At 69.4% G+C, this 56,427-nt stretch carries 51 protein-coding genes, 1 tRNA gene and 1 pseudogene (1 of these 53 only partly in view); 37 read left to right on the top strand and 16 right to left on the bottom strand.

Going from position 1 to position 56,427, the window contains the following annotated elements; all coding sequences use genetic code 11:
* From QHF84_RS33210 to dnaJ, 17 genes are all read left to right on the top strand, one after another.
* On the top strand, positions 1 to 1,343 hold the 3' portion of the coding sequence (locus QHF84_RS33210; RefSeq protein WP_281317512.1) for an AgmX/PglI C-terminal domain-containing protein. Its footprint begins 106 nt before the window's first position; 1,343 of the gene's 1,449 nt are visible here — the last part of the coding sequence; its start codon lies off the left edge, out of view; it ends in the stop codon at positions 1,341 to 1,343.
* 55 nt (positions 1,344 to 1,398) lie between these two features.
* On the top strand, positions 1,399 to 1,797 hold the full coding sequence (locus QHF84_RS33205; RefSeq protein WP_281317511.1) for a cobalamin B12-binding domain-containing protein: 399 nt from the start codon (positions 1,399 to 1,401) through the stop codon (positions 1,795 to 1,797).
* Between the two features lie 643 nt (positions 1,798 to 2,440).
* The gene (gene mraZ / locus QHF84_RS33200; protein ID WP_281317510.1) at positions 2,441 to 2,893 is read left to right on the top strand and encodes a division/cell wall cluster transcriptional repressor MraZ; all 453 of its coding nucleotides are present in this window, start codon (positions 2,441 to 2,443) and stop codon (positions 2,891 to 2,893) included.
* A 20-nt stretch (positions 2,894 to 2,913) separates the two neighbouring features.
* On the top strand, positions 2,914 to 3,849 hold the full coding sequence (gene rsmH, locus QHF84_RS33195; protein ID WP_281317509.1) for a 16S rRNA (cytosine(1402)-N(4))-methyltransferase RsmH: 936 nt from the start codon (positions 2,914 to 2,916) through the stop codon (positions 3,847 to 3,849).
* The gene (locus QHF84_RS33190; protein WP_281317508.1) at positions 3,846 to 4,238 is read left to right on the top strand and encodes a cell division protein FtsL; all 393 of its coding nucleotides are present in this window, start codon (positions 3,846 to 3,848) and stop codon (positions 4,236 to 4,238) included. The genes rsmH and QHF84_RS33190 overlap by 4 nt, the downstream gene beginning before the upstream one ends.
* Positions 4,235 to 6,325, top strand: coding sequence for a penicillin-binding protein (locus tag QHF84_RS33185; protein ID WP_281317507.1), 2,091 nt, complete (start codon positions 4,235 to 4,237; stop codon positions 6,323 to 6,325). The genes QHF84_RS33190 and QHF84_RS33185 overlap by 4 nt, the downstream gene beginning before the upstream one ends.
* Positions 6,322 to 7,938, top strand: a complete 1,617-nt coding sequence (locus QHF84_RS33180) for a UDP-N-acetylmuramoyl-L-alanyl-D-glutamate--2,6-diaminopimelate ligase (RefSeq protein ID WP_281317506.1) — start codon at positions 6,322 to 6,324, stop codon at positions 7,936 to 7,938. The genes QHF84_RS33185 and QHF84_RS33180 overlap by 4 nt, the downstream gene beginning before the upstream one ends.
* 1 nt (position 7,939) lies before the next feature.
* Positions 7,940 to 9,400 (top strand): UDP-N-acetylmuramoyl-tripeptide--D-alanyl-D-alanine ligase, encoded by a 1,461-nt coding sequence (gene murF, locus QHF84_RS33175; RefSeq protein WP_281317505.1) that lies wholly within the window; start codon positions 7,940 to 7,942, stop codon positions 9,398 to 9,400.
* Entirely contained in the window at positions 9,397 to 10,527 is a 1,131-nt protein-coding gene (gene mraY, locus QHF84_RS33170) for a phospho-N-acetylmuramoyl-pentapeptide-transferase (protein ID WP_281317504.1), read from the top strand. Before murF ends, mraY begins: the two co-directional genes overlap by 4 nt.
* 5 nt (positions 10,528 to 10,532) lie before the next feature.
* Positions 10,533 to 11,894 carry a UDP-N-acetylmuramoyl-L-alanine--D-glutamate ligase gene (gene murD / locus QHF84_RS33165; RefSeq protein WP_281317503.1) on the top strand — a complete coding sequence of 454 codons (1,362 nt, stop codon included), beginning with the start codon at positions 10,533 to 10,535 and terminating at the stop codon, positions 11,892 to 11,894.
* Positions 11,891 to 13,330: a putative lipid II flippase FtsW gene (gene ftsW / locus QHF84_RS33160; RefSeq protein ID WP_281317502.1), complete on the top strand. Its 1,440-nt coding sequence runs from the start codon at positions 11,891 to 11,893 to the stop codon at positions 13,328 to 13,330. The genes murD and ftsW overlap by 4 nt, the downstream gene beginning before the upstream one ends.
* The gene (gene murG / locus QHF84_RS33155) at positions 13,327 to 14,451 is read left to right on the top strand and encodes an undecaprenyldiphospho-muramoylpentapeptide beta-N-acetylglucosaminyltransferase (RefSeq protein ID WP_281317501.1); all 1,125 of its coding nucleotides are present in this window, start codon (positions 13,327 to 13,329) and stop codon (positions 14,449 to 14,451) included. The genes ftsW and murG overlap by 4 nt, the downstream gene beginning before the upstream one ends.
* On the top strand, positions 14,451 to 15,872 hold the full coding sequence (gene murC / locus QHF84_RS33150; protein ID WP_348652906.1) for a UDP-N-acetylmuramate--L-alanine ligase: 1,422 nt from the start codon (positions 14,451 to 14,453) through the stop codon (positions 15,870 to 15,872). Before murG ends, murC begins: the two co-directional genes overlap by 1 nt.
* On the top strand, positions 15,869 to 16,795 hold the full coding sequence (locus tag QHF84_RS33145; protein WP_281317499.1) for an FtsQ-type POTRA domain-containing protein: 927 nt from the start codon (positions 15,869 to 15,871) through the stop codon (positions 16,793 to 16,795). The genes murC and QHF84_RS33145 overlap by 4 nt, the downstream gene beginning before the upstream one ends.
* A gap of 109 nt (positions 16,796 to 16,904) precedes the next feature.
* Positions 16,905 to 18,224 carry a cell division protein FtsA gene (gene ftsA, locus QHF84_RS33140; protein ID WP_281317498.1) on the top strand — a complete coding sequence of 440 codons (1,320 nt, stop codon included), beginning with the start codon at positions 16,905 to 16,907 and terminating at the stop codon, positions 18,222 to 18,224.
* A 164-nt stretch (positions 18,225 to 18,388) separates the two neighbouring features.
* Positions 18,389 to 19,720, top strand: coding sequence for a cell division protein FtsZ (gene ftsZ, locus QHF84_RS33135; RefSeq protein ID WP_281317497.1), 1,332 nt, complete (start codon positions 18,389 to 18,391; stop codon positions 19,718 to 19,720).
* A gap of 325 nt (positions 19,721 to 20,045) precedes the next feature.
* Positions 20,046 to 21,161, top strand: coding sequence for a molecular chaperone DnaJ (dnaJ, locus tag QHF84_RS33130; RefSeq protein WP_281317496.1), 1,116 nt, complete (start codon positions 20,046 to 20,048; stop codon positions 21,159 to 21,161).
* Position 21,162: 1 nt separating this feature from the next.
* Here the strand turns inward: dnaJ and QHF84_RS33125 are convergent, their stop codons facing one another.
* The 3 genes from QHF84_RS33125 to yacG are packed head-to-tail and all read right to left on the bottom strand — an operon-like array spanning position 21,163 to position 23,403.
* The gene (locus QHF84_RS33125; protein WP_281317495.1) at positions 21,163 to 22,347 is read right to left on the bottom strand and encodes a protease PrsW; all 1,185 of its coding nucleotides are present in this window, start codon (positions 22,345 to 22,347) and stop codon (positions 21,163 to 21,165) included.
* Between the two features lie 4 nt (positions 22,348 to 22,351).
* Positions 22,352 to 23,173 (bottom strand): hypothetical protein, encoded by an 822-nt coding sequence (locus tag QHF84_RS33120; RefSeq protein ID WP_281317494.1) that lies wholly within the window; start codon positions 23,171 to 23,173, stop codon positions 22,352 to 22,354.
* The gene (gene yacG, locus QHF84_RS33115) at positions 23,170 to 23,403 is read right to left on the bottom strand and encodes a DNA gyrase inhibitor YacG (RefSeq protein WP_281317493.1); all 234 of its coding nucleotides are present in this window, start codon (positions 23,401 to 23,403) and stop codon (positions 23,170 to 23,172) included. The genes QHF84_RS33120 and yacG overlap by 4 nt, the downstream gene beginning before the upstream one ends.
* A gap of 52 nt (positions 23,404 to 23,455) precedes the next feature.
* On the opposite strand from yacG, the gene QHF84_RS33110 reads away from it, so the two are divergent.
* Positions 23,456 to 25,246 (top strand): hypothetical protein, encoded by a 1,791-nt coding sequence (locus QHF84_RS33110; protein ID WP_281317492.1) that lies wholly within the window; start codon positions 23,456 to 23,458, stop codon positions 25,244 to 25,246.
* A gap of 3 nt (positions 25,247 to 25,249) precedes the next feature.
* Here the strand turns inward: QHF84_RS33110 and QHF84_RS33105 are convergent, their stop codons facing one another.
* The gene (locus QHF84_RS33105; protein WP_281317491.1) at positions 25,250 to 26,632 is read right to left on the bottom strand and encodes a trypsin-like peptidase domain-containing protein; all 1,383 of its coding nucleotides are present in this window, start codon (positions 26,630 to 26,632) and stop codon (positions 25,250 to 25,252) included.
* Positions 26,633 to 26,685: 53 nt separating this feature from the next.
* Entirely contained in the window at positions 26,686 to 27,795 is a 1,110-nt protein-coding gene (locus tag QHF84_RS33100) for a hypothetical protein (protein WP_281317490.1), read from the bottom strand.
* Positions 27,796 to 27,892: 97 nt separating this feature from the next.
* Between QHF84_RS33100 and tsaB the strand changes: the two genes are divergently transcribed.
* The 5 genes from tsaB (at position 27,893) to recO (ending at position 31,775) form a co-directional block, all read left to right on the top strand.
* Positions 27,893 to 28,603, top strand: a complete 711-nt coding sequence (tsaB, locus tag QHF84_RS33095; RefSeq protein WP_281317489.1) for a tRNA (adenosine(37)-N6)-threonylcarbamoyltransferase complex dimerization subunit type 1 TsaB — start codon at positions 27,893 to 27,895, stop codon at positions 28,601 to 28,603.
* Between the two features lie 16 nt (positions 28,604 to 28,619).
* On the top strand, positions 28,620 to 29,303 hold the full coding sequence (locus QHF84_RS33090; protein ID WP_281317488.1) for a Crp/Fnr family transcriptional regulator: 684 nt from the start codon (positions 28,620 to 28,622) through the stop codon (positions 29,301 to 29,303).
* Between the two features lie 280 nt (positions 29,304 to 29,583).
* Positions 29,584 to 30,441, top strand: a complete 858-nt coding sequence (locus QHF84_RS33085) for a tetratricopeptide repeat protein (RefSeq protein ID WP_281317487.1) — start codon at positions 29,584 to 29,586, stop codon at positions 30,439 to 30,441.
* Positions 30,442 to 30,515: 74 nt separating this feature from the next.
* Positions 30,516 to 30,953, top strand: coding sequence for a helix-turn-helix domain-containing protein (locus QHF84_RS33080; RefSeq protein WP_281317486.1), 438 nt, complete (start codon positions 30,516 to 30,518; stop codon positions 30,951 to 30,953).
* A gap of 72 nt (positions 30,954 to 31,025) precedes the next feature.
* Positions 31,026 to 31,775, top strand: coding sequence for a DNA repair protein RecO (recO, locus tag QHF84_RS33075; RefSeq protein ID WP_281317485.1), 750 nt, complete (start codon positions 31,026 to 31,028; stop codon positions 31,773 to 31,775).
* Between the two features lie 7 nt (positions 31,776 to 31,782).
* Here recO and QHF84_RS33070 read toward each other — a convergent pair whose 3' ends face one another.
* Complete coding sequence (locus QHF84_RS33070) at positions 31,783 to 32,979, bottom strand: metallophosphoesterase (protein WP_281317484.1); 1,197 nt, start codon at positions 32,977 to 32,979, stop codon at positions 31,783 to 31,785.
* Between the two features lie 218 nt (positions 32,980 to 33,197).
* Here QHF84_RS33070 and QHF84_RS33065 point away from each other — a divergent pair, with 218 nt between their 5' ends.
* On the top strand, positions 33,198 to 33,563 hold the full coding sequence (locus tag QHF84_RS33065; RefSeq protein ID WP_281317483.1) for a nuclear transport factor 2 family protein: 366 nt from the start codon (positions 33,198 to 33,200) through the stop codon (positions 33,561 to 33,563).
* On the opposite strand, the pseudogene QHF84_RS33060 reads toward QHF84_RS33065, so the two are convergent.
* Both QHF84_RS33060 and QHF84_RS33055 read right to left on the bottom strand, forming a co-directional pair.
* Positions 33,560 to 33,892 (bottom strand): annotated as a pseudogene (locus tag QHF84_RS33060) (hypothetical protein); the annotation flags it as partial. The gene QHF84_RS33065 and the pseudogene QHF84_RS33060 sit on opposite strands and share 4 nt — an antisense overlap.
* Before the next feature lie 15 nt (positions 33,893 to 33,907).
* Entirely contained in the window at positions 33,908 to 34,147 is a 240-nt protein-coding gene (locus QHF84_RS33055) for a hypothetical protein (RefSeq protein WP_281317481.1), read from the bottom strand.
* A gap of 76 nt (positions 34,148 to 34,223) precedes the next feature.
* Between QHF84_RS33055 and QHF84_RS33050 the strand changes: the two genes are divergently transcribed.
* Positions 34,224 to 36,335, top strand: coding sequence for a hypothetical protein (locus tag QHF84_RS33050; protein ID WP_281317480.1), 2,112 nt, complete (start codon positions 34,224 to 34,226; stop codon positions 36,333 to 36,335).
* Between the two features lie 52 nt (positions 36,336 to 36,387).
* Here QHF84_RS33050 and QHF84_RS33045 read toward each other — a convergent pair whose 3' ends face one another.
* The 3 genes from QHF84_RS33045 to QHF84_RS33035 all read right to left on the bottom strand — a co-directional run bounded on the left by QHF84_RS33045 (position 36,388) and on the right by QHF84_RS33035 (position 39,328).
* Positions 36,388 to 36,576: a hypothetical protein gene (locus tag QHF84_RS33045; RefSeq protein WP_281317479.1), complete on the bottom strand. Its 189-nt coding sequence runs from the start codon at positions 36,574 to 36,576 to the stop codon at positions 36,388 to 36,390.
* A gap of 77 nt (positions 36,577 to 36,653) precedes the next feature.
* The gene (locus tag QHF84_RS33040; protein ID WP_281317478.1) at positions 36,654 to 37,844 is read right to left on the bottom strand and encodes a hypothetical protein; all 1,191 of its coding nucleotides are present in this window, start codon (positions 37,842 to 37,844) and stop codon (positions 36,654 to 36,656) included.
* Between the two features lie 59 nt (positions 37,845 to 37,903).
* Complete coding sequence (locus tag QHF84_RS33035; protein WP_281317477.1) at positions 37,904 to 39,328, bottom strand: NFACT RNA binding domain-containing protein; 1,425 nt, start codon at positions 39,326 to 39,328, stop codon at positions 37,904 to 37,906.
* 104 nt (positions 39,329 to 39,432) lie between these two features.
* Here QHF84_RS33035 and QHF84_RS33030 point away from each other — a divergent pair.
* The 3 genes from QHF84_RS33030 (at position 39,433) to QHF84_RS33020 (ending at position 40,570) form a co-directional block, all read left to right on the top strand.
* A tRNA-Leu gene (locus QHF84_RS33030) sits at positions 39,433 to 39,515 on the top strand.
* Between the two features lie 200 nt (positions 39,516 to 39,715).
* A complete protein-coding gene (locus QHF84_RS33025; RefSeq protein WP_281317476.1) occupies positions 39,716 to 39,973 on the top strand; it encodes a hypothetical protein in 258 nt (85 codons plus the stop codon).
* A 156-nt stretch (positions 39,974 to 40,129) separates the two neighbouring features.
* Entirely contained in the window at positions 40,130 to 40,570 is a 441-nt protein-coding gene (locus QHF84_RS33020) for a hypothetical protein (protein WP_281317475.1), read from the top strand.
* Positions 40,571 to 41,217: 647 nt separating this feature from the next.
* On the opposite strand, the gene QHF84_RS33015 is transcribed toward QHF84_RS33020, so the two are convergent.
* A complete protein-coding gene (locus QHF84_RS33015) occupies positions 41,218 to 42,126 on the bottom strand; it encodes a LysR family transcriptional regulator (RefSeq protein ID WP_281317474.1) in 909 nt (302 codons plus the stop codon).
* A 101-nt stretch (positions 42,127 to 42,227) separates the two neighbouring features.
* Between QHF84_RS33015 and QHF84_RS33010 the strand changes: the two genes are divergently transcribed.
* On the top strand, positions 42,228 to 42,557 hold the full coding sequence (locus QHF84_RS33010) for a nuclear transport factor 2 family protein (protein WP_281317473.1): 330 nt from the start codon (positions 42,228 to 42,230) through the stop codon (positions 42,555 to 42,557).
* Entirely contained in the window at positions 42,554 to 43,342 is a 789-nt protein-coding gene (locus tag QHF84_RS33005) for an SDR family oxidoreductase (RefSeq protein WP_281317472.1), read from the top strand. The genes QHF84_RS33010 and QHF84_RS33005 overlap by 4 nt, the downstream gene beginning before the upstream one ends.
* Before the next feature lie 61 nt (positions 43,343 to 43,403).
* Here QHF84_RS33005 and QHF84_RS33000 read toward each other — a convergent pair whose 3' ends face one another.
* Positions 43,404 to 44,189 carry a reverse transcriptase domain-containing protein gene (locus tag QHF84_RS33000; protein ID WP_281317603.1) on the bottom strand — a complete coding sequence of 262 codons (786 nt, stop codon included), beginning with the start codon at positions 44,187 to 44,189 and terminating at the stop codon, positions 43,404 to 43,406.
* A 223-nt stretch (positions 44,190 to 44,412) separates the two neighbouring features.
* Positions 44,413 to 44,709 (bottom strand): helix-turn-helix transcriptional regulator, encoded by a 297-nt coding sequence (locus QHF84_RS32995; protein WP_281317471.1) that lies wholly within the window; start codon positions 44,707 to 44,709, stop codon positions 44,413 to 44,415.
* A gap of 546 nt (positions 44,710 to 45,255) precedes the next feature.
* Here QHF84_RS32995 and QHF84_RS32990 point away from each other — a divergent pair.
* On the top strand, positions 45,256 to 47,988 hold the full coding sequence (locus QHF84_RS32990; protein ID WP_281317470.1) for a tetratricopeptide repeat protein: 2,733 nt from the start codon (positions 45,256 to 45,258) through the stop codon (positions 47,986 to 47,988).
* Positions 47,989 to 48,074: 86 nt separating this feature from the next.
* Positions 48,075 to 49,214: a hypothetical protein gene (locus tag QHF84_RS32985; protein ID WP_281317469.1), complete on the top strand. Its 1,140-nt coding sequence runs from the start codon at positions 48,075 to 48,077 to the stop codon at positions 49,212 to 49,214.
* Between the two features lie 27 nt (positions 49,215 to 49,241).
* Here the strand turns inward: QHF84_RS32985 and QHF84_RS32980 are convergent, their stop codons facing one another.
* Complete coding sequence (locus tag QHF84_RS32980) at positions 49,242 to 50,654, bottom strand: hypothetical protein (protein ID WP_281317468.1); 1,413 nt, start codon at positions 50,652 to 50,654, stop codon at positions 49,242 to 49,244.
* 202 nt (positions 50,655 to 50,856) lie between these two features.
* Positions 50,857 to 51,858 (bottom strand): hypothetical protein, encoded by a 1,002-nt coding sequence (locus QHF84_RS32975; RefSeq protein WP_281317467.1) that lies wholly within the window; start codon positions 51,856 to 51,858, stop codon positions 50,857 to 50,859.
* Between the two features lie 405 nt (positions 51,859 to 52,263).
* Here QHF84_RS32975 and QHF84_RS32970 point away from each other — a divergent pair, with 405 nt between their 5' ends.
* The 5 genes from QHF84_RS32970 to QHF84_RS32950 all read left to right on the top strand — a co-directional run.
* Positions 52,264 to 53,244 carry a hypothetical protein gene (locus QHF84_RS32970; RefSeq protein WP_281317466.1) on the top strand — a complete coding sequence of 327 codons (981 nt, stop codon included), beginning with the start codon at positions 52,264 to 52,266 and terminating at the stop codon, positions 53,242 to 53,244.
* Between the two features lie 148 nt (positions 53,245 to 53,392).
* Entirely contained in the window at positions 53,393 to 54,679 is a 1,287-nt protein-coding gene (locus QHF84_RS32965; protein WP_281317465.1) for a hypothetical protein, read from the top strand.
* A 108-nt stretch (positions 54,680 to 54,787) separates the two neighbouring features.
* Entirely contained in the window at positions 54,788 to 55,150 is a 363-nt protein-coding gene (locus QHF84_RS32960; protein WP_281317464.1) for a phage holin family protein, read from the top strand.
* A gap of 158 nt (positions 55,151 to 55,308) precedes the next feature.
* Complete coding sequence (locus tag QHF84_RS32955) at positions 55,309 to 55,719, top strand: PQQ-binding-like beta-propeller repeat protein (protein WP_281317463.1); 411 nt, start codon at positions 55,309 to 55,311, stop codon at positions 55,717 to 55,719.
* Between the two features lie 204 nt (positions 55,720 to 55,923).
* Positions 55,924 to 56,427, top strand: a 504-nt coding sequence (locus QHF84_RS32950) for a hypothetical protein (RefSeq protein ID WP_281317462.1), incomplete at its 3' end; no start/stop codon positions are given.

Below are 56,427 nucleotides of genomic sequence, written 5' to 3'. Positions count from 1 at the left end.
CGGCGGGCCTCCCGCCGCGACCGACCGGCATCGGCGCCTCGGCCGTCGGCCCCACCGCGCCCAAGCCCCCGGCCCCGCGCCCCGTGCCCGCGCCCCCCGCGCCGCGCCCGATCGCGCCGCCGCGCGTGGGAAACGCGTTCGCGGAGCCCGCGAAGGCGTCCTTGCCGGTGGGAAACGCCTTCGCGGCGCCCGCGAACCCGATTTTTCAGGGGGAAACGGCTCCCGGCGCGCCCGAGCCCGTTTTTCCGACGGAAAACGCGTTCGCGCCGGCCGCGAAGGCGCCCGATCAGGTAGAAAACGCGTTCGCGGCGCCCGCGGAGGCGTTTCCCACGGCGGAATCGGTCGCCGCCGCGCCCGAAGACGTTCCCCACCAAAAAATCGGGTCCGCGGCGGCCGCGGAGACGTTTCCCACGGGAAACAACGCTCCGGCGCCCGCCCCCGACGCGCTCGACGTCCTCGAAGACCCCTTCGCCCTGCGCGACCCCTTCGCAGAGCCGCCCCAGGCCTCCCCGGGTCCGATGACCACGAGCGACGCCGCCGCGACCCTCGTCCGCCCGGCCCCCGCGCCCGCCCCCGAGCCCGCCGAGGCCCCACGCGCCCCGGCCACGTCGCTCGGCACCCTCGCCCCCGAGGTCCCAGACGACATCGACGAGGACGCGCTCCTCGGTCGCCGCAAAAAAGGCTCCCTCCACCCGGCCGCGCTCGCCCTGATAGCCGCCGGCGCCGTCTTCGGCGGGGTCGCGGCCTTCCTCCTGCTGCGCCCGGCCCCGGCAGCGCCGCAGATCGTCTACGTCACGGCCTCCGCCAGCGCCGCCCCGGCAGCTCCGCCGTCCGCCGGTCCAACCACGGAGGCCTCCGTCGCCGCCGGCGATCCCGCCGAAGCCCCCAAGCCCGGCACCTCGACCCGGCCCCTCGGCGGACCCTGGCCCACGACAGCAAAGACCGGCACGCCAGCCGCCTCCATCGACATGTCCGGCTTCCAGGGCCCAAACGTCGGCGGCCCGACCGCCGGCCCCACGGGAGGCCCCCAGACCGCCGGCACAGGACAGCTCTCCGCAGGCGAGATCAGCGGCGTCGTCGAGGCAAACCGGCCCCTCGTGAAGCGTCGCTGCTGGCAGCCAGCCCTCGACGCCACGAAGGGCATGGGCGGCAGCTCAGCGCGCGTCTCAGCCTCGATCGTCATCGCGCCGTCAGGCACCGTGCAATCAGTGAGCGCAAGCGGGGCAGAAAAGGATTATCCGGGCTTGTCGAGCTGCATCGCGAGCCGCATCAAGGCCTGGAAATTCCCGGCCTCCGGAGGATCCACCCCGGTAAACATCCCATTCGTGTTCGCCGCGCAATGAACGCGACCGACAAAACCGCTTTGATTTCCTGAGGAGAGGACGGTATCGAATCGCCATGACCGAACGAAAGATCCGCATCCTCGTCGCCAAGCCCGGCCTCGACGGCCACGACCGCGGCGCCAAGGTCGTCGCACGCGCACTGCGAGACGCGGGGTTCGAGGTCATCTACACAGGCCTGCACCAGACGCCCGACATGATCGCCAGCGCCGCCATCCAGGAAGACGTGGACGCCGTAGGCCTGTCCATCATGTCCGGCGCCCACAACACCCTGTTCCCCGCCGTGATCCAAGCCCTCCGGGCCCGCGGCGCCGACGACATCGTGGTGTTCGGTGGCGGGATCATCCCCGACGACGACATCACCCGGCTAAAAGAAGCAGGCGTGAAGGGCGTCTTCACCCCCGGAACCCCGCTGAAGAGCATCATCGACTGGGTCCACGACAACGTGGCCGCCTAGAACGTAGCGCCGGGGTTTCACCCCGGGCCCCACCAGGGGTTCTCCACCCCTGGACCCGGACCAGGCACGGCCTGGACCGAGGGTGCATCGACTGCGCGAAGCGCCGTCGATGCGGGGAAAATTGCATAGTTGTCCACCCCCTCGGCAGGCCAGCCCTGGACCGATGGTGCATCGACCGCGATGCGGTCGATGCAAGTCAGCAAACTTCCCCTCCGCTTCAGACCGATTGCCAAGGAAAGCGGCCTCGCCAAACAGCGCCGCTTTGTTGGCCATTTCCATCGTTATCGGTCTACCTGCGCACTCGTGCAGAGGTGCATCGGTTCCGGATCGTCCAGTGACCACCCGTTGGTCGATCCAGATCCCACCACCTCTTCCCACCAGAGCCTGGATCTCGCCTCCAGAGGGCCCGTTCGTCACGTCCGGGGTTGGTCTGGAAAGGTAGGAGAGGGGAGGACTCCCACCTTCCTTGGGATCCGCCAAACTCCACAAAAAATGCAAACTGTTGACACCCAAGGGCCCTCTCCGTAGCGTGGCGGAGCCCCGTGGGAGAAAGTGGCAAAGATGCCCATGACCCGGAGGGTACCTCCGGCGCGGGCGTCTCGTCCGGCCAGCGGGCACGAGCGGAGCCGACTCGGTGGGAACCATGTTTCGCGGTCATTTCGAGCACGCGATCGACGCGAAAGGGCGGACCAGCCTGCCCGCGCGCTTTCGCGACGCGCTCGATGCCCCGGAGGGGCAGATCGCGCTGATCCTCACGCCGGCTCTCTTCGACCCCTGCCTGCACTGCTACCCGCTGCGCGCCTGGGAGGAGCTCGAAGCCAAGATCGCGGCGCTCCCCCAGTTCGAGCCGAACGTCGTCGCCTTCCGCCGGAAATACCTGTCGGCCGCAGTCGAGTGCGAGCTCGACAAACAAGGCCGGATCCTCGTGCCGCCGTCGCTGCGCGAACACGCGGATCTGCACAAGGAAGTCCTGTGGGCCGGGATGGGCGCGACAGCCGAGCTCTGGTCGAAGGAGCGGTGGAAGGCCGCCCAGACGATGAGCGAGGCCGAGCTCGCGAGCTTCAAGGCCGCGATCGCGGAGCAGTTCCGCCTATGAACGTGGTGAACGTCGTGCCAATGCGAGACAAGGCCCCCCCGCCCCCCGAGCCGCAAAAGGCGCCGCACGTGACCGTGCTCCTCCGCGAGGTGGTCGAGGCGCTCGCGCCCGAGCCCAGCGGCATCTACGTGGACGCGACCCTCGGCGCAGGCGGTCACGCCGAAGCCATCCTCGAAGCCGCGCCCGGCTGCCGGCTGATCGGGCTCGATCGCGACGAGACAGCCCTCGCGCTGGCCAAGGAACGGCTCGCGCCGTTCGGCGATCGAGTGACACTCGTGCACGGGCGGTTCTCGGACGTGGAGGACCACCTCGCGAAGCTCGGCGTGGGGCCCGTGGACGGGCTCGTCGCCGACGTGGGCGTGTCGTCGATGCAGATCGATGACGCGACGCGCGGGATGAGCTTCCGCGCCGAAGGTCCACTCGACATGCGGATGGACCCGTCGACGGGCGAGACGGCGCTCGAGCTGATCGAGCGTCTCGACGACGACGAGCTGGCGAACGTGATCTACCACTACGGCGAGGAACGAAGGTCCCGCCGGGTGGCGCGTTGCATCAAGCAAGCGCTGGCGAACGGGGAGCTGAAGACGACGCTGGATCTGCGCCGCGCCGTGGTGCGGGCCGTGGGGCCGTCACGCGTGGGCGGGGTCGATCCGGCGACGCGGACGTTCCAGGCCTTGCGCGTCGCGGTGAACGGCGAGCTCGACGAGCTCGAAGCGCTGATCCGCGCGGCGACGCGCGTCCTCCGGATCGGCGGCATCGTGGCGGTGATCTCGTTCCACTCGCTGGAGGACCGGATCGTCAAGCACGCGCTGCGCGAGGCGAGCGTGTGGGAGCAGCTCTGGAAGAAGCCGCTCGTCGCGTCGGACGAGGAGGTCGCGGGCAATCCCCGCGCGAGGAGCGCGAAGCTCCGGGCGGCGCGGCGCGTCGCGCTGGCGGGGGACGAGGTGTTCGCATGAACGAGCGCATGAAGCAGCGGCCGTTCCTCGCGCTCTGGTGCCTCGCGGTGGTCGCCAGCGTGGCGGCGTTCGTCGTGCACCTGGGCCTGCGCGGGAGGATCGTGGATCTCGGCTACAAGCTCGGCCGCGCGCGCGCCGAGCAAGGACGCCTGCGCGAGGTGAAGCGCGTGCTCTCGCTGGAGGCCGCGAGCTACGAGACCCCGCAGCGCGTCGAGATGGTCGCGCGGACGTTGCTCGGCATGACGCCGCCGCCGCCCGAGCGGGTGATCCCGGTTCGCTGGGTCGTGAAGATCCAGGACGAGCAGGCGCAAGAAGGCGCGCCCGATCCGGCGGCGACGGCCGCGGATCCCGCGGCGCCGGCTGCTCCCGCGCCCGGAGGTTCTCCGTGAAGAACCTCGATCCCAAGCGCGCGCGCTGGATCCGCATCCGCATGGGGATCCTCTGCGGGATGATGGGCCTCGGGCTCGGCGTGATCGTGTCGGGCGCGCACCGCATCCAGGTCGAGGACGGGCAGGACTGGTACGACCTCGCCGAGCGGCAGCGCCAGCGGCGCCTGCACGTGACGCCGAAGCGCGGCACGATCTACGACCGCAACGGCGCGTCGCTCGCGGAGAGCGTCGAGGTGCCGAGCATCTCGCTCGACGCGGTCGAGCTTTTGCGTGGCATCGAGGACCGCTACCTCCCGATGCGGATCCAGCAGTACGGCGAGCGCATCGCGCAGGCCTTGAACCTCCCGCAGGAGGAGGTCGTCGACAAGATCAGCCGTCGCCGGCGCTTCGTGTGGCTGAAGCGCCGCGTCTCGGAGGCCGAGGTCGCGGCCGTGCGCGCGCTCGGCGAGAAGAACCAGCGTTACCCGCTGCGCGGGCTCCAGATCGAGGGCGAGGGCCACCGGTTCTACCCGAACCGCGAGCTCGGCGGCCCGCTCATCGGGTTCGTCTCGCCGGACGGCGAGGGGCGCGAGGGCCTGGAGCTCGCGCTCGATCACGAGCTGCGCGGCAAGAGCTCCGAGGTGCGCGGCCTGCGTGATCGCTCGGGCCGCCTGATCTTCTCCGAGGGGATCGAGGACGAGGCCGCGCTCGCGGGCCACAACGTCTACCTCACGATCGACAAGGGCATCCAGTTCACGGCCGAGCGTGAGCTCGAGGCCGCGATGAAGACGTACGAGGCCACGGGCGGCGCGGTCGTCGTGGTGGATCCGTCGAGCGGCGAGATCCTCGCGATGGCGAGCGCGCCCGGCTACAACCCGAACGACTACTCGGTCGCCGACCCCGACGCGCGTCGCAACCGCTGCGTCGTCGATCGCTTCGAGCCCGGCTCGACGATGAAGGTCTTCTCGATCGGCACCGCGCTCGCCGCGCGCAGCGTGAACCCCACCGCCTCGATCTACTGCGAGGAGGGGAACATGGCGATCGACAACGTCGTCATCCACGACACGCACCCGGCGAAGTATCTGAGCGTCACGCAGATCCTCAGTTTGAGCTCCAACATTGGGACCGCCAAGATCGCGCTCGGTCTCGGGGAGCAGCGGCTCTACGAGGGCATGCGTCGGTTCGGCTTCGGCGACACCACGGGCATCCCGTTCCCCGGCGAGAGCATGGGTGTCCTCCGGCCGCGGGGTCGTCCGTGGGTCTCGGTCGAGACGGCGGCGGCGTCGTTCGGTCAGGGCATCAGCGTGACGACGCTGCAGCTCACGATGGCGATGGCCGCGATCGCGAACGGCGGCAAGCTGCTCGAGCCCGTGCTGATCAAGCGCGTGACCGACGGCGGGGGCACGATGCTGTCGGAGACGCAGCCGCGCGTGCGGCGCGAGGCGGTCTCCCCCACGGTGGCGAAGCTGATGTCGGAGATGCTCGTCGCCGTCACCGAGGGGGAAGGCACCGGCGTCGAGGCCGCGATTCCAGGCTTCCGCGTGGCCGGGAAAACGGGGACCGCGCAGAAGATCGACCCGGCGACGGGGCGGTATACGGACACGCACTACGTCGCCTCGTTCGCCGGGTTCGTCCCCGCGGACAAGCCGCGCCTCGTGATCGCGGTGGTGCTCGACGAGCCGCTCGGCGGCACCTACGGCGGTGGATCCGTCGCGGCTCCGGTGTTCCGTCGCATCGGCGAGATGGCGCTGCGTTACCTCGGTGTCACACCTCGCGGCAGTGTGCCCATGAAGCTCAGCGAGGTTTCGGATCGAGCGAAGGTCGGGGATCCGGCGACGAGTACGTACCAGGTCCTCACGGAGGCGCGCGCGGCCGTGGCTCCGATCACGGCGGGCGTCGTGACGCCGTCGGCGCCGATGAAGAGCGGCGAGACGCGTGTCCCGGATCTGACCGGACAACCCGTGCGCGAGGCGATCCGCGCGGCGACCGCGGCGGGCCTGACCCCCACGGCGTTCGGCACGGGCCGCCTGTCGCGGGTCGAGCCGCCGGCGGGGACGGTGCTGCCCAAAGGTTCGGCGGTGAAGCTTTTCTTCGAGCCCTCGTCATGACGAACGAACGGACGAACGAAGAGCTCCTCCACCCGCGGGAGACGAGCGAAGGCGCGCCGCCGTCCTGCAAGCAGGCGAAGCTCGGCCGCAAGCTCGGCGATCTCGTGAACGAGATCCCGGGCGCGAAGCTCGTGTCCGGGGATCCGAGCGTCTTCATCACCGGCGTGCATCACGACTCGCGGCGTGTCTCCTCGGGGGATCTCTTCGTCGCGCGGCCGGGCGCGCGCACGAGCGGCGAGCGCTTCGTGGCCGATGCGATCGGGCGCGGCGCGAGCGCGGTGCTCGCGGCGGAGGGGGCGAGCGTCGAGACGAACGGCCTCCCGCGCATCGAGGTCGCGGACGTGCCGAGCGCGCTCGCGTATGCGTCGGCGGCCGTCTACGGGCATCCGACGTTCGCGCTCGAGGTCGTGGGCGTCACCGGGACGAACGGCAAGACGACGACCACGCACCTCGTGCAGGCGTGCCTCGCGGCCGCGGGGCAGCGGCCGGGGATCGTGGGCACGCTCGGGTATCGGTTCGGCGATCTCGACCTGCCTTCGACGCACACGAGCCCCGAGGCCGACGAGCTCGCCCGGATCGCCGCGGCGATGCACCTGCGCGGCGCGACGCACCTCGTGATGGAAGTGTCGAGCATCGCGGTCGCGGCGCGTCGCGTCGAGGCCGTGCGCTTCCGCGTCGCGGCGTTCCTGAACCTCACGCAGGATCACCTCGACTACCACGGCACGATGGAGGCCTACGCCGAGGCGAAGGCGCGCCTCTTCGTCGACCTCGGCCCGGGCTCGGCGGCGATCAACGTCGACGATCCGTTCGGCGCCGAGCTCGTCCGGAGGCTCGCGCCGCGGGGTCTGGCGGGGCCGTCGTCGGCGACGATCGCGCGGTTTTCCACGCGGATCGGCGTCTCGACGGACGAGGCCGACATCGCGCCCGTGTCGGTGGAGCACACGTCGTCGGGCATCTCGCTCGTGGCGCGGACGCCCGCGGGGCAGCTCTCGATCCGGTCGCCGCTCGTCGGTGCGCACAACGTGCAGAACCTGCTCGCGACCGTGGCGATCTGCTGGCTCCTGGAGATCGACCTCCACGCCGCGGCGCGTGTCCTCTCGGGGACGATCCGCGTGCCTGGAAGGCTCGAGCGTTGCGACGATCCGACGCAGGACGACGTCATCGTGCTCGTCGACTACGCGCACACGCCGGACGCGCTCGATCGAGTTTTGCAGAGCGTGCGCGCGTTCGGACAAGGCCGCGTGCACTGCGTCTTCGGCTGCGGCGGTGATCGCGACCCGAAGAAGCGCCCGCTCATGGGCGAGGCCGTGGCGCGCGGCGCGGACGTCGCGATCGTCACGAACGACAACCCGCGCAGCGAGGATCCACGCGCCATCGCGGAGGCGATCCTGCCGGGGCTCGCGGGCGGAAAGGCCACGGTGCACGTCGAGCTCGATCGCGCGAAGGCCATCGAGCGCGCGGTGCTCGATGCCGCGCCGGGCGACGTCGTGCTCGTCGCGGGCAAGGGCCACGAGCCGTACCAGATCATCGGCGCGGTCACGCTGCCGTTCGACGATCGTGTCGAGTCCGAGCGCGCGCTCGGGCTGCGCCGCGCTGCGCGGGGAGGGGCCTGACATGGGCACGCCGATCCCCACGAACAAGGCCCGTTTCCAGGCCCTCGATCTGATCCAGATCGTCCAAGGCGAGGTCCTCTACGGCCGCAGCCTCTTCATGCTCGGCTCGGTGGAAGGCGTCTCGACCGACACGCGCACGATCGAGCCAGGCGGGCTCTTCGTGGCCCTCGCCGGCGACAGCTTCGACGGGCACGACTACCTCGCGCAGGCCGAGGCGAAGGGCGCGCGCGCGGCGCTCGTGGAGCGGCCCGTCGATGACGTCCCGGGCCTGACCATGTTTCGGGTTCGCTCGACGCTCGACGCGCTCGGCGCGCTCGCGCGGGCCCACGTCGAGGCGTGGCGCGCGCGCGGGAACAGCGACCGTAAGATCGTCGCGATCACGGGTTCGGCCGGCAAAACCACGACGCGCTCGGCGACGGCGGCGCTGCTCGAACGGCTCTTCCCGGAGGCCGTGCACGCGACGCGGGGCAACTTGAACAACCAGGTCGGCGTGCCGATGGTGCTGCTCGGGCTCGATCGGCGGCACAAGTACGCGGTCGTCGAGATGGGCATGAACAAGCCCGGCGAGATCGCGTCCCTCGCAGCGATGGCGCAGCCGGACGTCGCGATCGTGACGCTCGTCGCGGCCGCGCACGTCGAGGGGTGCGGCTCGATCGAGGGCGTCGCGCGGGAGAAGGGCGCGCTGTTTCGCGCGCTCTCGGAGGGCGGCGTCGCGATCGGCAACGGCGACGACGCGCGTGTCGTGGCGGAGATGGACAGCACGCCCGCGGCGCGTCGCGTCCGTTACGGCACGCGTGATGGGCTCGATCTACGCATCGTCGAGCGTCGCCCGGATGGTTTTTCCTCGTCGCGCGTCACCCTCGCGCGCCCGGATGGCTCGTCGTTCTGGTTCCGGACCCCGCTCATCGGCGAGGCCGGCGCCTATGCCTGCGCCGCGGCCGTGGCGGCTGCGGAGGCCCTCACGGGAGAGCGCGTGACCTCGCAGATCGCCGAGGAAGCCTTCTCCCTTGCGGACGTGGGCGGCGGCGGCGGTCGCCTCGTCCCGCGTCTGCTTGCCCGCGACGTCATCGTGATCGACGACAGCTACAACGCGAATCCCGCTTCGTCTTCCGCATCGATCCGCACGGCGGCCGAGCTCGCGCGGGACGCGGGCCGCAGGCTCGTGCTCGTGCTCGGCGCGATGTACGAGCTCGGCCACGAGTCGCCGCGCGGACACGACGACGTCGGACGTGTCGCGGCGGCGAGCGGCGCGGCGCTCGTCTTCGCGGTGAACGGCGACGCGCGTCGGATCGCCGATCGTGCTTCGGAAGCAGGCATTTTTGCGCAGTTCTTCGAGACGAGCGCCGACGCGGCCCCGGCCGTCGCGCTCGCGGTTCAGCCTGGGGATCTGGTCCTCGTGAAGGGTTCGCGCGGCGTCGGGACCGAGCGAATCGTGCGTGCCCTCGCGGAGGTGCCGTCGTGATCTACGAGCTCTTCTACCCGCTCAAGTTCCACTACAGCTCGCTCTCCTGGCTGAACGTCCTCCGGTACATCCCGTTCCGGACCATCATGGCGACGATCACCGCCATGCTCCTGAGCTTCGTGCTGGCGCCGTGGTTCATCCGCGAGCTCCGGCGCAAGCAAATCGGGCAAGTCGTCCGCAAGGAGGGCCCGGAGACGCACAAGGTCAAGGCCGGCACCCCGACCATGGGCGGCGCGCTGATCCTGCTCTCGCTCCTCCTGCCGACCGCGCTCTGGGCCGATCTGCGCAACCCCTTCGTCCTCGCGACGACGGCGGTCACGGCGGGCTACGGCGTCATCGGCTACCTCGACGACTACCTCAAGATCAAGCGCAAGAACACGGGCGGCCTGCCGGGCCGCTACAAGCTGATCGGCCAGGTCCTCATCGGCGGCTCGGCCCTCACCTACACATTTCTTTTCACGTCCAAGCTTCCGGCCGACTGGATCGAGATCAAGACGAAGCTCGCGCTCCCCTTCGCGGCGTTCTCGAAGCACTCGATCGATCTGCCGATCTGGTTCTACATCCCGTTCGCGCTCTTCGTGGTCGTCGCCTGGTCGAACGCCGTCAACCTCACCGACGGCCTCGACGGCCTCGCGATCGGCCCCGTGATGATCAACGCGGGCACGTACCTCATCTGGGCGTACGTCGCGGGCGCGACCATCGCGAATTTCTCGCTCGCGAACTACCTCGACATCCCGAAGATCGCCTCCGCCGGCGAGCTCGCCGTCTACTGCGGCTCGGTCATCGGCGCGGGCATCGGGTTCCTCTGGTACAACACCTACCCAGCCCAGGTCTTCATGGGCGACGTGGGATCGCTGGCCCTCGGCGGGGGCCTCGGCATGCTGGCGATCTTCACGAAGAACGAGCTCTTGAGCGTCCTGCTCGGCGGCGTCTTTTTCGTCGAGACGATCAGCGTCATCGCGCAGGTGACGTCGTTCAAGCTCACGGGCAAGCGCGTGTTCTTGATGGCGCCGATCCACCACCACTACGAGAAGAAGGGGTGGGCGGAGCCCAAGATCATCGTCCGCTTCTGGATCATCTCCATCCTCCTGGCGCTGGTCTCGCTGGCGTCCATGAAGCTCCGGTGAGGCCGATGGATCTTGGAGGTCAAAAGGTCCTCACGATCGGGCTCGGCCGCAGCGGCGTGGCCGCGGCGCGGCTTTGTCTCGACAAGGGCGCGCGCGTCATTGCGACCGACGCGGCCCCGCGCGAGCGTTTGTCCAAGGAGGCGCTCGCCCTCGAAGCCGCGGGCGCGACGCTCGCCGCCGGCGGGCATCCGGACGCGCTGTTCGACGGGATCGACCTCGTCGTCATCTCGCCCGGCGTGCCCTCGTTCCCCGCGCTCGAAGCGTTCGAGAGGGCGGGCGGCGAGGTCATCGGTGAGCTCGAGCTCGCGGCGCGGTTTTTCGTGGGGACGCCGATCGCGCTGATCGGCGGGACGAACGGCAAGAGCACGACGACGGCGCTCGTGCACGCGATGCTCGAATCGGCCGGAAAGAAGGCGTTCATCGGCGGCAACTTCGGCACGCCGCTCGCCGAGGTCGTGGGGCAGCCGTTCGACGTGATCGTCCTCGAGATCTCGAGCTTCCAGGCCGAGCGCGTGCCCACGCTGCACGCGCGCGCCCACGCGCTGCTCAACATCACCGACGATCACCTCGATCGTTACCCGGGCTTCCAGGCGTACGCGGACGCGAAGGGCAACCCCTTCGTGCGCATGACGGCCGAGGACACGGCCGTGATCCCGTACGGCGATCCGATCTGCGCGAAGCAAGCCGCGCGTGGCGGCGCGCGTGTGGTCACGTTCAGCGCGACCGAGGAGGCCGCCACGGTCCGCCCTGTCGGCGGCAACATCGCGCATCGCGACGCGTGGCACAGCTTCCCGCTCGACGCGCTCCAGATCGCCGGCAGGCACAACATCGAGAACGCGTGCGCCGCGCTCGGCGTCGTGGCCGCGTTCGACGTGCCGTTCGACGACAGCGCGGACTCGTGGCTCACGCGCGCCGTCCGCAACTTCCGCGGCCTCGGCCATCGCACCGTGCTCGTCGGCGAGATCGACGGCGTGCGTTACTACGACGACTCGAAGGGCACGAACGTCGGCGCCTCGGTCGCCGCGCTGCGCGGCCTCACCGAGGACAAGGCCGTGCTCATCGCGGGCGGCAAGGACAAGCTCGGCGCCTACGAGCCGCTCGTCGACGCGCTCCGCCACAAGGGCCGCGCCCTCGTGCTCATCGGCGAGGCGGCCGATCGCATCGCCGCGGCCGCGAAGGGCGTGCTCCCCATCGAGCGCGCCGGATCCATGGCGGAGGCCGTGCAGATCGCGCGCCGTCTGGCCGAGCCCGGCGACGCCGTCCTCTTGAGCCCCGCCTGTTCGAGCTTCGACATGTTCCGCGACTACAAGGACCGTGGCGACCAATTTGCCCAGGCGGTCCAGTCCATGCTGGAGGTACGGTCGTGAGCAGCAGCGCCGTCCTCTCGGGCAACCATGCGATCGGCGAGCGCCGCCATTCGAGCGCGCCCCCGCCGAGAAACCGGCTCCTTCCGCCGAGCGATCCGCCGCCCGCGCCGCCGAAGAACGAGGCGCGCGCGCCGCGCAAGGACAGCGCCCAGGGCGGCGTCGCCGCGCTTTTGCGTTCGAGCAAGGCCGGCCCCGTCGACTCGGTGCTCGCGGCCGTGGTCATCGCGCTCGTCGGCTTCGGCGTCGTCATGGTCTACAGCGCGAGCGCGATCGAAGCGACCGTGAAGTACCACGACGCGCAGTTCTTCCTGAAGCGCCAGGGTGTCTACGCGCTCGTCGCGCTCTTCACGATGTGGCTCGTGAGCCGCTTCGACTACCGCAAGCTCAAGCCCTTCACGTACCCGATCCTCGTCGCGGTCACGCTCATGCTGGGCCTGACGATCCTCGGCCTCGGCCACAAGGCGGGCAACGCCTACCGCTGGATCGCGATCGGCCCCGTGCACATCCAGCCCGCGGAGACGGCGAAGCTCGGCATCGTCCTCTGGCTCGCGTACTCGCTCTCCAAGAAGGCCGACAAGATCAAGAGCTTCTCGATCGGCTTCTTGCCGCACCTCATCGTCGTCGGCGCGCTCATCATGCTGCTCTTGAAGCAGCCCGACTTCGGCAGCGCCGTCGTGCTCCTGTTCCTCACGTTCACGCTGCTCTTCGTCGCGGGCGCGCGCCTGCCGTACATCGCGGCGTTCACGGCCCTGCTCGGCATGGGCGCCGCCGCGCTCGTCGCGTTCAGCGACTACCGCTACCGGCGCTACCTGGCGTTCATCGACATGGACAACCACCGCCAGGACCTCGCCTACCAGCCGTTCCAGTCCGTCATGAGCTTCGGCTCGGGCGGGTGGACCGGGCTCGGCCTCGGCAAGGGCCTGCAGGTGCTCTACCTGCCCGAGGCGCACACGGACTTCATCAGCGCGATCATCGGCGAAGAGCTCGGCTTCCTCGGCATCCTCGGGCTCGTCACCGCGTACCTGATCATCGTCTCGCGCGGCGTGAAGATCGCGCTCGAAGCGCACGACGACTACGGCAGCTTCATGGCCTTCGGCATCGCCACGCTCTTCGGCGTGCAGGCGCTCGTGAACCTCGCCGTCGCCATGGCCATTCTGCCGACGAAGGGCCTCACGCTGCCCTTCATGAGCTACGGCGGCTCGTCGCTGCTCGTGAACGCAGCCGGCGCGGGCATCCTGCTCAGCATCAGCCGTCCGAGGACGAACGAAGTTCCGCAAGACAAACCCGCGCCCGTGCGGACGAGCGAAGGCGCGCCGAGCGCGTCGGTTCTCATCGCAACGGAGGCTCAAGTCGACGCTTGGGGCTCCGGATCGCCTGCGGCGTCCTCCGCCCCAAACCCCAAAGGTGCCGCGGCCGCGGAGGGAGCGAGCGCGTGACGACCCTTCTTCTCGCAGGCGGCGGCACGGGCGGCCACGTCTTCCCGATGCTCGCGGTGGGCGAAGCGGTTCGCGCCGCCGACCCTTCCGCGCGTGTCGTCTACGTCGGCACCGCCCGCGGCCTCGAAGCGCGCGTCGTGCCCGAGCAGGGCGGCGAGCTCGAGCTGCTCGACATCCTGCCCCTGCGCGGCGGTGGTTTGTCCGGGTTCTTGAAGGGCGCGCAGCACGCCGCGGCCTCGATCCCCGCCGCGCGGGATCTCGTCCGCCGCCTCGGGCCTTCGGCCGTCCTCTCCGTCGGCGGTTACGCGGGCGGCCCGGTCTGCTTCGCCGCGCGCACGCTCGGCGTCGCCGTCACCGTGCTCGAACCGAACAGCGTGATGGGCCTGTCGAACCGCCTGCTCGCGCCGTTCGCCGTCCGCGCGTACACGACGTTCCCCGAGGTCGATCGCTTCTTCCGCCCGAGCATCGTGCGCCGCCTCGGCGTGCCGCTCCGCAAGGCCTTCGCCCCCGCGCCGTACGAGGTCCAGAAGGACAAACTCTCGATCCTCGTCCTCGGAGGCAGCCAGGGCGCGAAGGCCCTGAACGAGACCGTGCCGCGCGCGATTTCCCAGGTCGTGAACCAGGTCCCGGGCCTTCGCGTCATCCACCAGACCGGCCGCGAGCGCGAGGTCGAGGCCCGCGCGCTCTACGAGTCGCTCGGTTTGTCCAAGACCGCCGAGGTCGTCCCCTTCATCGACGACATGGCCCGCGCGCTCGCCTCGGCCGACCTCGTGATCGCCCGCGCCGGCGCCTCCACGCTCGCCGAGCTTTGCGCCGTCGGTCGCCCGGCGATCCTCGTCCCGTACCCCTTCGCGGCCGACGATCATCAGCTCAAGAACGCGCGTTCGCTGGAGAAGCGCGGCGCGGCCGTGGCGCTGCCGCAGGCCGAGGCCACGGCCGACAGGGTCGCGGACGAGATCAGGAACCTCGCGGGTTCGCCCGAGCGGCGCGCTTCGATGGCGCGCGCGGCGGCAGAGATCGGGGCGCCCGACGCGGCGAAGGCCGTGGCGGCAGACTTGCTCGAGCTCGCGCGTTTGCGGGAATCGAAACACCGGGAGAAGGCCCGGGGAAGGACGGCATGATGTTCCGCGGGCGCGTCCGGCACATCCACTTCGTGGGCATCGGCGGCGTCGGCATGAGCGGCCTCGCGGAGATCCTCCGCTCGCTCGAGTTCGACGTCTCCGGCTCCGACGTGAAGAGCGGCAGTACCACGCAGCGCCTCGCCTCGCTCGGCGTGCGCATCGACATCGGCCACCGCGCCGAGAACGTGCGCGGCGTCGACGTCGTCGTGTATTCGAGCGCGATCCGCCCGGAGAACCCCGAGCTCGTCGAGGCCCGCGCCCTCGGCATCCCCGTCATCGGCCGCGCCGAGATGCTCGCCGAGCTGATGCGCGTGAAGTACGGCGTGGCCATCGCGGGTTCGCACGGAAAAACCACGACGACCTCGCTCGTCGCCACGGTGCTGCGCCATGCGGGCCTCGATCCGACGGTCGTCGTCGGCGGCAAGATGGCCGCACTCGGTTCGAACGCGCGCCTCGGCGCCGGGGATCTGCTCGTCGCCGAGGCCGACGAGAGCGACGGCTCGTTCCTGCGCCTGACGCCCACGATCGCCGTGGTCACGAACATCGACCCCGAGCACCTCGATCACTACGGCACGCACGAGAAGATCAAGGACGCCTTCATCGAGTTCGCCGCGCGCGTGCCGTTCTACGGCCTCGCGGTGCTCTGCCTCGATCACCCCCACGTGCAGGACATCCTGCCGCGCATCCCGCGCCGCCACGTCACCTACGGCGTGTCGCCGCACGCGGACTACTGCGCGCGTGGCATCCAGTTCCGTGGCCTCGAGACGAGCTTCAACGCGTATCGCCGCGGCCAGCCCCTCGGCGGCTTCACCGTGAAGATGCCCGGCGCGCACAACGTGCTGAACTGCCTCGCGACGATCGCCGTCGCCGATGAGCTCGAAGTACCGCTCGACGTCACGAAGCAAGCGCTCGCCACGTTCGGCGGCGTCGCGCGTCGCTTCACGGTCGTCGGCGTGCATCAAGGCGTCACGCTGGTCGACGACTACGGCCATCACCCGGCCGAGATCCGCGCGACGATCGAGGCCGCGCGCCGCGCCTATCCCGACGATGCTCACCGCATCGTCGTCGCCTTCCAGCCGCACCGCTACACGCGCACGAAGGATCTCTTCGAAGATTTTACGCGCGCGTTCAATCTCGCCGATGTCCTCTTCGTCACGGACATCTACGCCGCGGGCGAGGCGCCGCTGCCCGGCGTGAGCGCCGAGCGGCTCGTGCAGTCGATCCGCGAGCACGGCCATCACGACGCCACGTACGTGCCGAACAAGGCCGATTTGCCCGAGGTCCTCGCGAAGATCGTGCGACCCGGCGACGTCGTGATCGCCCTCGGCGCGGGCGACATCAACAACATGCTGAAGGGCCTGCGCGCGCGGCTCGACGGCGTCACCGAGCCTCCGCCGGCAAGCCGGGAGGGTGGTCCATGAGCGACACCCTGCCCCCGAACCGCCGGCTGAAGAAACCTTCGACGCCGCCGGTCGTTGCTGCTCCAAAGGATCCGGAGGTGGAACACGACTCGCCGCCGCCGCCCGGCGCCACGACGAGCACGATCCGCCCGCCGAAGCCGAAGGCGAAGCCGCGCCTCACGCTCCCGCGGCCGAAGCTCCCGCGCGCGCTGTCGCTGTTTCTCGGCGTGATGGTGGTCCTCTCGGCCTCGGTCGCGGTCGCTTGGGGCGCGCGCCGGTACATCATGACGAGCCCGCGCTTCGCGATCCGCACGGTGCTCGTCGATGGAAACCGCCGCTTGCCCGCCGAGCAGGTCGCCGGCGCGGGCGGCGTCACCGTCGGTCGCAACATCTTCGAGCTCGACCTCGAGACGGCGAGCGCCTCCATCACCACCGAGCCCTGGGTCGAAAAAGCCCAGGTGACGCGCACGCTCCCCTCGACGGTCCGCATCACGGTCGTCGAGCGCGAGGCCTGGGCCGTGGCCACGATCGGCGGCGAGCTCTACCTCGTCACGCGCGATGGCGACCCGTTCAAGCGCGTCTCCGACGGCGATCCGATCGACCTGCCCGTCGTGACCGGTATCACGCCCGAGAAGGTCGCCGCGGACCGGCCCGGCGTCGTCAACGCGCTGCGTCGCGCGCTCGACGTGGTCGAGGACATGGATCGCGCCGGGATCAGCAAGCGCTACCCGATCCAGGAAGTGCACCTCGAGCGCGACGGCACGATCGTCATGACGATCGGCAAGGACGCGATCTCGCTTTACCTGGGCCAGACGCGGTTTCGCGAGAAGATCGAGCAGGCCGCGCGCGTCTTGATGGAGCTCTCCAAGCGCAAGGCGAATCCCGCGGTGATCTTCCTGGACAACGAGGCGCACCCCGAGCGCGTCGTCGTGAGGATGCGATGAACGCCCTCGCCACGTCGTTGTCGTTCTCGAAATTTGGCCAGCCTTCGCTCGCCATGTCAGCGTCGCCCTGCTTCGCGAGGCGCACGGCCTCCGTATCGGGTGGATGCGAATGAAGAGCAGGATGGAGCAGAGCGAGATTGTCGTCGGTCTCGACATCGGGACGACGAAGGTGTCTGCCGTCGTCGGCGAGGTCGACGCCGATGGGATCACCATCCTCGGCGTGGGCAACGTCCCGTGCCGCGGGCTGCGCAAAGGCATCGTGGCGAACATCGACTGGACGGTCCGGTCGATCGCCGAGGCCATCGAGGCGGCGCAAACGATGGCCGGCGTCGAGATTCGCACGGTGTATGCGGGCGTCGCCGGCAACCACATCCGCGGCCAGTCCTCGGACGGCGTGGTCGCGGTGGGCGGCGGCGAGGTGACGGACGTCGACGTATCGCGTGTCCTCGAAGGCGCGCGCGCCATTCCGATCGACGCCGATCGGCAGATCCTGCATGCCCTGCCGCGCGAGTTCACGGTCGACAACCAGGACGGTATTCGTGATCCCGTGGGAATGAGCGGCGTTCGCCTCGGCGTGAAGGTGAACCTCATCACGGCCGCCACGTCCTGCGTGCAAAACGTGGTCCGTTGCGCCGAGCGCTGCGGATTGACCGTGGCCGACGTGGTCCTCGAGCCGCTCGCGAGCGCGGAAGCGGTTCTCTCCGAGGACGAAAAAGAGATCGGCGTCGCCGTGATCGATATCGGCGGCGGTACGACGGATTTGCTGATTTACGTGGACGGCGGAATCGCGCATGCGAGCGTGATCCCCGCCGGCGGGAATAACGTGACGGCGGATCTCGCGGCGGGCCTGCGCACGCCGATGGCCGAGGCGGAACGGCTGAAGCGCAATTTCGGCTGCGCGCTCGGGCGTATGGTGGCGGACGACGAGGAGGTCGAGGTTCCGGGCGTCGGCGGGCATCCGCCGCGCAAGGTTCCGCGCCGCGTGCTTTCGGACATCATCGAGCCGCGGATCGAGGAGATCTTCGCGGTGATCCGCAAGCGCATCGAGGACGCGGGCCTGCTCGATCAGCTCGCGGCGGGCGCGGTTCTCACGGGCGGCGCGGTGCTGATGGAAGGCATGAGCGAATTCGCCGAGGAGATCCTGGGTATGCCGGTTCGTCTCGGCGTACCGGTCGGGATGCGTGGAATCACGCAGCTCGTCGCGGGCCCGCAATATGCTACCGGCGTGGGGCTTCTCCACTACGGGGCGAACCAGCTCCGCGAGGCGCGCGAGCCGCGTGTCGTCGTGGAGTCGCAGCCGCCGCCGCGCCAGACGGCGCCGCGCGTGACCGCGCCTTCGAGGCCGGATCGAAGTCAGCTCATCGAGGAGCCCGTCGCCGAAAAACGTCAAGGCGGCCGGTTCTGGAATTGGTTGCGCGCAGCTTTCTGAGCTGACGCACGAGGGTAAATTTCGTAAAACGAAGTCGACATACGGAAGCGTGAGAGATTGATAGGCGGTTTCATGGGGGAGAGGCACCCCATGGAGTCGCCCTCGGGAGCAGGCGAGGCTCCCTTGGCCCCGAGCGGCCGGAAAGAAATCCCGGGAGGCGTTTCATGAGTTTCTCCATCGAGTTTGCCGACGAGCACGCGGGTTACGACGCCCGGATCAAGGTGATCGGCTGTGGCGGGTCGGGCGGCAATGCCGTCAACACCATGATCAACTTCGGCCTCGAAGGGGTCGAGTTCCAGGTCGTGAACACCGACGCCCAGGCGCTGTCGGCGAGCATCGCGCCCATCAAGGTGCACATCGGCTCGAACGTCACCCGCGGCCTCGGCGCGGGCGCCGATCCCGAGAAGGGCCGCAAGGCGGCGCTCGAGGACGTCCAGCGCCTGAAGGAGCTCATCCAGGGCGCCGACATGGTCTTCGTGACCGCGGGCATGGGCGGCGGCACGGGCACGGGCGCGGCGCCGGTCATCGCGCAGCTCGCCCGCGAGGAAGGTTGCCTCACCGTCGGCGTCGTGACGAAGCCCTTCTTCTTCGAGGGCAAGCAGCGAGCGCGTCGCGCCGAGCTCGGCCTCGCCATGCTCTCCGAGCACGTCGACACGCTCATCACGATCCCGAACCAGAAGCTCCTGACGCTCGGCGACGAAGAGCTCTCGTTCGTGGACGCCTTCCGCAAAGCCGACGAGGTGCTCTACCAGGCGATCAAGGGCATCAGCGACCTCATCACGCAGAACGGCATCGTCAACGTCGACTTCGCCGACGTGAAGACGGTCATGAGCAACATGGGCCGCGCGCTCATGGGCACGGGCTGCGCGAAGGGCCAGGGCCGCGCGCGGCTCGCCGCCGAGATGGCCATCACCTCGCCGCTGCTCGATGACATCTCGGTCGAGGGTGCGATGGGCGTGCTCATCAACATCGTCGGTGGCCCCGACATGCGCATGCGCGAGATCGAAGAGGCCGCGACGCTCGTGCAGGAGCAGGCGCACGAGGACGCGAACATCATCTTCGGCGCGACCATCGACGAGACGATGGGCGACATGATCAAGGTCACGGTCATCGCGACGGGCTTCGAGGCGAACGTCTCCGATGCCGCGCAGCACGCCGCGGCCTCGAGCGGGCTCCTCACGGGCGCGCGCACGCCGCAGGCGATGCCGATCTCGACGGCGCCGTCGCTCACGAACGCGCTCACGAGCGCGCTCACGGGCGGGGGGTCGCGTTCGAACCCGCCGCCGCTCTCGGCGCCGCAGCGCAGCATGCCGCAGCCGCAGCGCGAGGAGCCGGCCTACACGGTGCGCGGCGGTCGCGGCGCGCCGGCCCAGCAGACGGCCCCGGCCTCGCTGTCGTCGGGCGCCTCGGGCACGCCCTCGCGCGAGCGCGCGACCTTCGTCCCGCCGCTCGACGCGGACTGGGACACCCCGGCGTTCCAGCGCCGCGGTCAGTGATGGTGGGGGGCTCCGGTCGGCCCTGTCCGCCCAACGTGGGGGGCTCCGGTCGGCCCTGAGCCGATTCTCCGCTGCGCGGAGAATCGTCGGGCCTTCCTCTGCCCCCCACACCCCCCGCTGGCTCGCCTCCACTTCGCGGAGCTCCGTTGCGGCTCGCCTTCGAACTGGGGCGCTTCCCTTCGAACCGGGGCGCTTCCCTTCGAATCGGGCGGCCGGGTGCTTGGATGCCGAGGCTGAGCGCGCTGGTTTGGTTGACAGCCCCTAGGGGCGACTTATCGTCTCACGGCCCTGCGACCTGTGCGGGGCGTCGTGTCGCCCGCGATCCATGAGTCAAAAACGGGATTTTTACGAGGTCCTCGGACTGTCGAAGGAAGCTTCGGCCGACGAGATCCGCAAAGCGTACAGGGCGGCTGCCCTCAAGAACCACCCGGACCGGAACCCGGGCGACAAGGAGGCCGAGGCGCGCTTCAAGGAAGCCACCGAGGCCTATCAGGTCCTGTCGGACGATCAGAAGCGAGCGCGTTACGACCGCTTCGGTCACGCCGGCGTCGAGGGCATGCCCGACATGGGCGGCCAGGACATCTTCACGCACTTCCAGGACATCTTCTCGGAGCTGTTCGGCGGCTTCGGCGGCGGCGGAGGCGGCTTCGGCGGTCAACGTCGCCAGCGTGGTCCGGCGCGCGGGCAAGACCTCCGCGTCGAGCAACGCCTCACGCTTCGCGAGGCGATGACGGGCACGAAGCGCGAGGTCGTGCTGCGAACGCCCGTCGCCTGCGAGGAGTGCCAGGGCAGCGGCGCCAAGCCCGGCACGAAGCGCAAGACGTGCGGCACGTGCGAGGGCGCCGGACAGGTGTCCACCGCGCGTGGGTTCGTCATGTTCACGCAGACCTGCCCCGAGTGCCGCGGCGAAGGCACGGTCGTGAAGACGCCGTGTCCCGCGTGCAACGGCGCCGGCGCGGTCGAGAAGTCGCGCAAGGTGGTGGTGAACTTCCCGGCCGGCATCGACGCCGGTCAGCGCCTGCGCGTGCCCGGACAAGGCATGCCCGGCGCGCTCGGCGGGCCTCCCGGCGACCTCTACGTCGACGTCGACCTCCAGCCCGACGATCGCTTCGAGCGCGACGGCGCCGACCTCGTCACGCGCGCGACCGTGTCGTTCGCGAGCGCCACGCTCGGCGGTGCGTCCGAGATCGAGCTGCCCGACGAGAGCAAGGTCAGCGTCGACATCCCCGCGGGCACGCAGCCCGGCGAGGTGATCACGGTGCGCGGCAAGGGCATGCCGCGCGTCGATGGACGTGGCCGCGGCTCGCTCCAGGTCGTCGTGCAGGTGCAGGTGCCGAAGAAGGTTTCCGCGCGCGCGGAGGAGCTCTTGAAGGAGCTTCAAGCCGAGCTCGGCCACGAGAACGAGACCGCCAGCGCGAACAGCGCGGCGACGACGTCCTGAGCTAAGCGTCCGAGAGCCCGAGCCAGGCCCCGAGGCACGCGAGCCCGAACGCGAGCGGCGCGCACGCGAGGGCAATCACCACCGCCACCGGCGCCGCGAGCCCGAGCAGCACGATCGCCCCGCCGATCGCCAGGAGCGCGCTGATCGCCGGTTCGAGCACGCTCCGCGCCGCCGACGCGCGCGCCACGATCCACCCCGCGAAGAGGAACGACAAGAGCGCCGCGCTCGCCAGGAGGAGCAGCGGCGCGATGGCGTTCGACGCGTCGCGATCGATGGCCGCGAACTCGAAGCCGAGCCTCCGGCCGAGCAGCACCGCGCCCACCAGCATCGCCGTGATCACGCCCGTCGTCACGAGCATGCCGAGCACGATCCAGAAGAGCGAAATCGGCCGCTCCGAGCGCTTCAGCGCCTCGCGCATCGCCCGGAGCGACGGCGGCGCGAGCGGCAACAGGCGCGACTTCTTCGGCGCGTGCTCGCGCTCGCGCGCCTCGATCTTCACGTGGTCCGCGCCCCGCTGGAGCACGTCGCGCACGGCGACCCAGGCGATCACCCCGGCGACCACGAGGATCGGGAGCGTCGCGAGCACCGACGCGGGACCTCGGGCAAACGCGACGTGGTGCGCGATCGCGTTGCCGCCCGCGGCAGAGACCCAGGCCCCGTTGAACCAGCCGCCGCCCATGCGGCCTTGTTTGTCGCGACCGAGCGCGAAGCCCCACCACGTCGCGAGGCACGTCGCCGTGAGCGTCGTCAGCGCCGTGCGCGCCGGCGCGATGAGCGAGAACGGCTGCCCGATCAGGAACAGCCCGCTCTTCAACGTCATGAACCCGAGCGCCGCGGCCGTCGCGTACGCGATCGCGTCGATCGGCCGGTGTTGCCCCACGCGCAGCCGGAACGCCGGCGTCGCGGCCGCGACCTTGAGCCCCTCTTCGAGCGGCGCGGCCACGAGGTAGGCGTACACGAGCGCCGCGAGATCGATCCCCACGCCGACCTTGCGCGGCCCGAGCAGGCCCGTCAGCGCGCGCTCGCAGAGCTCCGCCGGGACGCACGCGAGCATGCCGAGCGCGAACGTCGCGACGACCGAGCGTGGGCTCGACGGTCTCCGCGCGTCGCGCGAGGCAAACCCCACGTACAGCGCCACGGGCGCGGAGAGCGCGAGCAGGCCGAGGAGGATCTGGAGGGCGAGCAACGGTCTAGAAGTGGAGCCCGAGCACGGCGGTGCCGGTGACGGCGGCACCGTAGCTCGAACCCTCGGCCTTGAGCACCTCCGCGCGTGCTTGCTGGAGGGTCGAGAGGTTCGGGTCGCCCTGGATCTCCGTGACCTTCGAGGGATCGAGCCCCGGGCGCGTGAGGCCGAGGACCTCGGCGCTCGCGCTCACGCCGAGCGAGAAGATGGGCGTGATGTAGTAGTCGAGCCCGGCCTGGGCGCGCACGTAAAACCCGTGGATCTGCGTGTTCTCCAGGGCCGTCGCCGCAGCTCCGTTCTGGAGCGCGCTCTTGAAGCTGCCGAGCGCCGTGTAGCCGCCGCCGAGCTCGAAGTGCGGCTCGAGGTTGCCGAGCGGCAGGTGCAGGCCGACCTCGCCGCCGACGCTGAAGAGGTCCCACGTGTTGAAGAAGCCCACGCGGCCGCGCGCGCCGATCGTGATGAACACGAGCCGCAAGCCGAGCCCCGCGCCGATCACCGGGCCGCTTGCCTGCGTCTCGATGAACCCCGCGCTGAAGCTCTGCTCGTCGATGTTGAAGGTCCGGAGCCCGACGTGCTGGAAGCCGCCTTCGGCCTCCAGGTAAAACCACTCGAGGCCGCGGCCCGAGTCGCTCTTCTTCGCGTCGTCGAGGTCTTGCGACGTGTCGGAGGCGGCCGGCGCTTGCTGCGCGGGCGCCATCGGGGGCGGCGGCGAGAGCCCTCCGGCCGACATGTCCTGTGCATCTGCGGTCCGTGCGTAAGCCAAGGATACGAGCAAGACCGCGGAGGCGAGCGTGGTCCCGGCGAGCCGGGTCGTGCGTTTGGTCGTCACGTGTCTTCGTCTCCCTTCGGTTCGTCAGGGTCGTCGTCCCGGCGCGCCCCCTCGTCCTCCAGCATGCTCGTGTCGACGGGTTGGCCCGGCACACGGTAAGCGCCCGTGAGCCAGCGCTCCAGGTCGAGCACCTTGCACCGCGCCGAGCAGAAGGGCCGCGCTGGGTTTTCGGGCCCGAGCACGGCCTCGCGGCCGCACTGCGGGCAAGTCGATCGGGAGGATGCTCCCATGATGGCGCTAACGTAGCAGCCTCCCGGGCGAGCATGTAGCCTCGGGGGCATCATGCGCTCGTGGAACCGAGCCGCGGCATTCGTGCTCGCCGCGGCGCTGCCTTTCGGATGTGCGGGTCGTGCGACCCTCGACATCACCCTCGACGAAGGAGGCGAGCCTTCCGTCCCGCCGATCGACACGGGTCCGCCCTCCGCGGCCGCCCGCGCGAACAAGCTCGATCTCTTGCTCGTCGTGGACAACTCGCGCAACCTCGACGCGGCGCAGGGCCTGCTCGTCGAGACGTTGCCTTACCTGCTCGACAGGCTCACACGCCCCGCTTGCGTGAACGGCTTCGGCACCGTCGTCTCCGAGACGGCGAGCCTCGAGGAGCCGTGTCCCATCGGCGTGCGGGACTTCGCGCCTGTCAGGGACATTCACATCGGCGTGATCTCCACGAGCATCGGCGGCCACGGCGCGGACGTCTGCAGCCCCGCGAGCCCGTCGTTCGACCCGACGGCCAACGATCGCGCGCGGCTGCTCACGCGCGCGGCGAGCGGCGGCGCCGTGCCCACGTGGGAGAACAAGGGCTTCCTCGCGTGGGATCCGGGAGAGGAGTTGAGCCCGCCGGGCGACGCGGATCTCGGCGCGCTCGGCGCGAAGCTCGCGGAGGTCGTGGGCGGCGCCGGCACGAAGGGCTGCGGCTACGAGGCGCAGCTCGAGAGCATCTACCGCTTCCTCGTCGACCCCGAGCCGTACCTCGACATCACGCTCGAGGGCAACAAGGCCGTTCCGAGCGGCGTCGACGACGTGCTGCTCCAGCAACGCGAAGACTTCCTCCGCCCCGACTCGCTCGTCGCCGTCCTCTTGCTCACGGACGAGGACGACTGCTCGACGCGCGACGGTGGCCAGTACTTCGCCGTCAACCAGGCCCTCGGGACCGACGGAAAACCCTTCCGCATGCCGCGCGGCCGCAGCGTGTGCGCCGCGACGCCGAACGATCCCTGCTGCGTCTCCTGTGGGCAGTCCACGCCGCCCGGCTGCCTCGAGGCGGAACTCGATCCCGCGTGCAACACGCCCGTCGAGGGGATCGAGGATCCCTTGAACCTGCGCTGCTTCGAACAGAAGCGCCGCTACGGCATCGACTTCCTCTACCCGACCTCGCGTTACGTCGACGGTTTTACGCGCGACGTCGTCCCGAACCGCGGCGGCGAGCTCGTGAAGAACCCGCTCTTCGCGAACGGCCGCCCGCGCGAGCTCGTCTTCTTCGCCGGCATCCTCGGCGTGCCTTGGCAGGACATCGCGGTCGATCCCAAGTCGCTCGCGACGGGCGTGCGCCCCGCGACGGAGATCGATTGGTCGCTCCTCGTCGGTGATCCCGAGACCGGCGAGCTGCCCGCGGATCCGCTGATGGTCCCCTCGATCGATCCGCGCGACGGCGTCCATCCGATCACGGGCATCCCCGTCGCTCCGCCCTCGGCGACGAGCGCGCTCGCGAACTCGATCAACGGGCACGAGCGCACGATCCAAGGCCGCGACGACCTCCAGTACGCGTGCATCTTCCCGCTGCGCGTGCCCAAGGTGTGCACGGGCCAGCCCGACTGCGAATGCGCGGGCGTGGACGCCCCGACGAACCCCATCTGCCAAGCTCCCGACGGCAGCTACGGCACGACGCAACGCTTCGCCCGCGCCGTGCCCGCCACGCGCCCGCTCGCCGTCATGAAGGAGCTCGGCACGCAGGCCGTCGTCGCCTCGATCTGCGCCGACAAGGTGAGCTCACCCATGCAACCGACCTTCGGCTACAAACCCGCCGTCGACGCGCTGCTTCGCTCCATCCGCCGGAGGCTCGAGCCCGACGGCGGCTGAGCTTCACTCCACCCGCACCGCCGCGTAGAGCGCCTCGCCGTCGCGGCGCACCCGCACGAGCAAGGTCCCCGGCCGCTTCGCCTTGTCCACGACGCGCAAGAAGTCCGCGCCGTGCTCGATCCGCTGGCCGTTCACCTCCACGACCACGTCGCCCACTTCGAGCTCGCCCGCCGCGGCGCCGCGTGGATCGAGCCCGTCGATGCGCGCGCCGCCGCCGAGCGCGTCGCTCACCGACACGCCGATCGTCTTGCGCGGGCCCACGTCCTCGGGCTTCTGCGTTGGCTTGTCGTCGGAATCGGGCTTCGCCAGCACCACGCGCTTGACCCGCTCGTCCTTGCCGTGCCGGACGACCAGCCGCATCGACTCGCCGGGCTTTCGGTGCCCGAGCATCCGCGCGAGCTCGGCCGCTTGATCGATCGCCTCGTCGTCCGCCGACAGGATCACGTCGCCCGGCTCGATCCCGACCTTCTCCGCCGGCCCGCCCGGCTCCACGTCGGTCACGAGCGCGCCCGTCGGCCCCGGCAGCGAGAGCGCGCGCGCGAGGTCGTACGAGATCGCCTGGAACGCGACCCCGAGCACGCCGCGCGAGACGTGCCCCTCGTCGCGCAGCTCCGGGATGACGGCGCGCACGTCGTCGATGGGGATCGCGAAGCCGATGCCTTGTCCGCGCGCGTGGATGACCGTGCTCACGCCGACGACGCGGCCACGCCCGTCGAAGACCGGGCCGCCGCTCGACCCGGGGTTGATGCTCGCATCCGTCTGGATGAGGTGGTCGAAGGGCCCGAGGCCGAGCACGCGCTCCTTCGCGCTCACGATGCCGAGCGTCACCGTGTGCCTGAGGCCGAACGGGCTCCCGATGGCCACGAGGTAGTCGCCCACGCGCAGCGCCTCGCTCGTCCCGAACTGCGCTACGGGCAGGCCCGACGCGCCGCGCAGCGCGAGCAGCGCCACGTCGAGCTTCTCGTCCTCGCCGAGCACCGAGGCCTCGTGCTCACGACCGTCCGCGAGCTGCACGCGCACGCGCTCGGCGCCGTGCACCACGTGCGCGTTCGTCACGACGAGCCCGTCGGGGCTCACGATGAAGCCCGAGCCCAAAGACCGCTCGATCGAGCGCGACGTCCCGCCCGCGCGCACGCGCTGCGGGTCTTCGCGTTCCTCGGCGCCGCGTGTGGCCGCGATGCTCACCACGGTTGGCCGCACCTGCTCGACGAGGGCCGAGATGTCGAGCGCGACGCCCGCCTCTCCCGGCGGCGCCGGGGGCAACGCCGCCGCTGCCATCGGCGTGAAGGCGCGGTCATGCGTGGTCGCATCGGCGCGGTTGCTGCAAGCCGGGACCCCTTGGGAGAGGGCCAGGCCAAGCGTGAAGGCCAGCGCGGAGGACGTCATGGACGGCACGTAGAGCCGTCCCCTTGGGTCGCAAGCGACGTGGCAGCGGGTCTCTAGCCCCGCGAGAGCTCGACGCGCAGGAACTCGACCTTGATTTCGACGTGACGCCCGCTCGTTTGCGTGAACGAGGCCACGCCGCGCTTGCCTTCCCAGCGATGCGCGAGTCCGAACGCGCCGGCGCCGCTCGGATCCTCCGGCGCGTCCGTGTCGCTGAGCTCGACCGAGAGCCGCAGGATCTGTTTGCCCGCGGTGACCGAGCTGCCTTGCAAGGCGAAGGTCCCGCCGCGGAGCAGGGCCATGGTGTTCTTGGCGGCCTTGAGCAGGTGCGCGGGCGGGTTCGGCGCGAGGGGCTCGACGCCCGTGATCTTGCCCTCCTCGCTGATGATCACGGCGACCTCGATCGACCCGCCGCTGCCGACCGGCAGCTTCGCCCACGCCGCATCCGAGCCGCTGGCCATCGGCAGGGCGCGCGTAAAAGCACGCCCCAGGTCGCGGACCGAGGAGGCCCCCTCGCTGCCGAACGATCCCCCGCCTCCCGGAGACGATTCCCCCGGGGGGGATGAGTCCCCGGAGCTGGGGGATGTGTTTTTCGACACGGGGGGCGTCGTTTTGGTGCGGGGGGATGTGTTTTTGGATACGGGGGATCGCTCGCCGGAGCTGGGGGATCGCTCGTCGGAGGGGGGGACTCGCTCGTCGGAGGGGGGGATCGGCTCGTCGGAGGGGGGGACTCGCTCCTCCGGATCCGTTTTCGGCTCCTTGGGCTCCTTGGGCTTGGGCGGATCGGCCTTGGGCTTGGGCGGATCGGCCTTGGGCTTGGGCGGATCGGCCTTGGGCTTGGGCGGATCGGCCTTGGGCGGCGGCGGAGGCGGCTCCGCGGGCTCGCTCGGGGCGGCCGCGGGCGGCTCACTCGGGGTGGCCGGGGCCGGGGCCGGCGGCTGGCTCGACCCCCCAAAGGTCTCGCTGCCGGCCACGTCCACCTCGTGCAGCTCGCCGCCGATCGGCGCGGCCGTCGTCCCGGACCACGTATCCGCGGGCGGCGCAAGCTCCTCGGGCGCGCGCTCCTTTCGCAGCCCGGCGGCGGCGATCAGCGACGCGTGCGCCAGGATCGACACGATGACCGCGCCTTGCATCACCCACGTCGTGCTGGATCCGTCGCGTGCCATCCCGGTTGTCCTCGCGCCTTCGCGCTCGTAGTGTCCGCCAGGCAGGACAACGCCCGCGCGCCCACGTTCCCGGTCCCGGTCCCCGATCCAAGTTACCATGAGGCTCCTCGCCATCTCCACCTCCACGCCTCGCGGCAGCGCGGCCGTCTTCGACGGAGGCAAGCTCATCGGCGCGTCCGTCTACACGGACCTCGAAGGCCACGCCGAGCGCATCTTCCTCGCCGCGGCCGACGCCCTCGCCGCGGCCTCCGTCTCCGCCGCGTCGATCGACGCCTTCGCTTGCGACATCGGCCCCGGCTCGTTCACGGGCGTCCGGGTCGGGGTCGCCGCGGCGAAGGGCATGGCGATCGGCCGAGGCGCGCCGCTCGCCGGCGTCGGCTCGCTCGAAGCCATGGCCGCGGACGCCTTCGCGAGCGGCCAGGCTGGGCCTCACGACCTCGTCGTCGCCGCCCTCGACGCGAAGAAGCAGGAGCTCTTCCTCGCCGCCTTCGACGCGCGCGGCGCCGTCTGCTGGGCCCCGCGCCACGTCCCACGCGCCGAGGCGGCCGCGCTCGTGCTCGCCGGCCCGGGCGCTTCTCTTCCGCCCGGCGGGGTTCTCCGCGTCGTCGGCGAGGTCGCGGCCGAGGATCCGGGGTTCGCCGGCTTCGTGCTCCGTTCCCCGGGGACCGACCTGCCCGACGCGGCGGCCGTGGGACGGGTCGCGCTCGGCAGGCTCGTCTCCGGCGGGGACTTCGACCCCGAGCTCGTCGAACCGCTCTACGTTCGTCCGCCCGACGCGAAGCCGATGGCATCGGGCGGGCCCAGCTAGGTACACTCCGCTCTGGATGGACTTACCCGACGAAGATCCCGAGGCCGCCGAGGCGGCGCGCGTGCTCATCGCGCGCTTCGGCCGCAGTTTCCAGCCCGGCGAGGTGATCTACCGGGAGGGCGAGCCCGGCACGGAGGCGTATCTCCTCGAAGAGGGCCGCGTGCGCCTCATCAAGAAGGTGCGCGGCGCCGAGCGCAGCTTGATGGTGCTCAAGCCCGGCGACCTCTTCGGCGAATCGGCCCTCTTGCCCGGCGCCGAGCGTTCCTCCACCGCGGTCGCGCTCTCCTCGGGCCTCGCGCTCGCGATCGACCAGGCGACGTTGCAGAACTTGCTCGAGCACAACGCGGGCATCGCCTCGCGCATGGTCAAGCAGCTCGTGCGACGGCTGCGTGACGCCGAGGATCAGATCGAGCTCATCATGCTCACGGACGTGCAGTCGAAGATCGTGAGCGCGCTCCTCAAGCTCGCGCAGCAGACGCGCGAGCCGGGGGGCAACAACGCGCTCTTCTCGGTCTCGCCGATGGAGCTCGCGACGCGCGTCGGCCTCGACGTCGACACCGTCAAGCGCAGCGTGCAGAAGCTCCGGGAGGGCCAGTACATCCGCGTCGCCGACGAGCGGCTCGAGGTCCCCGACATCGAGGGGCTGCGCAAGCTCTACGGCCTCCTCGGGCAGAAGGACGAGGTCGCGAGCGAGACGTGAGCCCCCGAGTTTCGGGACGAACGTTTCGCTTCAAAGCAACGCCGAATCCTCCCGCATAACACGCTTTTGCCCCTTCGCGCCACTTCTTCCTTGCGCGGGCGTGTTTCTTTGTTCCGATGCGTGGGGGAGGGCGTCTTTTGCGGGTTGACGCTTCTTCCAGCCTGGGTTACCCAAGTTTTCCCGGGCGCTTGGCCCGGATTTGGGCCTCGGGCAGAGCCCGGGGGCGGATCGGGAGAGCCCTTCTCCTACGAAACAAGGGCATCTCGATCAGTGAGGACGCATGATCCAGGGGCAAACGGGCAAAACGAGGGGCGGCTGGTCGCGCAAGGTGCGCGGCCCCGCGGCGCTCGGTTGCTCGGTCTTGCTCCCGCTCCTGCTCACGTTCGGGCCGGCCTGCAGCGGCGCGCAGGAGCGTGTGGACGGCGTCGACGCGAAGGCGCGCGCCGAGTACGACCTCGGTCGTGAGGCGTTCGAGGGCGGTCGGCTGCGCGAGGCGCTCGGCCATGCGCAGGCCTCGATCCGTATCGACGAGACGAACCCCGACGCCCACTATCTCGCCACTGTCATTCTTTTGGCATTCTGCGCGTCGGACGAGACGTCGACGGACTGTCGCTTCGAGGAGGCGGAGCGCCATGCGCGCGCCGCGCTCGAGTCCGCGCCCGACATGCGCGACGCGAAGAACGCGCTCGGCGTCATTCTCGTACATCGGCAAAAGTACGACGAAGCTGTGTCCGTCCTCAAGCCGCTGGCCGAGGACATTCTTTATGCTTCCCCCGAGCAAGCGTGGGGAAATCTTGGCTGGGCATATCTTTCGCGTGGGAGCATCGACGAGGCGATCGACGCGCTTCGGCGATCGCTCGCGGCGCAGCCGCTGTTTTGTGTAGGGAACTACCGCCTCGGGCTGGCGTACGAGAAAAAAGGCGAGCTTGCGCTTGCGCGAGAGGCCTTTACGAAAGCGCTCGAGACGGATAAACCTCAGTGTCGAAACCTCCAAGAGGGGTTCGCCGCCCGCGCTCGCGTGGCGGGGAAGCTCGGGCAGCAGGATCTCGCCCGGGAAGATCTCGAACGATGCCGCGATGTGGCCCCGGCGACAGTGGCCGGCAAACGTTGCGCTGCGGAACTCGGGTCTTTGCAATGAGTTTTTGCGCGGCTTTTCTGGAATCGTGCAAAAGGGAGTCAATCGAATCGATTGAATGAACGGGTGAAGTAGGGATGGAGTCGATCGGCCGCTACCTGAGACATGCCCGTGAGACGAGGGCAATGAGCGTGGAGGAAGTCTCCCGCGCCACCCGCATTCCCGTCCCCTCGATCGAGCGAATCGAGGCGGATCACTTCGATGATTTGCCAGGTGAAGTGTTCGTCCGGGGGTTCCTCCGCGCCTATGCGCGCGCGGTCTCCCTCCCCGTGGAAGAAGTGCTCGCCCGTTATACCGCGAGCCGCCGCGTCGCCGTGGTCACTCCACTTCCCATTGCCTCCCCGGCCGGTGGTTCGCAGGGGAAACGTTTCGGCGTGGCGATGGCGTTCGTGCTCCTGTTGATCCTGTTCACGCTGGCCCTGAGCATCGTCATGCGGCCGCGCGGGCATGATATGCCGCCCGAGTTGAGTCACGATGGGGGGCGCCGAGACGCCCCCCAAACCCCCCTGGTTTAGTCACGATGGGGGGCGCCGAGACGCCCCCCAAACCCCCCTGGGTGTGCCCGTCGAACGCGTTATGCTTGACGCGTGACCGAGCCGAGCGGACGTCGCCGGGGCCGAAGCGCCCTCCTCAAAAAGATCCTGCGCACCGAAGCGCTGCTCGTCCGGCGGGTCCCCGTGGGCGAGGCGGATCTCATCGTCACACTGTTCACCGAGGCGCGCGGGATCGTCTCGGCCGTCGCGCGATCGGCGCGTCGATCGAACAAGCGGCTCGTCGCGCTGGAGCCGATGCACCTCTTGCGCGTGACGCTCGAAGAGCGCGAGCAAAAAGATCTTGCCGTGCTCGGCGAGGCCACGATCGCACACCCGCGCATGCACCTCGTCAGCGCGCTGGATCGCATGGAAGCCGCAGGACGGGCGCTGCGCTGGGTCCGCTCGGTCGCGCCGCCCGGTACACGCGAGCCGGGGCTCTTTGCCACGGTGAACGAGCTGCTCGACGCGCTCGACGCGCCCACGCCCGCCCGCTCGTCCGAAGCGGAGCTCGCGACGTCGGGGCTGCGTTTGCTGTCGGATATGGGCTTCGGGCTGGTGCTCGATCGATGCGTGCGTTGCAGCCGCGTCTGTCCGGCGGAGGCGCCTGCGTGCCTGGATGCGCTCGCCGGTGGGCTCGTTTGTCGGGCTTGCGGCGGGGCGCGGCTCGTGCTGCGGGCGGACCTACGCGCCCGGGTCGAGGCCGCCTGCGCGGGCGACGACGAGGCGCTCCGCGAAGAGGATACGCGGATCGTGGTGGACCTCGTGGAGGCCGTGATCCAGGCGCACGCCGGGCCTGCGAAGTAGGCGCTCTCTAGACGCGCGCTTCCTTCGGTTCCGTCGGCAAATACCGCCGCACCGCCCGCGGCACGCCGTACGTCTGCTCGATCTCCAGATACGGCCGGCCCGGCGCATTCCGGGGGAACGCAAAGCTCGCCGTGTTCGCATACCGCTCGGTGAGCGCCTCGCGGTGCGTGTGACCAAAGACCACGAGCTTCGCGCCCGTCGCGTCCGCGATGCGCGTCGCGCCCTCGGCGAGCTGCTCGGCCACCGACCCGGCATAACGGTTGTGCCCGCGCGCCCAGCTCAACGTCATTGCCAGCGCGCCCATGGAAAATGCAGCCCCGCCCGCTCGCTTTTGGCCGAGCGCCGCCGCGGACAGCCCCGCGCTCATCGCCAGCGTGGACAGCACCCGATCGAAATAGAGCCGCGAGAACGTCCGGCTCACGCTGGCCAAGGTCGGCCGCGCCCCGAGCGGGAGCATCGCGCCCACGAGCTCGGGCGGGATGCCGAGGTCCGCGATGAATCGAGCGGCCTCCTCCGCGCCGAGCGGCGCCTCGTCGTCCGCGCGCCGCTGATAAGATCGCCCGCTGCGGAGGATCGCAGAAATCGCGGCGTGGAAATATCGATAGATCACGTACGGCGCGCGCGGGCCGTAGAACGAAAACGCCGAGAGGAAGAGCCGTAGGGGCGTCTCGTCGTTCATGTTGAGGTAGCGAAACGCGCCCGTCGGCGCGATGAATTGCTCGACGAAATGCACGCCGAGGCTCGCTTCGCCCACGACGAGCGGGTGAGCCGGGGCGTTGTCGGGGTCGTAGAGGTGGCCGTGCTCGATGTGGAGGTCGCCCTCGCGAAAGAACCAGGGGGTCGTGCGCAGCCGCGCCCGCGCCTCCGCGGGCGGATCGAGCGCCGTGACGAGGGCGCTCCGGAAATCGGAAAGCGCGAGGGCCGCGTCGTGGTTGCCGCTCACGAGCCAGAGCTCGCCTCCTCGCGAAAGGTGCCGGCCGAACGCGGCTTTGGCGGCCGGATGCGCCTCGAACACCGCCTCCACGGCCTTGGGCAGCGGCAGGCGGGGCAGATCGGCCGAGAGATCGAAGAGGTCGCCCGCGCACACGATTCGCGCGCCCGGGTGTGCGTCGACCAGGCGAGCGAGATCCTCCGACACGGCCCGCGGCACCGAGCGGGTCAGGTGAACGTCACCGAGCACGACCGTGGAGGGCGATTGCACCATGGGCACTTCTTATGACCCGTCCAGTCGGGGCGAGCAAAGTGATGTTTTGGTCGTCGAGCGCCCGGCGATCGAGTGCGAGGGATGGGGGCTCTCGCTCGGCTTGCCGAGCTGCCGCCCCCATACCCCCGCACCCCCCATCGACAAACCAGAAGGCACGCACCAGGGAGCCATTCATGGAGAGCTCGATCCGTCGCCGAGAGGCCAATGAGCAGCCCCTCATGGAGCAGATTCGCCACGCCCTTCAGATGCGGGACGTGGAGGCGCTCGCCAACCTTTATGCCGAGGACGCCGTCCTCGAGGAGGTCTCGAGCCTGAACCCGCCCGCCCACCCGATCGTGGTGCAGGGCCGCGAGGCCATCTTGAAGCAGCTCCGCGACGAGTTCCTGCGGGACCCGGTCGGCGGGTGGCATCGCGAGGTGAAGAGCACGGACATCATCGACGAGATGGAGACGGACGAGGCCGTCGCCTTCACCGAGGTGCGCACCTACGCGGCCGGCGACAAGGTGATCACGCAGCACCTGGCGCACAAACGGAACGGACGTATCCAGCACGATCGGCTGGTCGTGGCGCGCGACTCGGATTAACGGGGCGCGGCCGGGAGCGCTCGCTCGATCGCGCGTTCCATTTCGGCGAACGCCTCGGAATCGAGCGTGAGCTTGCCGCGGCGCCGATGAAGGACGCGGCCGTCGGGGCCGAGGACGAGGAAGGCCGGGATATCGACGACCCCGGCGGTCTTCGACCATTCGCCGCGCGTGTCGAGGTAGGTGGGGTAGTCCATCTTCTCCTCGCGCGCGGCTTCCTCGGCGGCCTTGCGCTCGGCCTCCGCGTCGTCCGGATCGAAGCTCGAAACGCCGATGACCCGCAGACCGCGGGCCCCGAAACGACCGTGCAGCGCGAGGACCGCGGGCACGGACGCTCGGCAAGCGCTTCAGGTCGGGTGCCAGGCCTCGACGAGCACGACCTGGCCGCGGGCCCCGGCGAGCGGCGCGGGCGCGCCGTGGATCCACGAAGACGGCTTTCCGTCGGGGAAATCGGCGAGGGGCGCGGCCGCTTCGGTGGAGGCGCTTGGGCTCGCGCCCGACGGGTTTTTCTTGTCGCAGCCGAGCGCACAAAGCGCGAGCGTGACGAGCGCAAAAGCGAGGGGGCCGAGGGCCTTTTTGCGGCGCATTCCGCCAGTGTAGCGCGAGACGAGCCGCCCGGCCGTGCGCGGCGCGTGATAGCGTCGCGGACGGAGGTCTTCGGAGATGAGACGTCGCTCGCTTGGACTCGGTTGGCTCGTGATGTTTGCGGCGATCACCGCATATGCGTGCGGGGGAGGCGGGGAGAATTCGTCGGGCTCGGGCGGCGGCGGCACGGGCGCCGCGGGGCCCGGGGGTTCGGGCGGGGGCGCGCCCGACGCCGGGGAAGACGGCCTGTTCGTCGATCACGGCCCGGTCGTCTCGCTCACGGTGGATCCGCCTTCGGCCGTGATCGTCGTGCAGAATGGCGTCGCCACGCCCGTCGATTTCCAGGCCATTGCCACGTTCCAGGACCAGACGACCGCCGTCGTGCCGGCCGATTGGACCTTCGATCGACCGGACGTCGCGCTCGTCGGCCTCGGCACGGGCAAGCTCTCGCCGACGGGCACCGTGGGCGGCATGGGCAAGGTGACGGCGAGCTCGAATGGGCTCACGGCCTCGGCGGATGTCACGGTGAAGCTCGCGTTCGTGGACAACGCGGGCGGGCTCACGGCCGAGGAGCAAGCGGCCTTCGATGCGCCGGATCCGGCCCCCTCGGGCGCGATCGTGTATCCGTACGACAAGACGGTGTTCGCGCGGGGCATTCTCGCGCCCGAGATCATGTGGAATGGCGGCGCGCCGGGCGACGCGTGGCTCGTCCACTTGAAGCAATCGTACGTCGACGCGAAGTTTTACGTGAAGGCCGATCCGCCGTCGGCCTTCCTCATGGTCGAGGATTTCTGGGGCAAGCTCGCGGCCTCGAATGCGGGCGAGCCCGTCGAGGTCTCGGTCTCGCGCCTCTCGGGCGGCAAGGCGTTTGCGCCGGCGAGCCAGACGTGGTCGATCGCGCAGGGCAGCCTGCGCGGGTCCATTTATTACTGGGCCGTCAACACGGGCCAGCTCATGAAGATTTCGCCGGGATCGGCGAACCCGTCGGTCGTCTTCGATTCGGGCTCGTACGATCAGCTCGGTACGCCGCCGCCGCCCGATTACGATCAGTACCAGCCTCCCTGGTCGCAGGGCGTGAACAACAAGCGCTGCGTCGCCTGCCACGTGGTCAGCAAGGACGGCAGCCGCCTCGCCGCCGTCTTCGAGCGCAAGGGCCAGGCGCCGAGCCCCTGGGGCACGATCGACCTCACGCTGCCGGATCCGCAGGTCATCCAGGTCTCGTCGTACCAATCGCAGACGCTCTTCGTCGCGCTCACGCCGGACGGCAAGATCGCCGTGCAGAACGACGTCGACCTCCGCATGCGCATGAAGGACGCCACGACGGGCGCGCCCATCACGAGCGAGCTCGACGCGATCGCCGACAAGACCGCCGACCCGGCCTTCTCCCCGGACGGCAAGCTCCTCGCCTTCTCCAGCAACGTCACGGGCAGCTATCCCGTCGAGTTCTCGCGCGCCGACCTCGACGTCTTCGATTTCGACGCCACGACGAACGCCCTCGCGAACCGCCGCCAGATCGTCGCCGCCGGCAACCTGGCCATCGCGTTCCCGAGCTTCTCGCCCGACTCGCAATGGATCCTCTACCAGAAGGGCGATTACAGCCGCGCCAAGTACGGCGCGAACCAGGTCGGCCTGAACGACCTCTACATGGCGGACGTGGCCAAGGCCGTCGGCGAGATCCCGCTCGACGCGGCGAACGGCGTCGGCTACCTCGACGAGAAGAACCGCCGCATCAATTACCAGCCGACGGTCAACCCCATCGCGGTCGGCGGCTACATGTGGGTCGTCTTCGTCAGCCCGCGCGATTACGGCAATCGGATGCTCTCGGCGTCGAACCCGACCTACGAGAATCGCAAGCAGCTCTGGGTCGCGGCGATCGACGTGAACCCGACGCCCGGCAAGGACCCGAGCCACCCGGCGTTCCTGCTCCGCGGCCAGGATCTCTCGACCATCAACATGAGCGGCTACTGGTCGCTCGAGGCCTGCAAGGGCGAGGGCAACTCCTGCGCGCAGGGCTTCGAATGCTGCACGGGCTTCTGCCAGCCGGACGGCAGCGGCAATTACGCCTGCGTCCCGCCCCCCGCGGGCAAATGCTCCGAGATCGGCGAGAAATGCACGACCGGCGCTGATTGCTGCGGCACGCCCCAGAACCAGTGCATCGGCGGGTTCTGCGCGCAGTCGCAGCCGAAGTGAACGATTCCCTCCCCATCCCCTCTCCCTCTCGGGAGAGGGGAGAAGAGGCGCTCTAGCTCCGGTTCGCCGCCGCGAACCGGATGAGCCCTCGGACGAACTGGATCCCGCCGAAGATGATCGCGCCCCACGCCATCACGTAGCGCCCGCCCCCGTTCGCCGCGCTCGCGTACGTGATGGCTGTCACGGCGATGCCACCCACGCACCAGAGCCCCCCGACCACCATGTCACGCTTGCCATCCATGGAAACACGTCTCCCGCGCGATGCGTCCTGTACGCATCATCGCCGCGGCGCGGCAGGAGACGCAAGCTCGGATTGCGTCAGGGCTTGCAGCCGAGACGCAGACTCCGGTTTACCTCGTCGGCGCGGATCGCGTTGTTGCCGCTGCGGGTCGCGATCTCGATGGCGCGGGCCTGGATCGCGCACTTCTCGGCCTTGTAGCGGTCGATCATCACGTGAAGGACCTCGGTCGCTTCGAGCGGCCGTCCTTCGTCTTCGAGGATCTGCGCGAGCCGGTTCAGCTCCTGCTTGATGACGTCCTCGTTGCTCTCGGCGAGCCGCACGAAGAAGGCCGCGGCGTCTTTTGCGCTGAGCGGCTTGCGGGTCGCGGCGAGCTTGGGCGCGTCGCGATAGATCTCGTCGACCGTGCCCGCGGGCCCGTGGATGCGGGCGGCGCTGGCGGCGCCTTCGAGCGCCTTCCACGACTCGTCGAGGCGGCTCAGCTTGTGGAGCGAGAGCGCGAGCCGATAACCCGCGACGCTCGTGCGTTCGCTCGGCGTGTACTCGACGATGCGCGCGTAGAGCTTGTAGGCGTTCTCGTAGTCCTCGGCGTTGAAGAAGAACTCGGCGAAGTTCCAGTACGCCTCGGGCACGAGGGGGCTCTTCGGGTGCTTCTCGATGAGCTCGAAGTAGATGGGCCGCGCGGCGGAGCCCTGGCCGTACGTCACGTAGAGCCCGCCGAGCCGGAAGAGGACCTTGTCCATGTCCTTGTAGTCCGGATGATCGGCGATGAGCTTCTTGTGCGCCTTGATGGCCTCGGCGGCGTACATGTCCGCCTTCTGGATGAGCTTTTGCGCGTCGGGCTTGAGGCGCTTGACGGCGGCGGGGTTACGCGGGGGGAGCACGGGGCCGGCCTTCGCGGGCGCCTCGATCTCGCCTTCGGCCGCCTTCGGCTCGGCCGGCGGAGGCAAGGAGGAGACGTTCGGATCGGCGGCGAGGGCGCGGTCGCGGTTGTTCTTCGACAGGTCCGCGAGCAGCTCGCCGAGCCGAGCGAGCGCCTTGGGCCTTCCCGCATCGGACTTGTCGATCGTGGAGAGGAGCTGGTTGAGCTGCCCGACTTCGCCGAGCAGCGCGGCGTCGGGCCCAGCATCGGCCTGGGGGGTCTTGGGTTTGTCCGAGGAGCCCTCGGACGAAGGATCTTTCGGATCCGGGGTCTCTCCGCCGCCGCAGCCGGCGAGGGCGAGGGAGAGGCCGAGGCCGAACGGGAAGAGGAGCGAGGCGACCGTGCGCATTGCGAGCATGCTAGGCGATCTTTACCGCTCTGCGTCGGTTGCTAGCAAGATCGTGTCGCTCACCCCTCCTGCTTCGAGGCGAGGAGCCGCGCGAGCCGCTCGGGCTCGACGCGTACGGTGAGGATCTTCTCCCGATCGAACGTGACGGCCCCCGGCGCGCTTTTCCTGGGCTTTCGGACATGACGGCGCTCGACGTAGCTCACCTCGCAGGCGCTCTCGCCGCGGGCGTCGCTGAAATGAGCGGCGAGGGTCGCGGCGTCGACGAGCAGCTCCGCGGGACAATTCTGCCCCTTGTCGAGAGGCACGATGACATGCGCGCCGTGGATGTTCTTCGCGTGCAGCCAGAGATCGTGCGGACGCGCATGCCGCGTGATGAGCTCGTCGTTGTCCTTGCCGCCGCGGCCGACGAGGATGGTTCGTCCGAGCGCATCCCGAAACGCGTGGTAGGGCCTGCGCTCCTTGTCCTGCTGCCGCGACGTTTTTCCACGCGAGGCGGCCTCGATCTCGGAAGCAGAGACCCCGGCGCGTTTGGCCTGCTCGGCGAGCGCGTCGAGCGCGGCGGGATCGGCCGGGGCCTCGGCGATCGCGTCGACGAGCGGCAAGACGTTCTCCCACTCGCGCTCGGTGTCGGCGAGCCGCTTCTCCATGACGGCGGCGCCGCGCTGAAGGCGCCGGGCCTTCTGGAAAAAGGTCTCGGCCTGGACCTTCGCAGGTTTGTCCGGCGCGAGCGTGACCTCGATCATGCCGCCTTCTTCCCAGTCGTCGAGCGTGGCGCGCGTCGCGCCTTTGGAAACCTTGTTTCCCTGCGCGACGAGCAGGCGCCCGATCTTCTGGAGCCGCGGCGCATCTTGCAGCCGCGCGAGATCCTGGCGCACGGCCTCGGCGCGCCGTTCGAGGGCCTTGAGCTTGGCCTTGGCCGCGCGAAGGAGGCCGGCCCGAAGGAGGTCGAGGGCACGCGCATCGGAGGCGTCGACCATGGCGAGGCCATGGCGTTCGAGGTCGTCGGCGGAGGCGGTCCAGCGGGCGGGATCAACGCCGTCGCGCGGAGGAGCGCCCTCGGGATCGAGCGGCCAGGTGACGGTGGCCCCGGAAGGAGACGAGACGGACGCCTGGCCACGTCGGCCGACCCGGAGGGAGAGGCGAGCGCCGGGGAGGGCGTCGTCGGGGGGATCGAAGGTGAGGTGGAGGGCGCCGTCCTGGAGGAGGATCGAGCGGACGCGGTGATCGACGAGGTGCGCGCGCATGGCCGCGACGAGGGGATGCGCGGAGGTGGCGCGCGCGCGAGGGAGGCGCGGGAGGAAGCCGAGGCCGGTGACGTGAGGGCCGAGGCCAGCGCCGAGGAGGAGCTTGCGGCCGATGTAGAAGGCGAGGACGAGGAGGCCGGTCTCAGGGCAGAGGTGGGCCGCTTCGAGGCGGGCGTGGAGGAGGGGGGAGAGGGAGGCGGGGGGGTCGGAGGAGGAAGAGGGGGCGGGGAGGGTGGTCATGACCGGGGGAGAAGGTGTATACAGGCTGGTCGAGGCGAGCGGGAGCGGAGGTAAGAGCGAAGCGGCGCAAGGAGGACGAGAGGGGGCGGAGTTACGATAGATTGGGCCCTATGGCGGAATGGTAGACGCGGCGGATTTAAAATCCGCGGCCCGAAAGGGCGTCCCGGTTCGAGTCCGGGTGGGGCTACTAGGCGGAAGTTGTTGGGGTTTTAGCTGGGCGAGCAGGGCGGGGATCGCGGAACGCGTCGCCTTTTCCGTCGCCTTTTCGGGTCGCATCGTGCGGGCGAGCTCGGGGATGGCGCGATCGAGCGGTGCGAGGTCGCCGAGATTGAGTTCGGCGGCTGTGCGGGCGGCGCGGCGATAGCGATTGATCATCACGCTCGACTTGTGGCCGGTTCGATCCTGGACCCACGCCTCGGAGCGGCCGTTTGCCAGGCCGATGGTGATGAAGGTCGCCCGCGTGTCGTGGATGCGGATGGGCTGGCGCGCCTTCGTGCGCTCGAACAGGGCGGCGCGGGTGATGTCGGCGGCGGTGAGGTGATCGCGGTAGCGGTCGGCCTGGTGGCGCTCGGGGATCGGGGCGCCGTCTTCGTCGGTGAACACGAGGTCGTGGTCGGAGACGGGGACGCCTTCGCGGGCCCGTAGCTCGCGGAAGGCGCGGAGGGCGGACGCGACGCCGCGGGAGAGGGCCCATGCGCGAGGGTCGTCGGTCTTGTTCTTGTCGAGGGTGATCGCGCCGCGGACGAGGTCGACGTCGGCCCAGCGGAGGCGAGTGGCTTCGGTGACGCGAGGGCCTTCGCGGTGGAGGAAGCCGTAGAGGACGCGGTAGGCGAGGGGAACGGCAGGGGAGGCGAGGAGCGTGGCGTCTTCGTCGGGATAGAGCCATCCCTTGGCTTTGCCGGGCGGGATTTTGGGGAGGAATCCGGGTGGGAGGGGGTTTTGCGGGATGAGCCGGAGCGGGAAGACGGCCATTTTGCAGATGCGGTGAAGGAGCTGCGCGACGTGGCGGCGCGTGGCGGGCGCGCGTTTGGCGGGGAGGGCACGCATGACGGCTTCGGCGTGGTCGAGGGTGAAGCGGTCGATAGGGACTTCGCCGACGAAGGGATAGACGTAGAGCTCGAGGCGGCCGGCGTCGTCTTCGGCGGTGCGTTTCTGTTTGATATGGTGTATCCGTTCGGCCTCCTGCATCATGGCGTCGCTCGAGGCTGCTGCGTAACCTTCCGCCGCGATGCCGCAGCGTGACGAGTTCGTCGTGGATGGGCCTCTGGGAGAGGCAGCACGCCCGAAGCCCGCGAGAAAGCGTGGTTCTGCGGGGGGCCGAAGCGTAGGTGGCAACCGCGCGGGTGCGCCCGAGGGCCTTGATGGTCGCCCGGGAGGCATCGAGAGCTCGTCGCGGCGTCGCAGCTCGACCAAACCGTCCGAGCGTGGCGAACAAGCGACGTCGACGTCCGACGCACCTTCGAGGCCTGCTCGGAATGTTCATGTCCGACAAACCCGAGCCGACGAAGGCGCGGATTCGTGGGCCCCCACGACCGCACCGCGCTCGAAGTCAGGACGAGGGTGGCGTGCTCGAAACGCGGCGCCAGATGCTCCTGTCGAGCCGCTGACGAGCGTCGGTGTGCTCGAGGGTTTGCTTCCAGTCACTGGGCCGCAACGCGCGCCCGGCTCGACTCCGCCGAACTCGAACGGCCGATCGGCCACGTCACCGTCCCCGCCGCGACGTCCGCGGAACAGCAGGTTACGACGGGCTGAGTGGACCTCCACGCCCGCGAGCATGCGCGCCGCGGAGGCGTCCCGCCACGACGGGGTTCATGCAGGGGATACCGTCTCGCGAGTCCCGGGTCGGGCGTGGCGCCGATGCGGGTCGCGCCTTGCCGCGACGGTCCCCGTCACGCGTACTTTTTGCCGCGCCTTCTACCTATCTTTAGAAAGTCGATCAGCACCTCGAGCTTGGGGGCGAGGTTCAGCCGGCTCGGGTAGTAGAGGAAATAGCCCGGGATGTGCGGGCAATACCCATCGAGCACCCGCACGAGTCGCTTCTCGGACACGAGCCCGCTCACCATGTCTTCGAAGACGTAGGCGAGTCCGACGCCCTCGACGGCGGCGTCTACCAATACCGATCCCTCGTTGGTCACGACGCGGCCGTCGACGACCAGCTCGAACTCCTTGTCGCCCTCGACGAACTTCCACCGGGCGACTGCGCCCGTCGACATGCGCAGACCAATGCACTCGTGCCCGTGAAGCTCGCGCGGATGCGTGGGCTTGCCTCGGCGCGCGAAGTAGTCCGGTGAGCCGACGACCACGAGGCGCTGGTCCGGGCTAACGCGAACAGCGATCATCTCGCGATCGAGGCTGTGGCCGAGGCGAATCCCCGCGTCGAAGCCTTCGACTACGATGTTCGACAGCGCCTCCTGGAGACAGATGTCGATTCGGATGTCGGGGTACGCGGCGAGAAAGGCCGCGAGCTTCGGCTTGAGGACGTCGTTGTAGCCGGTTCGGAGCATCGTCAGGCGCAACAGACCCGATGGGCGTCCGTTCATGGCCATGAGCGACTCGAACGCGGCGTCGATGCCGTCGAATGCAGGCCTGAGCTGCCCGATGAAGTGCTCACCGGCCTCGGTCAAACCGACGTTGCGTGTGGTTCGTTGAAGCAGGCGCACACCGACGCGCTCTTCGAGGGCGCGAACGATCTGACTGACGGCAGATGGCGTCACCCCCAGCTCGGCGGCCGCCGCCCGGAAGCTCCGCTTTTCGGCCACGCAGAGGAGGGCCCGAAGCCCGGATAGGTCGTCACGCATTGTTTAGCCTGGCTACATATAGCATGCACGATTCCGCGCGTTCTCTTTTTTGTTGGGCGAGACTAGTGTCTCCGAAGCGAACAACGCAGAGGAGAACACTCATGACGCCCGCACTCCCCAAACCCATAGCCGCCTATGTCGAGGCAAACGCACGACTCGATGTGGACGGCATGCTGAAGCCTTTTGCCGCCGATGCGGTCCTCTCGGACAACGGAAAACGTCACGAGGGCCACGCCGAGCTGCGAACCTTGTTTGAAGACGAGGTGATCGCCGTCAAGGCGATCTTCACGCCGGATGCCGTTCGCCATGAGGACGGTCAGGTCGTGGTCGAAGGTCTTGCCCATGGCGACTTCAAGGGCAGCCCGATCCGCTTCACCTATCGCTTCACGCTCGAAAACGACGCCATCAAAGCACTGGGGATCACGATATGAACATCAAAGCTAATCCCGCGGAGTTCGCTGGAAAACGTGTGCTCGTCAGCGGCGGCAGCAAGGGTCTGGGCCGCGCCACCGTCGACCGCTTCCTGGCCGGGGGCGCCCGGGTTATCACCGCAGCCCGCGGAACCCTGGAGCCCATCGACGGCGTCGAGTTCGTCCAGGCGGACCTGACCACGGCCGAGGGCGGGGAGCGCCTGGCCAAGGCGGCCCTTGCTCGCTTTGGCGGGATCGATATCCTGGCCCATAATCTCGGGGGATCGGCTATGCCGCCCGGCGGCTTTGTAGCACTGACAGACGACCTCTGGCTCTCAGAACTAAACTTGAACCTTCTAGCGACGGTTCGTCTTGATCGCCTCCTGATCCCGCAGATGATTGAGCGAGGCAATGGCGCGGTGGTGCACGTTACCTCGACCCAGTCGGTGCTGCCTCTGCCCGAGTCAACCACCGCCTACGCCGCCGCCAAGGGGGCGCTGAGGACCTACAGCAAATCCATTTCCAAAGAACTGGGTCCAAAGGGTGTCCGGGTCAACATCGTCTGTCCCGGCTGGATCATGACCGAGGGCGCCGCCGACCTGGTGAAGAATATGCAGGCTGCCAATGGCGGCACGTTCGAGGAAGCACGGCAAGCTGTCATGGCCTGGATCGGCGGAATCCCGATCGGGCGTGCGGCCGAGCCCTACGAGGTTGCCGATCTCATTGCCTACTTGGCCTCGGATCGCGCCGCCGCAATCCACGGCGCCGAGTTCATCATCGACGGCGGCACCGTCCCGACCGTCTGACGTGGGCGTCTGCGCCGGGACGGGGTCGGGCCGCCCCCCGCACAGATCCGAGCGTGCGGAGCTACCGCACTCGGCTCTTGCCTCGGGTACGAGCGTCAAAGCGATCTTCAGGCCAGGGATGCAGGATGCGGGCGGGCGGCAGCCATCGATCGACCAGTTGCTTTGTTCGTACCCAATCCATGCGAGCGCGCTGACTCCGACGCTGTAGCGCTCGATGCCAGTGCCGTATGGCCTGAGTCCGAAAACTGCAGAGGCGGTCGATGTTGGTCGGGATCGCGTGGTACGCAAAGTAGCCGCGGATCACGCTCCCGAGCCATTGCCCCTGTTCCGGGATGGGCAAGTGTCGCCGGCGATGCAGTGCGCCCTTCAGCTCCTTCAGCCTCGCACGCATCCGTCTCGCCGAGGTCCAGCGCATCAGCGCGTAGCTTCCGGTCCTGCCCTTTCCGCAGATGTGCGTGAAGCCCAGAAACTCGAAAGTCTCTGGTTTACCTTCTCCCGCGATCTGCCGGTCAGCTGCAGCAAACCGGCCAAAACGCATCAGGCGCGTCTTCTCGGGATGGAGCTCGAGGGCAAATTTTCTGAGCCGCCGCTCCAGCTCATCTCGGAAGCGCGTCGCATCGGACTTGCGCTGAAACCCCACGATGAAATCGTCCGCGTAGCGCACGACGATGACTTCGCCGCTGGCCTGCTGACGCCTCCACTGCTGGACCCACAGGTCAAAGGCGTAATGGAGGTAGACGTTGGCAAGGAGCGGCGATATCGTCGATCCCTGCGGCGTCCCCTCCGCTACGATCGAAGTCCCCCCACGTGAGCCTCGCCGCCTCGCCCAGCCGCAGCCCCTCGCGATGCAGGAACCGATAAAACACCCGCCACGCGAGCGGCCCCTCGGGCGACCCGATCAACCGCACGTCCGGGTAGATCCACCCCTTCGCCTTCCCGGACCCCACCTTCGGCAAGAACCCCTTCGGCAACGGGCTCGCCGCAATTACCCGCAGCGGAAACACCGCCATCGCGCAGAGCCGATGGAGGAGCGATGATCTCGCGTGCCAGCAAGAAGCTCAGCTCATGCGTCACATCCCACGAGCGAAGGAACGCTGGACTCTTCTCGCCCAATCGTTCAGCACCCGCGTCGCCTCGCGCGCCGGGAGAAACCTCAACTTGTCCAACTCTCGCGACAATTCGTCTTCATTAGCGCCCGTAAACATGAACATGGGCACGACGTCGAGCGCTGCCGCAATGCGGTAAATTGGGATCATCGTCGCGTTGACGCGGGCGCGCTCGATGCTCGACAGATCCCCCCTGGACAAGCCGCTCGCATCCGCGAGCTTTGCCTGCGTCATCCCCCGATGCAGGCGCAGCTCACGCACGCGGGCACCCACCCGGACACGAAACTCCCGAGCGTCGCGTTTTCCTTGCCGAAGTACAGGCTGGCCCTTTCCGACGGAGCTCGTCGACCCACCCGTACCCCGCTCGACCTCCCCGACAAACCCTTCCGCCAAAACCCGATTGTCCAGTCACACGGCCCCCGAAGCATAGGACCGGTGCCCGAACTCCCCGGGGGTTGTCTCCGATCTCGACGCGTCATCTCCTCGCGCACTCGCATCGCTCACGTGATGCGCGCCCGGCTCTTCCTCGCTGCATGCCTCGTCCCCCGTGCCGCCCGCACCTCGTCGACGAAGCGCATCACCTCCGCGCCTTCGGCGGGCAGCCCCCTCGGCGAAACGTTCATCGTGCTTTCCCGCTCGATGCCGCGGGCGTAGCATCGGTCCTTGGCATCAAAAGTGACGAGAGGACGCGTTCGTTCATCGCTGCGGCTCGCGACGGAGGCTGCCGCGATGTCGATCCGCGCACGTCCACGGTCCCACGCGCCCGCCTTCGGTGAACCCGCGACGGGCGCTCCCGAGCAAGAACGCGTGCTCCGAGGCCGGCCGCGTCTCGCCGAACGCGGGTTCGTCGGCCGCGACGCCGACCTCGCCCGCGTCGGGCAGCTCATCGCCGAAGGGGCGCCGCTCGTCACGCTCACCGGCACCGCGGGGATCGGCAAGACCGCGCTCGCGGCGCGCCTCGCTGCCAGGCTCGAGGATCCCTCCCGTGACGAGCCGCTGCGGGTCGGCTTCTGCGACCTCGAAGGCGCGCGCGGGGCCGCCGGAATCCGCGCCGCCGTCGCGCGCGCGATCGGCGTGCCCGAACCCGAAGGGGCCGGCGAGCACGAATTGACGGAGCGGATGATCCGATCCCTCGCGGCGTTCGGGCCCGCGCTCCTGGTGCTCGACCATTTCGAGCACGTCGTCGAGCAAGCGGACGCGACGGTGGGCGCGTGGCTCGCCTCCATTCCCGAACTGCAGCTCCTGGTGACGAGCCGCGAGCGATTGCGCATCCCCGGCGAGGTCGTGCACGAGCTCGCCCCACTCTCGTTGCCCGAGCAGGACGACCTCGCCGGCAGCGAAGCCGTCGCCTTGTGGATCGTGCGCGTCCGCGAGGTCTACCCCTCGTACGACCCGACGCCGGCCGATGCGCCCGTCGTGGCGCGCCTCGTGCGGGAGCTCGACGGACTCCCGCTCGCCATCGAGCTCGCGGCCGCGCGCTTTGGCACGCTCACGCCGGCCGAGCTGCTCGAGCGCCTCGAGCGGCGCATCGACGTCCTCGGGCGACGGGGCAAAACCGCTGGCCGCCAGTCGACCCTGCGCGACGCGATCGACTGGTCGTGGGGGCTCCTCGCGCCCTGGGAGCAGGAAGCCTTTGCGCAGTGCGCGGTCTTTCACGGTCGCATTGGCGCCGATGCCGCCGAAGCGGTGCTCGATCCTGGCGGCGACGCCGCGCTCGAGGCCCTGCAGGCGCTGCGCGACAAGTCGCTCCTGATCCATACGCGGTATGACGACGGCATAGGCGAGCCGGGGCTCACGATGTACCTGAGCGTGCGCAAGTACGCCGAGGAGAGGCTCGCGGCATCGGAGGGGCGGGCCGCGGTATTCGAGCGCCACACGCGCTACTTCCTCGCGTACGCCGAGCGCGGGGCCGCGCTCACACGCAAAGACCCGAGCGCCGCCGCGCGGCGGCTGCTCGTCGAGCGTGAAAACCTGCTCGCGGTCGTGCGCCGAGGCCTCTCGTCGAGCTCTCCGAAGGACGTGGAGGCCGCGCTCCGGATCCTCGTGGCGCTCGAGGAGCCGCGCTGGCACGACGGCTCCCCTTCGGCGCACCTGCTCTGGCTCGACGAAGCGCTCGCGCATCCCTCGGCGGCCGAGGTGGATCCGCGCGTCCGCGGCCATGCGCTGATCGCTCGCGGGCGCGTGGCCTGGCGCGTCGCGAGGCTCGACGTGAGCGAACGCGATTTCGACGAGGCGGTGGCGCTCGCCGTGCGCGCGAAGGACGCGTCGCTCGAGTCGTTGGCGCGGCGCTTTCTCGCGCTCGTGCTGCTCCTGCGCGGGCGCCTCGACGAGAGCCAGAGCGCCGCCGAACACGCGCGGCGCCTCGCGATCGACGTCGGCGACCGCCGCCTCGAGGGTCTCGCGTATGCGATGCTCGGCTTCGTCGCCCGCCTGCGCGGAGAACAACCGCGGGCGCGGCAGCTCGTCGAGCAGGCGCTCGAGCGCTTCCGCGACGTGGGTGAAGCTCCCTTCGAGCTGAGCATGCGCCTCGAGCTCATGTACGTGCACCTCGACGCCGGCGAGCTCGAAGCCGCGCATGCGTACGCCGAGCAGGCGCTCGCGCACGCCCGAGCGCTCGGCCTCGCGCCGCCCCCGCGCCTGCTGCTCGGCCTGGGGCACGCCGCGCTCGAAGCCGGCGATCCGAGCGAGGCCTCCCTTCGCTATCGCGAGGCCCGCGACGCGGCGCGCGCCGCCGGCGAGCACACCCTGGAGGTGGCCGCGCTGGCGTGCGGAGCGGTCGTGCTCTTCGAGCAGGGGCGCGCTCTCGAAGCGCGGCTCGAGCTCCGCGAAACGCTCCCACGGCTGCGCATGTTCGGCCGCCATGTCTACTCGGGGCTCGTCACGGTCGTTTCGAGCGTGATCGAGGCCGCGGTCGGCCACATCGACGAGGCGCGCGAGCTGCTCGCAGCGGCCGAGCGCGACCTCGACACCGGCGCCGAGGCGCACCTGCCAGCGCTCGAGATCTGCAAGGGCTTCCTCGATCTCGCCGAGGCCCAGCGCGCTCGAACGAGAGGCGACAGCGGGGCCGCGGCCGAGCTCGAAGGCGGCGCCCAGCGACGGCTCGGCGCCGTGCTCGCGACCGCGAACGACGCGGGCGCTCGATGGGTCACCGAGCTGCGCGTCCTCGCGCGCCTCCTCGGCAGTGCGCTCGCGACGCACGCGTCCCCGGCCCCCGCGGCGCCCCGCGTCCTGCGGCTCGATGCCACCGGCCGCTGGTTCGAGCCGCCGAGCGGCCCGCGCGTCGCGTGCGCCAACCGGCCGGTGATGCGTCGCCTCCTCGTCGCGCTCGCGCGGTCGCACCTGGCCGCGCGGTCCCGCCCTCTCTCGTTCGAGCAGCTCATCGAGATCGGCTGGCCCGGCGAGCGGATCCTGGCCGACGCCGCGCGCAACCGCCTCCACGTCATGCTGACCCGCATGCGTGATCTCGGGCTGCGCGAGGTCCTCGTGGGGAACGACCTCGGCTACTTCTTCTCCCCCGATCTCTCGATCGAGTTCTGCTAGCCGGCGAGCCACGAATGTAAGCGGCATGTAAGCGCCCGCGACTCCACGGTGGAAGCAGCTCGCTCACACCGAACCCATGGAGGAGCATGAAGACACGCTCGGGCTTCGTCGCCCTCATCGCGCTGGCGTTTGCCGCCGGCTGCATGCAGAACAACCCTCCCCGCCTGCGCGGAGGCGTGTTCGCCAAGTTCAGCGCACGGGCTCCACTTGCGCGGGACGAACACATCGTCTTCGCCCCCTCCGAGGACGCGTCCATCCTCGGCCGCGTCCTGCTCGCGCCTTACGTCATCACCCGGCCGCTCGCCGACCAGCTCGCGTCGAACCCTTGCGCGGACGCTCTCGTCGACGTCGAGCCGCGGCCCGTTCCCGGTAATGTCATCGAGGACGCCGAGTTCCTCTCCCCTGACGCCGCGCGCGCGGCCGGAGCGCCGGGCGCGTCGTACGTCTACTACCATTTCGACGTGCACGCGCGCGTCGAGAAGGCCGCGACGAAGGCCTACGCGGAGTGCTGCCAGAGGGCCTCGTGCGGCGTTGGTTATGTTCGATCGGCGACGCTCGGCGAGGGGGAGATCGCGTTCGCGAAGCCGACCGCACCCGGCGGCAACGCGGACATCGCATTCGACGAGAGCCCCCATCCGCTCGAGCTCACGCGTATCGATCGCCGCCACGTGCGTGGCCATGTCGCTTTCGCGCTCGGCGGGCAGGGCGCGGCGCCTCCCCTCGCGGCGGAGGCGGAACTCGAGCGTCCGGGAAGAGCGGCGTACGAGGCGGAGCGCATCGAGATCCGCGAGTCGAGCGAGAATCGCGACCGGTTCGAGTTCTGCACGAAAAAGCGGTGCATCACGGAAAACGAATTCGTGCGCCGCTACGCGGAGCGGACCGGCTCGCACGAGCTCGACGATTACGTGCGTGATCGTTCGCCGCAGATGCGCGCAACCGGCGTGGTCGTCGGTAGCCTCGGCATTTTGGCTGCTGCGGTGGGTGTGGTGATCCTCGCCACCGACAATCCCGCGGTGTCCGACCGACGCGTGCCCGCGGTCGGAGGGATCATGCTGGGCATTTCGGTCCCGTCGCTGGCGGCGGGGATCGGGCTCCTCGGCGCGCCCTACGACGGATGGAAATACGAACATCACCTCACGAAGAGCGACGCCAGACGCTTCGTGGAGCGGTACAACCGCGCGCTGCAGAACGAGGGTGCAGCGCGCGGCGCATCGAACCTCGAATGACGCCGCGCACGATTCGATCGTGTCCGCTCAAGGTGACAGGAACGTGAGCTCGTATCCGTAATCGGTGCACTCGTTCACGCCGGGCTGATCGACGTAGACCAGATAACTCGTCAGCGTGCTCCCGCCCGCGGTGCATTCGACGTGCATCAGCACGTCGGCGCCCTGGTTGCAGCAGGCTTCCATGCCGTTCAGCGAATAGTATTGCCCGTCCTGGCATTCGAGGATGTCCGGGATGTCCTTGGTGGCGCATTGCGGGATGAGGCAGAACCACGTCGTGGGTTTGGTCGCATAGGCCTTGAGCCACGGTTTGGCCGGGCCGGCACAGACGTCAATCCCGTTCGGGTACGAATAAATGTCGATGTCGGTCTCGCCATCGAGCACGCCGGCCCGAGTGTCTTCCGTCACCGGGCTGCAACTGATGCTGGTCGCGATCTTGGTCGCCGTGTCCTTGGTATCGTTCGGCTCGGGGCCCGGGTCGTCGCAGACGGGACCGCCTCCCCCCGAACCGCCCGCGCCACCGCCGCCCGCGCCACCGCCGCCCGCGCCGCCGCCGCCCGTGCCGCCGCCGCCCGCGCCTCCGGTGCCGGAGGACGACGACGCGCCGCCTCCGCCGCCGGCCCCATCGCCGTCGCACGTCCCCACCTTGGCCTCGTCGCCGCTCGTGGGCGCGCCGAACGTCGACACCTCGGCGGCCATTGCGAGGCTCGTGGTGCCGAGCGCGAGGTCCGCCGTGAACTTGTCGATCTTGAATGTCTTGGTGCCGATGACGGGCACCTTGATCTCGATGCTCGGCTGGATGATGAGCGCCCCGCCGCGCTTGATGTCGCCTTGGTAGGCCACGTCGGTCCCGTCGATCGCGGCGCAGGTGCCGGTGAACCCGATCTCGACGAAGCTACCTTCCACGACCTCGAGGACGAGCGAGCCTGGGAGCCCGCCGGGCAGCGGGATTTCAGGCAATCGCACCGGCGGGATCAGCGCCTGCGTCGTGATGCCCGTCCCGATCGAGAACGGGTCGAATGCCGTGCTCCCCTCGAATGCGATCTCGACGTTTTCGAGGCCGGGAATCGGGCCGTCGTAGGGAGGCAGCCCATCGATGTCGACCTTGAGCGTGCCCACCATCGAAAAACCACCGGACAGCGAGACCTTTCCGCTGCCCGCCATGCCGGTGAGCTTGGGCGCGCTCTTCGAGCCGCTCGGCGCCGCGTTGGCGTCGACCATCGCCGCGCCCTTCGCCGAGAGATCGAACGACGCCTGCACCTGCGAGCCGCTCGGCTGCAGACCCGTGGAGTAGGCGAATCCGGGGAGGAGCTCGGCTTCTCCGTGCAGGGGCAATGTGACGACCTCCGACGCAGCCGACGGGGGCGCGCCGTCGCCGCCACAAGCGCCGATCGAAGCGAGGAAACCGGCAGCGACGAGGAAGAAGCTCTTGCGGACCATCATGTCTGTCTCCGTTGCGTTGAAGTGCCCGGAGCGCGCGTCGGGCGCGGGTGGGGACCCGCAGCCCACGTGGCTTGCGATCCGGTCGGCTCAGACCTGGCCCGAAGGTGGCTACGAAGGAACTTACATGCGGCTTACATTGCCGTTCGATCGGTCGTTCCCCCTTCATCGACCGTGGATATGAGGAAGCTGTGATATCGGTTGGTCATCCCGCCGCGCGCGTGACAGGGCTCTCGGACAGCAGTGCCTTCTGCTGCTGCTCCCGTTGCGCGCGGCGCGCGCGTTCCCACCGGACGGCGAAGCCTGGGCTCGCGGCCTCGCGCTCGGCCAGAGCGGCCGTCTGCTCGGATTGGCCGTGGGCCCATGAGGTCAGCGCTGCCGCGCCCAATGCCTCGGCGGCGATTGCGGCCTGATGGAAGGCCTCGCTCGACATCTCGAGGAAGCGCACCAGCCATCCCTCGGCGTGGAGGTGTTGCTCGATCGTCGCCACCGTCGCCACCGGCGCACGCGAAAGCAGTGCGACCGGCCATGAACCACCGGATTCGAAATCATCGATCCAATCGACCACGTCGTCTCGGTACTGGAGCCCGAGCGCCGCGCCGGCGACCAGCGCCTCGACGTGTCGTCGCTCTTCCGCGCTCCATCCGGCGGCCGCCGCCGCGGCCATGCTCGCCGGGAAGGCCAGCCCTTGCTTCTTCAGCGAGACCGCTCGGTAGCGCTCGAGGGTCGCCGGCGCGCGCCCCGCGAATACGGCACGCTCCTCCTCGACCGACTCGGCCGTGACCCGCTCTCCCCAGGCGAAGGAGGACGCTCCCTCCGGTAGGCCCGCGAGGAGCGGCGCGAGCGCCTTGTCGCGCGCTCTCCGGACGATCTCGATGAGCGCGCGCTCGGCCGCGCCGACGATGATTTGCCCATCATCGATCCGATCCATTCCGAAGGCGGCGATGATCGCGAACAGGTGCGCCTCGACGGCGCGCTCCCGGACATTCCGCGGGGCCCGCTCGTCGCCGAGGAGCAGCGCGGGGAACCCGAGCACTGCCGCGTTGTTGAACACCCGGCTCCACGGCGTCCCCGGGTTTGGTGTGAGCCCGAAGCGATGCGGGAGATCACGAGCGACCGTCGCGAGGTGTTCGGGGAGCGTGGCGACGAGGCGCTCGTATGCGGAATCGATGGCTTCGTGAACCGGGGTGATTTGCGGCGTCTTCATGCGGGTGCCAGGACGCACAGCAAGCGTCGCGCCAGAGGCCGAGAGGCGCGCAGAGAAGGGATTTCGAGCGATGTTGGCCGCGAAGGGGCTCGAGCATTGGAGGCTGTGGCCTCCATCGATGGAGGTTCGAGCCGCCAACGTCTCCCGACGACGGCCCGAGCGCCTACCCAGCGAGCGGTGGGCGGCAGCAGAAGGTGACGGCTGTATTCGCGTTCGGGTGGTCCATTGACGCTCGCCCGTGCACGTGGACCGGTGCGAGGAAATTGAGATTCGCGCGGACGAGGGTATCGCGGGGACGGACGATTGGCGCTTGTTGACGCTCCTACGAGCGTGCGACACGCTGGAGTGATGCGCGAAAAGGGAAACCTCGCTCGATCGGAATTCTGTCTATTCGCGACTTGTCTCGTGCTGGCCATCCACGTATCGGTCGGCTGTTCGAGTGACACGGGCGCGGGAAGCAGCAAATCGGCGAGCGTCGCTTCCCCGGACGCCGGGGGCGTCTCGGGCAGCAGCAGCAGCAGCTCTGCGTCGAGCGGCGGCGCCGGCGGATCCGGCTCGGGCAGCAGCAGCAGCAGCAGCAGCTCTGCGTCGAGCGGCGGCACCGGCGGATCCGGCTCGGGCAATGGCAGTAGCAGCAGCAGCTCTGCGTCGAGCGGCGGCACCGGCGGATCCGGCTCGGGCAATGGCAGCAGCAGCAGCAGCTCTGCGTCGAGCGGCGGCGTCGGTGGATTCAGCTCGGGCAGCAGCAGCAGCTCCGCGTCGAGCGGCGTCGGTGGATCCGGCTCGGGCGGTAGCAGTGGCTCCGGCGGCTCCAGCAGCGGAGGACCGGCGAAATCGTGCCGCAAGGCATGCAGCTCCGTGGCCGACTGCACCAAGAGCAGCCTCCCGACCTACAACGCGGACAACTACAATTGTGTCGCGGGCGCATGTGAATACAAGGGCTGCAACTCGTCGGAGGAATGCACCGAGCAATTCAAAACCACGTCCGTCTGCGCGCCGAACCCAGCCCCGTCCGCCGGCTCCCAATGCTACTTCCCGTGCACCACGGTCGACGACTGCTTCCATTCGGGTGCCCCTGCGACCAAGGATGCCGACAACTTCACTTGCCAGAATGGTCTGTGTCGATACGTGGGCTGTGGTTCCACCCAGGAATGCATCGATTCCCTCAAGGAGCCCAACCTGGTGTGCGCGCAGCTCCCCGACGAGCCCCTCAAGACATGCGTACACACGTGCAGCGTCGCAGCCGATTGCGCCGTCGCAGGTGCGCCTCCGACCCTCGACGCCGACAACTTCGCTTGCATGAATGGCCTGTGCAAGAACACGGGTTGCAATTCGGACCAAGAATGCAATGCCACGGGGTCGCCTATCCCGTACGTATGCCGATGACGCCCTCGCTCGAGCCCTGACGCTCACGCGGGGGCAGCCCGCCCCTTGGCCATGTCCTCGTCGATGCTGGACCTCGCCGTAACCTTGTGCGGCGGGTTGGTGCGCGGGGCTTTACGCCGCGCCTCGAGGCTTGCTACTGGGGCAAGTCATGGAACACACGAAACTTTTTTCGGATCGTCCTCGGGCACTCACCGCTGCCGCAGCCCTCGCGCTCGGCGTCGCTGCGCTGGTGGTGGGCTGCTCCGGGAGCGACGGGACACCAACGACGAGCACCAGCTCTTCCTCGAACGCGAGCAGCTCCAGCGGGACGGGAGGAGATGGCGGCGCGGGAGGCGGAGTCGGGGGTGCGGGCGGCATGGGCGGCGCGGGCGGCGCGGGCGGCCAGCAACCGATGAAGCCCGCGGACTGCGTGGACCTCCCGCTCGCGGGCATCGAGCTCCTGAGCCAGCAGGAGAACACGTTCGACTCATCGGGCTCTGTGCCCATCATCCGGACGCCGAGCTCGCTCGCGAACATCTCCGGAGACGACACGCTCTCCGATCGGCTCCGGCTTTTCTACGACGGCGCCCTCGGCACCGGCGTCCACGCGATGGACGGTGACCCGACCCACGCGCTCCCCGACTTCAAAACGACGTTCGTCCCGACCTGCAACGCGTGCGCCGTGTTCCAGGAGGACCTCGGGGACAACACGTACCTCAAGAACTTCGCGGTCAAGTCGGGCGAGCTCGAGATCACCGCGCTCGTGACGCCGCACCAGACGGCCGGCGTCGCTCGCCATGTCGAGCTGCGTGAGGTCGTCAAGGACGCGATGACCGGCGCGTGGGGCTGGGTCGACGGCGGCACATGCTACTGGATCGAGGAGGCCTCCTATGACGGCCGCCGTCCCAAGGGCTGCGTCCCCTACGCGTTCGACGCCTGTCCCGCCGACCAGTTCTGCATGCCCACCAACGCGGTCGGGACCGACGGCGAGTGTGTCACCGGCGGAGCGAAGGTCGAAGGCGAGGCGTGCACGCGGGTGAGCGACACGCAGTGGGACTCGGACTGCTCGCTCGGCCTGCGGTGCTTCGACGGCGGCATGGGCGCCATCTGCCACAAGGTCTGCGATCTCCACGCGGCGGCGCCCGACTGTCCGGCCGGGACGCACTGCGGCGGCGGCTACAACCTTTGCCTGGACGTGGCGATCCTTCAGAACAGCGGCGTCGACGACGCGAGCCTCGGCGAGACCTGCGCCACGAACCCGGGCGCGCTCTACTGCGGCGGGGCAGGGCAGCCTGGGATGTGCTGGGACGACGACGGCGACGCCGGCCCGATGGAGGCGACCTGCATCCCGTTCGTGTCTGCGCCGTCGCAGTGCGTCGCCCCCAGGACGGCGGGATACGTCGCCTACAAGGACGGTATCGACCAGTCGACGCTGTTCTGCATCCCCCCGCCCTGAGCAAAGACCACGCGCGGCCGTGGGGTTGTGCTGGACGCGCATGTGCGCCAAGAAGGTCGGGACGGGCCTGCTCGACGGATGCGGTAACCGGCCCCTGGAGAGGTGCTCATGTTGAAGACGTTCGTCATTCAAGCCTTCGCGGCGGGACTCGCGGTCCTCGCCGCGAGCAAGATCATGCCCGGCGTTCGGGTCCGCAAGAACAACACGGCGATCGGCATCGCTGTCGCGTTCGCCCTGCTCAACCTGTTCGTCGGGTGGCTCTTGAAGGCCGCGCTCGCCATCGTGCTCCTGCCCGCCGCCCTGCTCACGTTCGGCTTGCCCTACCTCGTGCTCGGCCTGCTCGTGAACGCGATATTGCTTTACTTCACCGACAAGCTCATCGACGACTTCAAGGTCGAGGGCTTCTGGCCGCTCATCGGGACAGCCGGGCTGATCTCCATCGCCGCTTGGCTCTTACCGCGCATCTTTTGAGGGAGGGCGCGCGTCCGCGTGCTCTCCTTCTCCGGTGCGGGTGGACAGCCTTGCACCCTTGCCTCCGACGACGATTTCCCCAGGCCATTCTGTTCGGGGAGCCGTGAGGCGCTCGCGCGAGCCCTGCGACCGTGCGATCCTGCCGCCTCGGAGGAGACATGTATCGACATCAGGAACCGCTCGCCCCGCTGCTCGTGCTCGCCTTCGGAGGGTATGTCGTTGCGGTCGAGCGTCGGACCGGCAAGGTCGTATGGCAGCAGCGGCACGATGAGCCGTACACGGCGCGGCTCTTGTTCCCGCCTGGACGCGTGCTGCTCGCTTATCACAAGGAGCTCGTCTGCCTCGCGTACGCAAACGGCCAGTTGTTGTGGCGAACGTCCGTGCCGACGTCGACAGACTCGATCGTGGTCGACGGCGATGAAATCTTCTTCGGTGCCGTCGGCGAGGCCGCCTGCGTCGACGTGAACACGGGCGCGCTGCTCTGGCATCACCCCTTCCCGGGCATGGGCACGACCGCCGTCGCCCTCGGCGTGCCGGGCAACGTCGCGCAGATCGATCGCAGTCGATGACCGCCGAGCATCGAATGCAGCGCCGCACCCGTGGCGCTCCGTTCGTGTTTTGACATTCTGGATTGACAGGCACAGCGCGACCTATCTACGTGCGCACCCCGAGGAATGCAGCGCCGCGCCCGTGGCGCTCCGTTCGTATTTGGACATCCTGGATTGACAGGCGCAGTGGGACCTATCTACGGTCGCGCCCCGAGGGGAGGTCCCATGCGGGGTTGTCTGACACTTGGTGTGCTCCTTGCGCTCCTGGGTTGCAGCAGCGGCGGCGACAACGGCGGTGAAGGAGGTGGGACAGCCAGCACGTCCGTCGGTGGAGGGACGGCCTCGAGCGGCGGCGGAGGGCAAGGCGGCGCCGGGAGCGGCGGCGGCATGGCCAGCGGCGGTGGAGACGCGACCGGCGGGCAAGGCGGCGTCGGCGGAGGCGGCTCCGGTGGGCAGGGCGGCGCCGGCGGAGGCTCAGGTGGCGCTGGCGGCTCGGGTGGCGCCGGCGGCGTCGGCGGCTCGGGTGGCGCTGGCGGCTCGGGTGGCGCCGGCGGCGGCGGCGGCTCGTCGCTGCTCGTGAACGCAGCCGGCGCGGGCATCCTGCTCAGCATCAGCCGTCCGAGGACGAACGAAGTTCCGCAAGACAAACCCGCGCCCGTGCGGACGAGCGACGGCGCGCCGAGCGCGTCGGTTCTCATCGCAACGGAGGCTCAAGTCGACGCTTGGGGC

The sequence above is a fragment of the Polyangium sp. y55x31 genome, from assembly GCF_029946505.1.
In the GTDB taxonomy this organism is placed as follows: Bacteria; Myxococcota_A; Polyangia; order Polyangiales; family Polyangiaceae; genus Polyangium.
Note: the sequence above shows the minus strand (reverse complement) of the source record. Positions and strands in the feature narration are given on the sequence as shown.

Excerpts from the sequence above, each read along its gene's own strand:
- QHF84_RS33190 (WP_281317508.1), top strand. The coding sequence starts at position 3,846 with ATGAACGAGCGCATGAAGCAGCGGCCGTTCCTCGCGCTCTGGTGCCTC.
- QHF84_RS32955 (WP_281317463.1), top strand. The coding sequence starts at position 55,309 with ATGTATCGACATCAGGAACCGCTCGCCCCGCTGCTCGTGCTCGCCTTC.
- QHF84_RS33045 (WP_281317479.1), bottom strand. The coding sequence starts at position 36,576 with ATGGATGGCAAGCGTGACATGGTGGTCGGGGGGCTCTGGTGCGTGGGT.
- QHF84_RS32965 (WP_281317465.1), top strand. The coding sequence starts at position 53,393 with ATGGAACACACGAAACTTTTTTCGGATCGTCCTCGGGCACTCACCGCT.
- dnaJ (WP_281317496.1), top strand. The coding sequence starts at position 20,046 with ATGAGTCAAAAACGGGATTTTTACGAGGTCCTCGGACTGTCGAAGGAA.
- murF (WP_281317505.1), top strand. The coding sequence starts at position 7,940 with ATGGGCACGCCGATCCCCACGAACAAGGCCCGTTTCCAGGCCCTCGAT.
- ftsA (WP_281317498.1), top strand. The coding sequence starts at position 16,905 with ATGAAGAGCAGGATGGAGCAGAGCGAGATTGTCGTCGGTCTCGACATC.
- QHF84_RS33065 (WP_281317483.1), top strand. The coding sequence starts at position 33,198 with ATGGAGCAGATTCGCCACGCCCTTCAGATGCGGGACGTGGAGGCGCTC.
- QHF84_RS33040 (WP_281317478.1), bottom strand. The coding sequence starts at position 37,844 with ATGCGCACGGTCGCCTCGCTCCTCTTCCCGTTCGGCCTCGGCCTCTCC.
- QHF84_RS33145 (WP_281317499.1), top strand. The coding sequence starts at position 15,869 with ATGAGCGACACCCTGCCCCCGAACCGCCGGCTGAAGAAACCTTCGACG.
- QHF84_RS33105 (WP_281317491.1), bottom strand. The coding sequence starts at position 26,632 with ATGACGTCCTCCGCGCTGGCCTTCACGCTTGGCCTGGCCCTCTCCCAA.
- QHF84_RS33005 (WP_281317472.1), top strand. The coding sequence starts at position 42,554 with ATGAACATCAAAGCTAATCCCGCGGAGTTCGCTGGAAAACGTGTGCTC.
- QHF84_RS33070 (WP_281317484.1), bottom strand. The coding sequence starts at position 32,979 with ATGGTGCAATCGCCCTCCACGGTCGTGCTCGGTGACGTTCACCTGACC.
- ftsZ (WP_281317497.1), top strand. The coding sequence starts at position 18,389 with ATGAGTTTCTCCATCGAGTTTGCCGACGAGCACGCGGGTTACGACGCC.
- QHF84_RS33110 (WP_281317492.1), top strand. The coding sequence starts at position 23,456 with ATGCGCTCGTGGAACCGAGCCGCGGCATTCGTGCTCGCCGCGGCGCTG.
- QHF84_RS32975 (WP_281317467.1), bottom strand. The coding sequence starts at position 51,858 with ATGAAGACGCCGCAAATCACCCCGGTTCACGAAGCCATCGATTCCGCA.
- QHF84_RS33180 (WP_281317506.1), top strand. The coding sequence starts at position 6,322 with ATGACGAACGAACGGACGAACGAAGAGCTCCTCCACCCGCGGGAGACG.
- murC (WP_348652906.1), top strand. The coding sequence starts at position 14,451 with ATGTTCCGCGGGCGCGTCCGGCACATCCACTTCGTGGGCATCGGCGGC.
- yacG (WP_281317493.1), bottom strand. The coding sequence starts at position 23,403 with ATGGGAGCATCCTCCCGATCGACTTGCCCGCAGTGCGGCCGCGAGGCC.
- mraZ (WP_281317510.1), top strand. The coding sequence starts at position 2,441 with ATGTTTCGCGGTCATTTCGAGCACGCGATCGACGCGAAAGGGCGGACC.
- QHF84_RS33010 (WP_281317473.1), top strand. The coding sequence starts at position 42,228 with ATGACGCCCGCACTCCCCAAACCCATAGCCGCCTATGTCGAGGCAAAC.
- QHF84_RS33100 (WP_281317490.1), bottom strand. The coding sequence starts at position 27,795 with ATGGCACGCGACGGATCCAGCACGACGTGGGTGATGCAAGGCGCGGTC.
- QHF84_RS32980 (WP_281317468.1), bottom strand. The coding sequence starts at position 50,654 with ATGATGGTCCGCAAGAGCTTCTTCCTCGTCGCTGCCGGTTTCCTCGCT.
- QHF84_RS33035 (WP_281317477.1), bottom strand. The coding sequence starts at position 39,328 with ATGACCACCCTCCCCGCCCCCTCTTCCTCCTCCGACCCCCCCGCCTCC.
- QHF84_RS33085 (WP_281317487.1), top strand. The coding sequence starts at position 29,584 with ATGATCCAGGGGCAAACGGGCAAAACGAGGGGCGGCTGGTCGCGCAAG.
- QHF84_RS33015 (WP_281317474.1), bottom strand. The coding sequence starts at position 42,126 with ATGCGTGACGACCTATCCGGGCTTCGGGCCCTCCTCTGCGTGGCCGAA.
- rsmH (WP_281317509.1), top strand. The coding sequence starts at position 2,914 with ATGCGAGACAAGGCCCCCCCGCCCCCCGAGCCGCAAAAGGCGCCGCAC.
- QHF84_RS32960 (WP_281317464.1), top strand. The coding sequence starts at position 54,788 with ATGTTGAAGACGTTCGTCATTCAAGCCTTCGCGGCGGGACTCGCGGTC.
- QHF84_RS33050 (WP_281317480.1), top strand. The coding sequence starts at position 34,224 with ATGAGACGTCGCTCGCTTGGACTCGGTTGGCTCGTGATGTTTGCGGCG.
- QHF84_RS33080 (WP_281317486.1), top strand. The coding sequence starts at position 30,516 with ATGGAGTCGATCGGCCGCTACCTGAGACATGCCCGTGAGACGAGGGCA.
- murD (WP_281317503.1), top strand. The coding sequence starts at position 10,533 with ATGGATCTTGGAGGTCAAAAGGTCCTCACGATCGGGCTCGGCCGCAGC.
- QHF84_RS33205 (WP_281317511.1), top strand. The coding sequence starts at position 1,399 with ATGACCGAACGAAAGATCCGCATCCTCGTCGCCAAGCCCGGCCTCGAC.
- QHF84_RS33090 (WP_281317488.1), top strand. The coding sequence starts at position 28,620 with ATGGACTTACCCGACGAAGATCCCGAGGCCGCCGAGGCGGCGCGCGTG.
- QHF84_RS32985 (WP_281317469.1), top strand. The coding sequence starts at position 48,075 with ATGAAGACACGCTCGGGCTTCGTCGCCCTCATCGCGCTGGCGTTTGCC.
- tsaB (WP_281317489.1), top strand. The coding sequence starts at position 27,893 with ATGAGGCTCCTCGCCATCTCCACCTCCACGCCTCGCGGCAGCGCGGCC.
- QHF84_RS33055 (WP_281317481.1), bottom strand. The coding sequence starts at position 34,147 with ATGCGCCGCAAAAAGGCCCTCGGCCCCCTCGCTTTTGCGCTCGTCACG.